At 61.2% G+C, this 55,941-nt stretch carries 53 protein-coding genes and 1 pseudogene (2 of these 54 running past the window's edge); 22 read left to right on the top strand and 32 right to left on the bottom strand.

The window, feature by feature from the left end:
- Positions 1-523, top strand: partial view of a LysR family transcriptional regulator gene (locus tag PPGU16_RS32825; RefSeq protein ID WP_180726867.1) — the 3' portion only. Its footprint begins 407 nt before the window's first position; only the last 523 of its 930 coding nucleotides appear in the window; its start codon lies off the left edge, out of view; the stop codon is at positions 521-523.
- 81 nt (positions 524-604) lie between these two features.
- Here PPGU16_RS32825 and PPGU16_RS32820 read toward each other — a convergent pair whose 3' ends face one another.
- Positions 605-2,776, bottom strand: coding sequence for a M1 family metallopeptidase (locus PPGU16_RS32820; protein WP_180726866.1), 2,172 nt, complete (start codon positions 2,774-2,776; stop codon positions 605-607).
- 688 nt (positions 2,777-3,464) lie between these two features.
- Here PPGU16_RS32820 and PPGU16_RS32815 point away from each other — a divergent pair.
- Complete coding sequence (locus PPGU16_RS32815) at positions 3,465-5,060, top strand: EAL domain-containing protein (RefSeq protein WP_243460755.1); 1,596 nt, start codon at positions 3,465-3,467, stop codon at positions 5,058-5,060.
- Between the two features lie 31 nt (positions 5,061-5,091).
- Here PPGU16_RS32815 and PPGU16_RS32810 read toward each other — a convergent pair whose 3' ends face one another.
- From PPGU16_RS32810 to PPGU16_RS32800, 3 genes are all read right to left on the bottom strand, one after another.
- On the bottom strand, positions 5,092-5,574 hold the full coding sequence (locus PPGU16_RS32810; protein ID WP_180726865.1) for a nuclear transport factor 2 family protein: 483 nt from the start codon (positions 5,572-5,574) through the stop codon (positions 5,092-5,094).
- Between the two features lie 62 nt (positions 5,575-5,636).
- On the bottom strand, positions 5,637-6,107 hold the full coding sequence (cynS, locus tag PPGU16_RS32805) for a cyanase (protein ID WP_180726864.1): 471 nt from the start codon (positions 6,105-6,107) through the stop codon (positions 5,637-5,639).
- Positions 6,108-6,178: 71 nt separating this feature from the next.
- Positions 6,179-6,817 carry a carbonic anhydrase gene (locus tag PPGU16_RS32800; protein ID WP_180726863.1) on the bottom strand — a complete coding sequence of 213 codons (639 nt, stop codon included), beginning with the start codon at positions 6,815-6,817 and terminating at the stop codon, positions 6,179-6,181.
- 233 nt (positions 6,818-7,050) lie between these two features.
- Here PPGU16_RS32800 and cynR point away from each other — a divergent pair, with 233 nt between their 5' ends.
- Positions 7,051-8,031, top strand: a complete 981-nt coding sequence (gene cynR, locus PPGU16_RS32795; RefSeq protein ID WP_180726862.1) for a transcriptional regulator CynR — start codon at positions 7,051-7,053, stop codon at positions 8,029-8,031.
- Positions 8,032-8,210: 179 nt separating this feature from the next.
- On the opposite strand, the gene PPGU16_RS43135 is transcribed toward cynR, so the two are convergent.
- The 3 genes from PPGU16_RS43135 to PPGU16_RS32780 form a co-directional block, all read right to left on the bottom strand.
- Positions 8,211-8,639, bottom strand: a complete 429-nt coding sequence (locus PPGU16_RS43135) for a pyridoxal-phosphate dependent enzyme (RefSeq protein WP_274599999.1) — start codon at positions 8,637-8,639, stop codon at positions 8,211-8,213.
- Positions 8,636-9,265 carry a pyridoxal-phosphate dependent enzyme gene (locus tag PPGU16_RS43130; protein ID WP_180726861.1) on the bottom strand — a complete coding sequence of 210 codons (630 nt, stop codon included), beginning with the start codon at positions 9,263-9,265 and terminating at the stop codon, positions 8,636-8,638. Before PPGU16_RS43130 ends, PPGU16_RS43135 begins: the two co-directional genes overlap by 4 nt.
- 316 nt (positions 9,266-9,581) lie before the next feature.
- On the bottom strand, positions 9,582-11,228 hold the full coding sequence (locus PPGU16_RS32780; protein WP_180726860.1) for a 3-(methylthio)propionyl-CoA ligase: 1,647 nt from the start codon (positions 11,226-11,228) through the stop codon (positions 9,582-9,584).
- A gap of 403 nt (positions 11,229-11,631) precedes the next feature.
- Here PPGU16_RS32780 and PPGU16_RS32775 point away from each other — a divergent pair, with 403 nt between their 5' ends.
- The gene (locus PPGU16_RS32775; protein ID WP_180727150.1) at positions 11,632-12,807 is read left to right on the top strand and encodes an ABC transporter substrate-binding protein; all 1,176 of its coding nucleotides are present in this window, start codon (positions 11,632-11,634) and stop codon (positions 12,805-12,807) included.
- Between the two features lie 159 nt (positions 12,808-12,966).
- Here PPGU16_RS32775 and PPGU16_RS32770 read toward each other — a convergent pair whose 3' ends face one another.
- From PPGU16_RS32770 to PPGU16_RS32760, 3 genes are read right to left on the bottom strand one after another with little or no spacing between them, the layout of a single operon-like run.
- Entirely contained in the window at positions 12,967-13,803 is an 837-nt protein-coding gene (locus PPGU16_RS32770; RefSeq protein WP_180726859.1) for an alpha/beta fold hydrolase, read from the bottom strand.
- 34 nt (positions 13,804-13,837) lie between these two features.
- The gene (locus PPGU16_RS32765) at positions 13,838-14,356 is read right to left on the bottom strand and encodes an NAD(P)/FAD-dependent oxidoreductase (protein ID WP_180726858.1); all 519 of its coding nucleotides are present in this window, start codon (positions 14,354-14,356) and stop codon (positions 13,838-13,840) included.
- On the bottom strand, positions 14,293-15,147 hold the full coding sequence (locus PPGU16_RS32760) for an FAD-dependent oxidoreductase (protein ID WP_180726857.1): 855 nt from the start codon (positions 15,145-15,147) through the stop codon (positions 14,293-14,295). Before PPGU16_RS32760 ends, PPGU16_RS32765 begins: the two co-directional genes overlap by 64 nt.
- A gap of 163 nt (positions 15,148-15,310) precedes the next feature.
- Between PPGU16_RS32760 and PPGU16_RS32755 the strand changes: the two genes are divergently transcribed.
- Positions 15,311-15,808, top strand: coding sequence for a RidA family protein (locus tag PPGU16_RS32755; protein WP_180726856.1), 498 nt, complete (start codon positions 15,311-15,313; stop codon positions 15,806-15,808).
- Positions 15,809-16,266: 458 nt separating this feature from the next.
- Here the strand turns inward: PPGU16_RS32755 and PPGU16_RS32750 are convergent, their stop codons facing one another.
- From PPGU16_RS32750 to PPGU16_RS32740, 3 genes are all read right to left on the bottom strand, one after another.
- Positions 16,267-17,445 (bottom strand): porin, encoded by a 1,179-nt coding sequence (locus tag PPGU16_RS32750; protein WP_180726855.1) that lies wholly within the window; start codon positions 17,443-17,445, stop codon positions 16,267-16,269.
- Between the two features lie 84 nt (positions 17,446-17,529).
- Complete coding sequence (locus PPGU16_RS32745) at positions 17,530-18,846, bottom strand: MFS transporter (protein WP_180726854.1); 1,317 nt, start codon at positions 18,844-18,846, stop codon at positions 17,530-17,532.
- A 36-nt stretch (positions 18,847-18,882) separates the two neighbouring features.
- Positions 18,883-20,037 (bottom strand): M20 aminoacylase family protein, encoded by a 1,155-nt coding sequence (locus PPGU16_RS32740; RefSeq protein WP_243460754.1) that lies wholly within the window; start codon positions 20,035-20,037, stop codon positions 18,883-18,885.
- Between the two features lie 245 nt (positions 20,038-20,282).
- Between PPGU16_RS32740 and PPGU16_RS32735 the strand changes: the two genes are divergently transcribed.
- Positions 20,283-20,783, top strand: coding sequence for a MarR family winged helix-turn-helix transcriptional regulator (locus tag PPGU16_RS32735; protein ID WP_180726853.1), 501 nt, complete (start codon positions 20,283-20,285; stop codon positions 20,781-20,783).
- A 30-nt stretch (positions 20,784-20,813) separates the two neighbouring features.
- Here PPGU16_RS32735 and PPGU16_RS32730 read toward each other — a convergent pair whose 3' ends face one another.
- The 3 genes from PPGU16_RS32730 to PPGU16_RS32720 are packed head-to-tail and all read right to left on the bottom strand — an operon-like array spanning position 20,814 to position 23,058.
- Entirely contained in the window at positions 20,814-21,668 is an 855-nt protein-coding gene (locus tag PPGU16_RS32730; protein WP_180726852.1) for an NAD(P)-dependent oxidoreductase, read from the bottom strand.
- A 35-nt stretch (positions 21,669-21,703) separates the two neighbouring features.
- Positions 21,704-22,723: an alpha/beta hydrolase family protein gene (locus tag PPGU16_RS32725; RefSeq protein WP_180726851.1), complete on the bottom strand. Its 1,020-nt coding sequence runs from the start codon at positions 22,721-22,723 to the stop codon at positions 21,704-21,706.
- 14 nt (positions 22,724-22,737) lie between these two features.
- Positions 22,738-23,058 (bottom strand): EthD family reductase, encoded by a 321-nt coding sequence (locus tag PPGU16_RS32720; RefSeq protein WP_180726850.1) that lies wholly within the window; start codon positions 23,056-23,058, stop codon positions 22,738-22,740.
- A gap of 70 nt (positions 23,059-23,128) precedes the next feature.
- Between PPGU16_RS32720 and PPGU16_RS32715 the strand changes: the two genes are divergently transcribed.
- On the top strand, positions 23,129-23,737 hold the full coding sequence (locus PPGU16_RS32715; RefSeq protein ID WP_180726849.1) for a TetR/AcrR family transcriptional regulator: 609 nt from the start codon (positions 23,129-23,131) through the stop codon (positions 23,735-23,737).
- A 238-nt stretch (positions 23,738-23,975) separates the two neighbouring features.
- Here the strand turns inward: PPGU16_RS32715 and PPGU16_RS32710 are convergent, their stop codons facing one another.
- Positions 23,976-24,911: a LysR family transcriptional regulator gene (locus PPGU16_RS32710; protein WP_180726848.1), complete on the bottom strand. Its 936-nt coding sequence runs from the start codon at positions 24,909-24,911 to the stop codon at positions 23,976-23,978.
- Between the two features lie 171 nt (positions 24,912-25,082).
- Here PPGU16_RS32710 and PPGU16_RS32705 point away from each other — a divergent pair, with 171 nt between their 5' ends.
- Positions 25,083-26,300, top strand: coding sequence for an FAD-dependent monooxygenase (locus tag PPGU16_RS32705; protein WP_180726847.1), 1,218 nt, complete (start codon positions 25,083-25,085; stop codon positions 26,298-26,300).
- A 104-nt stretch (positions 26,301-26,404) separates the two neighbouring features.
- Here PPGU16_RS32705 and PPGU16_RS32700 read toward each other — a convergent pair whose 3' ends face one another.
- From PPGU16_RS32700 to PPGU16_RS32690, 3 genes are all read right to left on the bottom strand, one after another.
- Positions 26,405-26,767, bottom strand: a complete 363-nt coding sequence (locus PPGU16_RS32700) for a translation initiation factor Sui1 (RefSeq protein ID WP_180726846.1) — start codon at positions 26,765-26,767, stop codon at positions 26,405-26,407.
- Positions 26,768-27,025: 258 nt separating this feature from the next.
- A complete protein-coding gene (locus PPGU16_RS32695; RefSeq protein ID WP_180726845.1) occupies positions 27,026-27,268 on the bottom strand; it encodes a hypothetical protein in 243 nt (80 codons plus the stop codon).
- Positions 27,269-27,280: 12 nt separating this feature from the next.
- Positions 27,281-27,667 (bottom strand): hypothetical protein, encoded by a 387-nt coding sequence (locus PPGU16_RS32690; protein WP_180726844.1) that lies wholly within the window; start codon positions 27,665-27,667, stop codon positions 27,281-27,283.
- Between the two features lie 604 nt (positions 27,668-28,271).
- Between PPGU16_RS32690 and PPGU16_RS32685 the strand changes: the two are divergent.
- From PPGU16_RS32685 to PPGU16_RS32675, 3 genes and pseudogenes are all read left to right on the top strand, one after another.
- Positions 28,272-29,380, top strand: a pseudogene (locus PPGU16_RS32685) (sugar ABC transporter substrate-binding protein).
- Complete coding sequence (locus tag PPGU16_RS32680; protein WP_180726843.1) at positions 29,380-30,390, top strand: ABC transporter permease; 1,011 nt, start codon at positions 29,380-29,382, stop codon at positions 30,388-30,390. Before PPGU16_RS32685 ends, PPGU16_RS32680 begins: the two are co-directional and overlap by 1 nt.
- Before the next feature lie 14 nt (positions 30,391-30,404).
- Positions 30,405-31,202, top strand: coding sequence for an ATP-binding cassette domain-containing protein (locus PPGU16_RS32675; RefSeq protein WP_180726842.1), 798 nt, complete (start codon positions 30,405-30,407; stop codon positions 31,200-31,202).
- Positions 31,203-31,253: 51 nt separating this feature from the next.
- Here the strand turns inward: PPGU16_RS32675 and PPGU16_RS32670 are convergent, their stop codons facing one another.
- The gene (locus tag PPGU16_RS32670) at positions 31,254-32,333 is read right to left on the bottom strand and encodes an AraC family transcriptional regulator (RefSeq protein WP_224028418.1); all 1,080 of its coding nucleotides are present in this window, start codon (positions 32,331-32,333) and stop codon (positions 31,254-31,256) included.
- Between the two features lie 390 nt (positions 32,334-32,723).
- Between PPGU16_RS32670 and PPGU16_RS32665 the strand changes: the two genes are divergently transcribed.
- The 8 genes from PPGU16_RS32665 to PPGU16_RS32630 all read left to right on the top strand — a co-directional run bounded on the left by PPGU16_RS32665 (position 32,724) and on the right by PPGU16_RS32630 (position 40,638).
- Positions 32,724-33,494 carry an enoyl-CoA hydratase/isomerase family protein gene (locus PPGU16_RS32665; protein ID WP_180726841.1) on the top strand — a complete coding sequence of 257 codons (771 nt, stop codon included), beginning with the start codon at positions 32,724-32,726 and terminating at the stop codon, positions 33,492-33,494.
- A 2-nt stretch (positions 33,495-33,496) separates the two neighbouring features.
- Positions 33,497-34,726 (top strand): CaiB/BaiF CoA transferase family protein, encoded by a 1,230-nt coding sequence (locus PPGU16_RS32660; protein ID WP_180726840.1) that lies wholly within the window; start codon positions 33,497-33,499, stop codon positions 34,724-34,726.
- Positions 34,727-34,782: 56 nt separating this feature from the next.
- A complete protein-coding gene (gene fahA, locus PPGU16_RS32655; RefSeq protein WP_180726839.1) occupies positions 34,783-36,105 on the top strand; it encodes a fumarylacetoacetase in 1,323 nt (440 codons plus the stop codon).
- Between the two features lie 53 nt (positions 36,106-36,158).
- Positions 36,159-36,533, top strand: coding sequence for a DUF485 domain-containing protein (locus PPGU16_RS32650; protein ID WP_180726838.1), 375 nt, complete (start codon positions 36,159-36,161; stop codon positions 36,531-36,533).
- Positions 36,526-38,112, top strand: a complete 1,587-nt coding sequence (locus tag PPGU16_RS32645; RefSeq protein ID WP_180726837.1) for a solute symporter family protein — start codon at positions 36,526-36,528, stop codon at positions 38,110-38,112. The genes PPGU16_RS32650 and PPGU16_RS32645 overlap by 8 nt, the downstream gene beginning before the upstream one ends.
- A 46-nt stretch (positions 38,113-38,158) precedes the next feature.
- A complete protein-coding gene (locus tag PPGU16_RS32640) occupies positions 38,159-38,752 on the top strand; it encodes a DUF302 domain-containing protein (protein ID WP_180726836.1) in 594 nt (197 codons plus the stop codon).
- A 40-nt stretch (positions 38,753-38,792) separates the two neighbouring features.
- The gene (curA, locus tag PPGU16_RS32635) at positions 38,793-39,821 is read left to right on the top strand and encodes an NADPH-dependent curcumin/dihydrocurcumin reductase (RefSeq protein WP_180727147.1); all 1,029 of its coding nucleotides are present in this window, start codon (positions 38,793-38,795) and stop codon (positions 39,819-39,821) included.
- Positions 39,822-40,047: 226 nt separating this feature from the next.
- Positions 40,048-40,638, top strand: coding sequence for a c-type cytochrome (locus tag PPGU16_RS32630; RefSeq protein WP_180726835.1), 591 nt, complete (start codon positions 40,048-40,050; stop codon positions 40,636-40,638).
- A gap of 42 nt (positions 40,639-40,680) precedes the next feature.
- Here the strand turns inward: PPGU16_RS32630 and PPGU16_RS32625 are convergent, their stop codons facing one another.
- From PPGU16_RS32625 to PPGU16_RS32610, 4 genes are all read right to left on the bottom strand, one after another.
- Positions 40,681-41,814 carry an amidohydrolase family protein gene (locus PPGU16_RS32625; protein WP_180726834.1) on the bottom strand — a complete coding sequence of 378 codons (1,134 nt, stop codon included), beginning with the start codon at positions 41,812-41,814 and terminating at the stop codon, positions 40,681-40,683.
- Positions 41,811-43,115, bottom strand: coding sequence for an MFS transporter (locus PPGU16_RS32620; RefSeq protein ID WP_180726833.1), 1,305 nt, complete (start codon positions 43,113-43,115; stop codon positions 41,811-41,813). The genes PPGU16_RS32625 and PPGU16_RS32620 overlap by 4 nt, the downstream gene beginning before the upstream one ends.
- 84 nt (positions 43,116-43,199) lie before the next feature.
- The gene (locus tag PPGU16_RS32615) at positions 43,200-44,474 is read right to left on the bottom strand and encodes a CaiB/BaiF CoA transferase family protein (protein WP_180726832.1); all 1,275 of its coding nucleotides are present in this window, start codon (positions 44,472-44,474) and stop codon (positions 43,200-43,202) included.
- Positions 44,471-45,379 carry a hydroxymethylglutaryl-CoA lyase gene (locus PPGU16_RS32610; RefSeq protein ID WP_243460770.1) on the bottom strand — a complete coding sequence of 303 codons (909 nt, stop codon included), beginning with the start codon at positions 45,377-45,379 and terminating at the stop codon, positions 44,471-44,473. Before PPGU16_RS32610 ends, PPGU16_RS32615 begins: the two co-directional genes overlap by 4 nt.
- A 273-nt stretch (positions 45,380-45,652) precedes the next feature.
- On the opposite strand from PPGU16_RS32610, the gene PPGU16_RS32605 reads away from it, so the two are divergent.
- On the top strand, positions 45,653-46,447 hold the full coding sequence (locus PPGU16_RS32605) for an IclR family transcriptional regulator (RefSeq protein WP_180727146.1): 795 nt from the start codon (positions 45,653-45,655) through the stop codon (positions 46,445-46,447).
- A 136-nt stretch (positions 46,448-46,583) separates the two neighbouring features.
- On the opposite strand, the gene PPGU16_RS32600 is transcribed toward PPGU16_RS32605, so the two are convergent.
- The 3 genes from PPGU16_RS32600 to PPGU16_RS32590 form a co-directional block, all read right to left on the bottom strand.
- Entirely contained in the window at positions 46,584-47,039 is a 456-nt protein-coding gene (locus PPGU16_RS32600; RefSeq protein WP_180726830.1) for a MarR family winged helix-turn-helix transcriptional regulator, read from the bottom strand.
- A gap of 49 nt (positions 47,040-47,088) precedes the next feature.
- Positions 47,089-47,796 carry an SDR family oxidoreductase gene (locus tag PPGU16_RS32595; protein ID WP_180726829.1) on the bottom strand — a complete coding sequence of 236 codons (708 nt, stop codon included), beginning with the start codon at positions 47,794-47,796 and terminating at the stop codon, positions 47,089-47,091.
- Positions 47,797-48,090: 294 nt separating this feature from the next.
- Positions 48,091-48,975 (bottom strand): LysR family transcriptional regulator, encoded by an 885-nt coding sequence (locus tag PPGU16_RS32590; protein ID WP_180726828.1) that lies wholly within the window; start codon positions 48,973-48,975, stop codon positions 48,091-48,093.
- A gap of 131 nt (positions 48,976-49,106) precedes the next feature.
- On the opposite strand from PPGU16_RS32590, the gene argC reads away from it, so the two are divergent.
- Positions 49,107-50,036, top strand: coding sequence for an N-acetyl-gamma-glutamyl-phosphate reductase (argC, locus tag PPGU16_RS32585; protein ID WP_180727145.1), 930 nt, complete (start codon positions 49,107-49,109; stop codon positions 50,034-50,036).
- A gap of 182 nt (positions 50,037-50,218) precedes the next feature.
- Here argC and PPGU16_RS32580 read toward each other — a convergent pair whose 3' ends face one another.
- Positions 50,219-50,806: a GntR family transcriptional regulator gene (locus tag PPGU16_RS32580; RefSeq protein ID WP_180727144.1), complete on the bottom strand. Its 588-nt coding sequence runs from the start codon at positions 50,804-50,806 to the stop codon at positions 50,219-50,221.
- A gap of 203 nt (positions 50,807-51,009) precedes the next feature.
- Here PPGU16_RS32580 and PPGU16_RS32575 point away from each other — a divergent pair, with 203 nt between their 5' ends.
- Positions 51,010-51,486, top strand: a complete 477-nt coding sequence (locus PPGU16_RS32575; RefSeq protein ID WP_180727143.1) for an OsmC family protein — start codon at positions 51,010-51,012, stop codon at positions 51,484-51,486.
- Between the two features lie 292 nt (positions 51,487-51,778).
- Here PPGU16_RS32575 and PPGU16_RS32570 read toward each other — a convergent pair whose 3' ends face one another.
- The 3 genes from PPGU16_RS32570 to PPGU16_RS32560 all read right to left on the bottom strand — a co-directional run.
- Positions 51,779-53,143, bottom strand: a complete 1,365-nt coding sequence (locus PPGU16_RS32570; protein WP_180726827.1) for a sigma-54-dependent transcriptional regulator — start codon at positions 53,141-53,143, stop codon at positions 51,779-51,781.
- Positions 53,133-55,028, bottom strand: coding sequence for a sensor histidine kinase (locus PPGU16_RS32565; protein ID WP_180726826.1), 1,896 nt, complete (start codon positions 55,026-55,028; stop codon positions 53,133-53,135). Before PPGU16_RS32565 ends, PPGU16_RS32570 begins: the two co-directional genes overlap by 11 nt.
- A gap of 117 nt (positions 55,029-55,145) precedes the next feature.
- Positions 55,146-55,941, bottom strand: the 3' portion of a protein-coding gene (locus PPGU16_RS32560; protein ID WP_224028453.1) for a 2-hydroxycarboxylate transporter family protein. 530 nt of this gene lie beyond the right edge of the window; the window shows 796 of its 1,326 coding nt (coding positions 531-1,326); its start codon lies off the right edge, out of view — the gene reads right to left on this strand; it ends in the stop codon at positions 55,146-55,148.

The following is a 55,941-nucleotide window of genomic DNA, read 5'->3' as shown; positions in this document are numbered from 1 at the left end:
CGATCGCGCCGACGTCGGTTTTCGCGGCGGCTCGCCGCCTTCGGGCGGCACGATTGCGCGGCGGCTGCTGCCGATTCAATTGATCGTGTGCGCGTCGCCGGCGTATATCGAGCGACATGGCCAGCCTTCGACGGTCGATGCACTCGACGCGCATCGCTGCACGGGATACCGGCGCGCGAACACCGGCAAGCAGGCGCCGTGGGAATTTCTGATCGGCAATGAAATCGTCTATCGCGACGTGGCCGCGTCGTTGTGCGCGAACGATATCGACGCAGAGACGGACGCGGTGCTGGCGGGTCTCGCAATCGGCCAGCTGGGCAGCTTCTCGGCCGTCTCGCACATCCGCAGCAAACGGCTCGTGCCCTTGCTCGCGCAGCACGTCACGCAGCGCGAATCGATCTACATCTACTACCGGCATCGCACCGAACAGCCGCTGCGCGTGAGGACGTTCATCGACTTCATGATCGGGCGGCTCGCGGATAACAAGGCCTACTTTCTCGAGCCGGCGGAATTGCGCGCCTGACGCTTGATAGTCGGGCGCAAAACAGACGCGCGCCCGTCCGCATGATGCGGACAGGCGCGCGCCGTCAACCGGAAACCACGTTTATTCCGTCTTGTTACGCGGCTTCAGCTTGCCCTGATAACGCAGCGTCGGACGAACCGTTTCTGCCTGCGGCGTCACCAGCACCTGACGGCGAGCCATCGCGCTGACCGGCGGCGTGATCGAGCCGATCGTCGTGGCGCGCGAAGGGTCGGCGAGGCCCGAATTCACGAGCATCTTCGCTTCCATCTGCAGGTTGGTCAGCAACACGGGATCGGTCAACGCGCTGCTCTGCGCGAGCAACTGGCTCCACGCGTTGTCGCCGTAGTTCGTCACGTAGTAATCGAGCCCGCTCGGGTCCGCGACGACAGCCGAGCAACCGTTGACCCGCACCTGCATCTGCGTGTCCTTCAGCGCCACCGTCTTGCGACGCGCCAAACCTTCACCGTAAGCGAGCGTCAACGGCACCGTCCACTGAATGCCCGGATACAGGTTCTGGTTCGGATACGGCGACTGCTTGAGCGTGACGACCGTCTGATTGCTCGTCAGATCGCACTGCGTATCGAGCGATACCAATGGCACGCCCGTTTGCCGCACGAAGCTGTCGCCGATCGCCACCATCGGCTCGCCGCTGACCTTTGCGAGTTCGTCCCACAGGCGCTTCGGCGTCGAGTTGCCGAGCGAGTAGTCGGCCAGATACGACTGCAGGCCCCTGCGCATCACGCCATCGCCGAGATAGTTCTCGAGCATCTTCAGCACGATGCCGCCCTTGTCGTACGTGAACGGGCTGGCGCTCAACACGAAGTCGTTCGATGCCCAGTCGTTGAAGTTCGGCTGCACGGGGAACGACGTGTTGCGCAGATCGCGCGACATCACCGCGTACTTGGTCCTCACCTCGTCGACCCAGCTGAAACGATCGGGGAAGAACAGAATCTTCGTCTTGTTCTCGAAGTACGTCGCGAACGATTCGTTCATCCACACGTCGTCCCACCAGTCGAGCGTCACGAGATCGCCGAACCACTGATGCGCGGCTTCGTGCGTCAGCACCGTCACGCCGTAGTCGGACATCGGCGTGCCGGGCGGCGGAAGAATGTCGTCGGCGAATTCGAGAATGGCGCCCCAGTTTTCCATCCCGCCGAAGTTCAGATCCTTCTGCTCCTTGAACGCATCGTTCGCGGCGATCGTGTCGAACTTGGTCAGCGGCAGCGGGATGCCCGTATAGCGGTAGTAGTAGTCGAGCGCCTGCTTGGTCTGCTGCATCGCAGGCACGGCCCAGTCGCGCATGCCGGGCGGCGTGAAGATCCGCAGATGCAGATTCTTGCCGTCCTTCAGCGGGCTGACGAAGTCGTCTTCGAGCGTATCGAACATGCCGCCGCCGAAGAACAGCAGGTATTGCGGCATCGGCGGTGTCTTGTCGAAGGACACGCGCTTGTAGCCGCTATCCACATTGACGGACGGCTGCTCCGCCGCATTCGAGACGACGCGCCAGTTCTGCGGCACTTCCGCCGATACCTCGTACGTCATGCGGAAAGCCGGTTCGTCCCAGCCTGGGAACCATTGGCGTGCGAGGTTGGTTTCGCCTTGCGTGAGGATCGCGCCGCTCGTCGTGCCGTCCGTCGACTTCAGATCGACGCGGAACACGCCCTCCGCCGCGGAGCAGCCCGGATACGGATCGTCGCCGCAACTGCCGCCCGTTTTCGTGGCGGGATCGTCGTAGGTCTTGAAGTTGATGATGCCCGACCACTCCATATGCAGCGAGTAGTTGCCGGGATGAATCTGGCCGCTGACGGGCCGGAGCTGATAGAAGTCGCCGTCGTCCTGCGGCGTCGCGATCAGCTGGATGTTGCCGGGCTGCAGCGTCGTCTTGCCGTTGACGAACTTGATGCGATGGCCTGCGATGACGATCTGGTTGATGTTCTTCGTCACCTGGATTTCGACGTCGGCGCGGCCGTCGAACGCATTCAGATCCGGGTTCGGCCGGAACCACAGCTTGTAGTTGATCGGTTTCACGGTGTCGGGCAGCTCCACGGGCGGCACCGTCTTGTTGATCGACTTGTCGGCGACAATCGGCGACTCCGGCGCCGCGAGCGCGGGTTGCGACGCCGGTGCCGTCGCGCCCACCTGGGCGGACTTGCTCGAAGCCAGACCGCCATCGTCTCCACCACCACATGCACTCAACGCCAGTGTCGCAGCCAGCAACAGGCACTGCGCCTTTAACCGAAAATATGGTCGCATGGTTCGTCCTTATCGGATAAAGCAGCTCTGGAAATGTGTGGTTATGCGTCTCTTTTTATTATTAAAAATCGCGAAAAAGGTCTCCCCCACGCGCTTTAAGGCGAATGAAAGAATTGCAATAAACAGACGAAAACAGGCCTCAGCCCAATTCGCTGATATTTACACTTTTAAAACGTGAACTTGAGAAAAAATTACGGCATGACAACGACGCGCGGCGGACGCCACGCGCACAGACTCGCAGGGCCGACCACGCGCGCGATAATAATTTCATGCGCCCGTTTTGAATGACTGTCAGCTTACGATGGACGGTAGATTAGTTGGCCAAACGTCAGCGTGTCAACGTCCATTACAAAATATTTCTCGAATATTCCCACTATGCATGATGAATAAAATCGATTTGGAACTAATTTTTGTATTGGCATTTATTTCGCATAAACTGGCATACGGGTTTTCCATAAAAGACATAAGTTTATTCTCGCCTTATTTGCTGAATCGATAATCCGGCTAAATAGCCATTAAAGAAATGCATTTCAACCCATGACATGCAAGTCAATTGATCAGGAATGCGATTCGAATGGACAATGTGTGCCGCTAATTCCACGCGCCGTCTGCGAATGGCTCGCATGCTATATTTATCCGACGATTTCAACCTCGTTCCTGCGACCCGGCATTGCCATCGGACCACGACGTGAACAGGTTTCCCTCTTTCCGCCAAGGTGCTGTCGTGGGGCGCGGCGTCACCCCGATGCTCGCGCTCGTCGTCGCGGTGCTGTGTGGAGCGTGCGTGCTCGCCACCGCTGCGTTGTGGGCGCGTCACGAAGATCAGGCCGCCATTCGCGAACGCGAAAGCCTGATCGCCGGCGACATGGTCGAATCCATCGACCGCATTCTCGACAACGTCACGTCGCGCCGCCAACAGGAACTGTCGATACTGCCTGGACAGCCCTGCTCGACCGTCGAGCTTCGCCTCTCCGAACTGGAGACCTACGTTCAGTACGTGCGCAGCGTCAACCTCGTCGAGAACCAGCGGCTGTATTGCTCGTCAGCAATGGGACGTATCGACGTTCCGCTTTCCGACTATCTGTCGCCCGCGCCTGACGGCAGCACGCTCGATCTGATCGAAGGCACACCGTATCAGCCGCAGTCGCCCGTGATGCCCCTGTATGTTCCGACGGGCAAGAACACCGGGCTGCTCTACATCATCGAGTCCACCTATCTCGCGGACACGCTTGCGCATGGCGTGCGCTACGAAGCGGGACAGGTGGTGCTCGTCGTGTCGAATGCGCGAGCGTTGAACGACCGTGGCGAGTTGATTTCCGCCGACAGCGCCGCCGCATTGCACGGTACGCGCGCCGCGTCGCCACGCTGGACGTTCTCGATCGTCGTGGTGGCGGCGCCGACGTTCGTCGTGCAAACGCACTGGAAATACGGCTTGCTCGCAGGCGCCGCGGCCATTCTCGTGAATCTGCTGATCGGCGCTGGATACCTGATCGTCTTTGCGCCGCGCCGGTTGCTGCTTTCAGCCGTACGCCGCGCGCTCAGGCATGGGCAATTGCATATCGCGTATCAACCCGTGGTCGAGATCGCCACGCGCCGCATGACGGGCGTCGAGGCGCTGATACGCTGGACGCATCCGAGATGGGGCCCCGTGAGCCCCAGCGCGTTCATGACGGAAGTGGAAAGCAGCAGCCTGCTGGCGAGCGTCACGCGCTTTGCGCTGCAACGCGCGACCGACGACATCGTGCAAAAGACGGACATTCGCCCATTGCGTATCGCCGTCAACGTCGCGCCGATGGATCTGGAGCGCAAGGATTTCGTCGCGGACGTGCTGGCCGCAAACGACAAGCTTCCCGACGACATCACGCTCGTGCTCGAAGTCACCGAACGCTTTCTCTTGCAGAAGCATCCGCGCATCGAGGCGATCTTCAATAGCCTGAAGGCGCACGGCGTTCAATTTGCGATCGACGATTTCGGCACGCAACACAGCAACCTCGATCTGCTCGGCCGCTTTCCGTTCGACTACGTGAAAATCGACGGCCAGTTCGTGCGACAAGTCGACCGGCAAGGCCGCGAACTGATACGCGCGATTGCCGCCGTCTCGAAGCACTATGGGATGGAGGTCGTTGCCGAAGGCGTCGAAACGGAATCGCAGCACGAAGCGCTGCGCAGTCTGGGCGTCCCGTTCGGTCAAGGCTATTTCTACCAGCGCCCCGTGACCGTCTCGCAACTCTTCGTGGATACCCACGCGAACCCGCTCACGACGAAAACACGCGTCACGCCTTGAGCACTTCAGACGTAACGCGTGCGCTGCGCACTCACAGCCCGAGATCGCTCAAGCTGGGGTGATCGTCGGGACGACGGCCCAGGGGCCAATGGAACTTGCGCTCCGACTCTTTGATCGGCAAGTCGTTGATGCAGGCAAAGCGGCGCTGCATCAGACCGTCTTCGCCGAACTCCCAGTTCTCGTTGCCGTACGAACGGAACCAGTTGCCCGCGTCGTCGCGCCATTCATACGCGTAGCGCACCGCGATCCGGTTGCCGCCGAACGCCCACAACTCCTTGATCAGACGATACTCGAACTCCTTGCGCCATTTGCGCTCGAGGAAAGCCTGCGCCTCCGCACGGTTGTTCGCGAACTCCGCGCGGTTGCGCCACTTCGTATCGAGCGAATAGGCCAGCGCGACCTTTGCCGCATCGCGCGAATTCCAGCCGTCTTCCGCGAGGCGCACTTTCTCTTTGGCCGTTTCCAGCGTGAAAGGAGGCAGCGGCGGACGTATTTCCTGTTGTTGCGAAGACATGTCGACTCTCCTTCTACAAGGTCTGTTGCTGTGCTTTTATTCGTGCGTGCAGATTCCGCGGATCAGAACGGCTTGGTCGGCAGGTACTTGCCGTTGAGCGTGATGATTGCGCGCTCGCCGCCTTCGGGGTCGGCCACTTTCTGGATATCGAGCTTGAAGTTGATCGCGCTGATGATGCCGTCGCCGAACTGCTCGTGAACCAGCGCCTTCAACGTCGTGCCGTACACCTGCACCATTTCGTAGAAGCGGTAGATGGTCGGATCGGTCGGCACGCCTCCGGGAATGCTGCCACGCACGGGAATGGTCTGCAGCAGACGGACCGCGTCGTCGTCGAGCCCGAGACGTTCGGCCACCAGTTTTGCAGCCTTCTCCGGCAGTGCATGCTGGCCGAGCAGCGCAGCCGTCGTGAACGCGACGCTCAGGCCCGTGCCTTCGTTGATCGCTTCGAACGTCAGGTTCTTGCGCGTCTTGGCGTCGATGATGATTTCGGTCAGGGCTTCGCGTGCGTGCGGCGTGGTTTGCGATTGGGTCATGGTGTTGCTCCTTGGATGAATGAGACTGGGATGAACGACGGGGCGAAAATCAAAACGGTACGACGCATTGTTTAGCGCGTCGCGTTGACATCCGGATGCCCGGACAGTGACACGAACTGACGTGTCGTGCCGTCGAGTGCATCGATGGAACCGGATTCGATGTCGTAGACCCAGCCATGCAGGTTCAGGCGGCCCTGAGCGAGCGCCAGCGCCACGGACGGATGAGTCTTGAGATTGTTGAGTTGCGCGATCACGTTCTCACGCACCATCGAGTCCACGCGTTCGCGCTGCGTGGCATGCTCGCGCGATTCGTTGACAAGCTTCGCTGAATCGGCGTAACGCAGCCAGTTGGCGACGGCGGGCATGTGATCGAGGCACTTGCAGGTCGCCACGGCCGTCATCGCGCCGCAATCGGAATGGCCGCAGATCACGACATCGGTGACGCCTAGCGCGGCCACCGCATACTCGACCGTGGCCGACACGCCGCCTGGCTCCGGCCCAAACGAAGGCACGATGTTGCCGGCATTGCGGATCACGAACAGGTCGCCCGGTTCGCGCTGCGTGACCAGTTCGGGCACCATGCGGCTGTCCGAACAGGAGATGAACAGGGTTCGCGGCGTCTGGCTGGTGGCCAGCTTGCGGAACAACTCTTTGCGCGCCGGAAACACGTCGCGCTGAAACTTCAGAAAACCGTCGATGATCTCTTGCATGATTCGCTCCATTCAGTCGTTCGGTGCCGTGCGTTGCGCTGCGTTGAACAAAGAATGGACGCGATCTGCCATAGTGTCCAAGACCGGTTTATGATTGTGGCTATAGGTAGGACCAATAGTTAGCCACAATCTCAGGCTTTCGTAACCTTGACTAAAGTTGCAGCAGACGCCTGCGGCGCTCTACCCGCTGACTTTTCCATTTAACGGCAGTATGAATAGTCTGAAGGACCGCCATGCTGCTCCGGCACATCCGTTACTTCATAGCGGTCGCACAACATCGCAATTTCACCCGCGCCGCCGAAGCGCTACACGTGTCGCAGCCCACGCTCTCGCAGCAGATCCGGCAACTCGAGGACACGCTGGGCGTGCCGTTGTTCGACCGGTCCGGGCGGGAAATCCAGTTGACCGACGCCGGCGCCGCCTATTTGCACTATGCGCGGCGCGCGATGCACGACCTGGAGGGCGGAAAGCGCGCGATACATGACGTACAGGAACTGAGCCGCGGCACATTACGCCTCGCGATGACCCCGACGTTCACCGCGTACCTGATCGGTCCGTTGCTCGAAAAGTACAACCGCCGCTATCCGAACCTGACGTTGAACATCCTCGAAATGCCGCAGGACCGGATCGAAGCGATGTTGAACGAAGACGCGCTCGATATCGGCATCGCATTCGACGAAACGCACTCCCCCGATATCGAAACCCAGGTACTGTTCGTCGAAGCCCTGGCGGTGATGGTCGGGAGATCACATCCCTATGCGGAAAGCCACGCCTCGTTGACGCTTGACGAGTTCCGCAATGAGGCGCTGGTACTGCTCAATAGAGAATTTGCGACGCGTCATACCGTCGACCGGTACTGCAGGCAGCATGATGTCGCGCCGCGCATTGCGATGGAAGTGAACTCGATCAGCGCGGTCATCGAACTCGTACAGCGAACCACCCTCGCGACGCTATTGCCGGCTGCGATCGCGCGCGAGCACGACCAGCTGTGTCTGGTGAACCTGGAGCCCGCGCTGCCGCAGCGAACCGCTGCGCTCCTGCTGCGCAAAGGTGCATATCGGAGCGCGGCAACGCGGGCGTTCATTGCACTCGCGTTAGAGGAAGGCGCGGCTTATGCGGGTGGTCGGGCGGACGAGACAGGCGCGGCAAAGGGCAAGCGGTCTGGGGCGCATCGGCGAGCAGCGGTTAAAGCGGGGGCTCGTGATAAAAAGTGAGTCGGTTTAGTGAACGCCTATAAGGCTCCCGTTGCAAGCAGGCGCCTCACCGATGTCGCTAGCTGAATGTGTTGCGCATCCTCGAAGTCCACTCGGAACGGGAGATCGGAAGGCAGTGTCGGAAGATGACCGGTCGCTCGTCGAGTCGGCTCATCATCGCCTCTATTGTCGGCGTGGTCTTATTCATAGTCGCGGATGCGCGAAGGTACGAGATACGCCGATCGATCGTCATTCAGCACCGACGCCAGGATCTGCATATCGATCCCACCTCCTGTCAGTACAACGGAAATGCGCTTGCCGGCAAAGTGAGGATGGCGAGCGGCGGCAAGTGCGACGGCACCCGCGCCCTCGACCACGATATGATTGCTTTTCGCCAGACTCCGTATCGCATCGGCAGTGTCCTCAAGCGTTGATACCACAGCGCCGTCCACCAACGCGTTGAGGTATGGCCAATTTTCTGCGAGTACCGTCGAAACACCAATGCCTGCGACCATTGGAGTCGAGTCGACTGGAATTTCGACGATCGCACCGGCTGCGAGAGAAGAATAGAAAGGAGCCGCCGCTTCCATTTCGCACGCATATATCTGCGGATGTGCGCCCCAATTCATGCATGCGAGAGAAATGCCCGTGACGAGTCCTCCTCCGCCGAAGGGTACGGTATCACTTCGACATCGGGCAGATCCTCCAATATTTCCTGTCCGATGGTCGCGTCGCCAACGACGACATCGCGGCATGCACATGGATGCAAAAACGTACCTTGCTCGCCGGTTGGTGTTTCACCGCAGAGAATTGCCCACCATCTTTCGTACGTAATCTGAATGACTCTGGCTCCCAGCGCATGGAGTGCTTCTATCTTGCTCCTCGCCGCCGTTTCAGTGACGTACACGCGGACTTCCGCGCCTCGTAGCCTGGCGGCCTCTGTCACGCCGAGCGCAAAATTCCCGGTGCTCGCCGTATAAACACCATTCGAGAGTTGCTCCTCGGTAAGTCTGGAGACTGCATTCGTCGCGCAGCGTATCTTGAACGAGCCACGTGGCTGAAGGTTCTCGGGTTTAAGAAAGATGCTCCGGTCTGTCGCCGCTGGGTAAGACAACAGCGGGGTACGGACGATGGTTCCCCGGATTGTCCGTGTCGCCTGCTCTATGTCGGCGCGGCTCACATCCCCCAGGTAGGCCGCGCCAGTACCGTTTCGAGGAGGAGTGCGCGCGTGATGCAGGATTCTCGAAGAGTTCATGATGTCCTCAGATTTGCGTAGACGGCGCCGCATATAAGCGTCTCTCTGCGATCGACTTTCACTTCTCGATCGCAGACGGTCGATTCGATTCTCTTCAGGCACACATATCCAGTCCGCGTCCGGAGGCGCCTCACCAACCCATACTAGTAGCTTATCGAAGAGAGCCAAGGACGATGCTCGCAAATCGCCAGTCTATGTCCGCTTAATTATCGAGAAGACTTCGATACGATTTGCTTACAGATAACCTGATCCAAAAAGGTCAAAGCTGCCGCCACCCGCATCCGAAGGAATTCCAATGTGATTCGTCACAACGGAGTTATTGCTCAACTTTCTGGTCAGGCGGCAATATGTGATCGCCGAAGCGTTCACGCAGTTTCAGCTTATGCAGCTTGCCCGTCGCCGTGTGCGGCAACTCGTCGACGAACACCACATCGTCGGGAATCCACCACCTGACAACCTTGCCTTCGTAGAATCGGAGCAGATCATCCCGACTCAAATCGAGATCGGGATGTTTAACGACAATGAGCAATGGCCGCTCTGTCCACTTCGGATGAAAGCACGCGATGCACGCCGCTTCCGCCACCGCCGGATGCGCGACGGCTATGTTCTCGATGTCGATCGAACTGATCCATTCACCACCGGACTTGATCAGGTCTTTACTGCGATCCACGATGCGCATGAAGCCATCGTTATCGATGGTTGCAACGTCCCCTGTTGGGAACCAGCCATCGACGAGGGGCGATACATCGTTACGAAAGTACCGGTCGATTATCCACGGGCCCCGCACATACAGCTCGCCGAACGTGACGCCGTCCCACGGCAACGCTTGCCCGCTGGCGCCGACGGTCTTCATGTCTACGCCATAGACCACATGTCCCTGCTTTTCGCGCAGCCTGCGCTGCTCGTCCGCCGAGCGTTGGGCTTGCTCGCAGTTGAGTGTCGAAAGCGTACCGAGCGGCGACATCTCTGTCATGCCCCACCCATGGACGGCCTCGACGCCAAAGTCGTCCTTGAACGTCCTGAGCATGGCAGGCGGCAACGCGGACCCGCCGACAATGACGCGGTCCAGCGTCGAAAACCGAACGCCATTTTCTTTCACATACCGCAAGAGGCCGAGCCACACAGAAGGCACACCCGCTGTGCAGGTAATACGTTCCGCTTCTATCAATTCATACAATGATTTGCCGTCGAGATCCTTGCCCGGAAACACGAGCTTCGCGCCCGTCAGCGGCGCGGCATGCGGAATGCCCCACGCATTCACATGGAACATCGGCACGACGGGCAGCACGGAATCGCGCGCGGACAGGCCCATCGCATCGGGCAGCGACGCGCCGTACGCGTGCAACACCGTCGATCGATGCGAGTACAGCGCGCCCTTCGGATTGCCCGTGGTGCCCGACGTGTAGCAAAGGTTGGATGCGCAACGTTCGTCGATGGCCGGCCACTCGAAATCGCCGTCGTGCTGCGCGAGCAGCGCTTCATAGCTGGAAGCCGCCGTCGACATGCGCGGCATGTGCGCTTCGTCCGTCATCGCGATCCAGCCGCGCACGTTCGGACACTGCGGCGCAAGCACATCGACGAGTGCGGCGAACGTGATGTCGAACAGCACGTAGCGGTCGTCGGCGTGATTGACGATGTAGGCGATCTGATCGGGAAAGAGGCGCGGGTTGATGGTGTGGCATACGGCGCCGAAGCCCGTCGTGCCGTAGTAGGCTTCCAGATGCCGGTAGCCGTTCCAGGCGAGCGTGCCGACCCGGTCGCCCGCTTCGACACCGAGCGCGATCAGCCCCTGCGCCAGTTGCTTCGCACGCTTCTCGCAATCGCGGTACGTGTAGCGGTGCACGTCGCGTTCAATGCGCTTCGACACGATCTCCGTCGTGCCAAAGTGGCGCGATGCATGTGCAAGCAGCGAAGAAACCGTCAGAGGCACCTCCATCATCTTTCCATGAAGCGGTGCCTTCATAAGCCAGCCTCCTCCTTTCGTCACCGATCTGAAAGCTGGAGTTCGATCAGGGCAGGTAAATCGGCTTCCAGGATAGCGTATGTGCTGATACCGTCCAGTGATTCAAGATAGGTTAGTGTCAGACGTGGTGCAACTAGCTAACATGCGGTCGAAAGCGTCGTGTACTGGAGGGCAGTCGCGACTAGGAAAATAACCGTTGCTGCGAATAACAATCCGTCGCACCGCATTCACAGCTGCGCGCTAGTGCGGTGGGTGCTCTCCGATCCGATCGCCTCAAGATATCGACTAATCGAGGCAACCCATGCCGCGAAAACCTGTAAGGCGGGATATGCAATCCGCGCATGAGGAGATGTCAGTGGACACTGTATTCGGCGTGAAGGTATTGGCGCATCTCGTACTGGGTATGGCCGTCACTGTCGGCGGTGTGCTGGCATCCGCCAACGCATGGGCCGATAGTGGTTCCGTGACGATTGGCTTCATCACGGACTTTTCAGGCCTGTACGCCGAAGGAGACGGACAGGGTGGCCTCGAGGCCATACGCATGGCGATCGCCGATTTCGGCGGCAAGGTCAACAACATGCCCGTCAAGGTGCTGTTTGCCGACCATCAGAACAAGGCCGACATCGCTGCGTCGGTCGCCCGTGAATGGATTGATCGGGACGGCGTCAACGTGATCATCGGTGGAACGAACTCGGCGACCGCTCTTTCCACCAGCCAGATAGCCAGTGAAAAGAAGATTCCTTACATCAATGTAGGCTCAGGGGCCGACACACTGACCAACGAACAATGCACGCCGTACACGGTGCACTATGCGTACGACACGATGGCCCTCGCCAAAGTTACAGCCTCGGCGATATCGAAACGAGGTGGCAAGACATGGTACTTTGTGACCGCCGACTATGCGTTCGGCAAGGCTCTGGAAAAGAACGCTTCTGACGTCGTGAAGGCGAATGGCGGCAAGGTGCTTGGGGCGGTACGCCACCCGTTATCGGCTTCAGACTTTTCCTCATTCCTGTTACAGGCGCAGCAGTCGAACGCGCAGGTTCTCGCGCTCGCGAATGCAGGGGGAGATGCGGTCAATGCAATCAAGGCTGCAAATCAATTTGGTATTACGAAGACGATGACCATTGCAGCGCTGCTTGTCTTTATCAATGACATTCATAGCCTGGGTCTCGCGACGGCACAGCGCCTTCTACTAACCGACAGTTGGTACTGGAACAAGGATTACCAGACACGCAAATGGTCAGAGCGCTTCTTCGAGAAAATGAAGAGGATGCCTTCGAGCCTGCAGGCAGCTGATTACTCTGCCACGTTGACCTATCTGAGGGCCGTTCAGATCGTCGGTTCGACGGACCCCAGTCGGGTTATGACACAGCTTAAAAGGCAGAGAATCGATGACTTGTACACCAAGGGGTACATTCGCGAAGACGGCACCATGATTCACGATATGTACCTGATGCAGGTGAAAGCGCCTGAGGAATCCAAGGAACCATGGGATTACTACAAGATCGTCGAAGCCGTTCCTGGCGAGCAGGCCTTTGGTACGAAGGCCGAGTCGCGCTGTCTGTTATGGAAATAGCGTTAATTGACTTCGCGAACGGTTAAAGAATATTCGGATCCGGTTAATTTGAAGCAGTGCGTGTATCAAGCGTTGTTTGATGCCTGCCGTTGTCTATCCGTCAGTGCATGGCGACGTGTGTCGGTCGGGTTGGACAACGCTTAAGTAGCTTTCCTGTTTTTAGCCATGCGCCATTTGCCTATGCAAGAATGGCAGGATGGATCGGGCAACGGCTTCCGGATTGTCGATAAAAGGCCAGTGCCCGCTGTCTCGAAGGATCAATACCTCCGCGCGTGGAAAAACGTCACGCTGTCGCTCAGCAAACTCAACGGAGATATAGGGGTCGTGCGCGCCCCAGACTACGTGCGCTGGGAGATCGAGCGGGCGCAGTACATCAGCGATAGTCTGCATGGCGCCGTTCGTTTCGCGGGTGCTTCGATAGAGCCGCAGGACGGCGCGTCGCGTGCGCATATCGAAATGTTCGTATACCTTATTTACGTATTCAGTTGGTAAACCCCGCGGGTTGCCATGCCTGAGCAAGAGTTGCATTCCGGTACGCGTTGCCGTGGCCATGAATATCTCGCCTAGCAGCCTGGTCTGCCAGATGCGTGCGAGATAGTGCCACCGGTAGTTAAGCAGAATACCCGTGTCGATCAGCGTAACGCTTGCAACGGAGTGAGGATTGGCGGCAGCCCAGGCGAGGCCCCACGGGCCGCCAAAGTCATGCATCACGAGATGGGCGCGCCGAACATTGCACTCGCCCAGCAGCCTGCCAAGGTGGTACGCGTAGCCAGGTACGCTGTAGTCGAATTGTTCAGGTTTGTCGGCAGCGCCAAAGCCTGGCATGTCCATTGCGAGGGCACGTCCGAACTCGCCGACACGGCTCATCAGTAGCGCCCAGTCCGCTCCCGAACCCGGATTTCCATGTACGAACACGACAGCCTCGTCAGCTTCGGGCGGACCTGCCTCTAGCAACGGCGACCGGATTCCGTCTACGTAGACCGAAGTCTCTTTCATAAGTCTCCGTCGATACACACGCGGACCTTGCCGGTCAAACGGGAGCGCCGGGTTGCGCGGATTCCGCGGAGGGTCGTCGAAAGTCTACCCGCGCAGCCCTTAGCAAGGCGCCCGGCGACAGGAATCTGGCAGGACCGATTAACCGTGCGCCAAAGGCGTGCAGATGCCTCGACGCAGCGGCGTCTTTTGCAGCGGCCGAGAAGCTGAGCCGCTCAACGGCGTTGAATCCTTTTCTGCGCGCATAGTCGAGTATTAAAAAACGATGTCCGTTGAGTTCCCGGGAAACACGTTTAGCGTAACTACGCAGCGCGGGAGCAACAGGGTGTCCATCTCGCAGCACCGGAGCAACTTCGTCAACGAGCCACTCCGTCGTCTGGAACGCGAAGCCGCAGCCAACGCCCCACAGCGGATCGATACTCATCAATGCATCGCCAACCAACGCGACATTGCCGTCCGCTGGCGGCCGCCATAGATTCGGATAGTCTTTAATCAGTGCGAGGTTGCTGCACGGCTCGGCGGCCGATAGGTCCGGGGCGTCGGGAAATGAAGCCATGCATCGCTCGAATGCGTCGCCGGGGTTGGTACGAAAGCCGTCGAGTCGATCTTTAGTGGCCATGTAGGCAACCACTGTAACGCCACCATCGTTAGGGAATACGTATCCTGTCTCTGGACCGCGCAGCCACATTGCGAGCAGGTTCCTCGCCGCAGTGCCACGCGATGATAGCTGCGGAATGCGCCGAAGCGACTGTTCTCCGACGAAGCAGCCTTGATACCTGCAAGCGTTGCCAGCGGAGAGTTTCGCCCGTCCGCACCGACGACCAGCGAGGCAGTGACGACACCCATTCGACTTCCGCCGAGTTCGATGCCGGTGATACTGCCGTCCCGTTTCATGAGCGCACGCACGCCGCAGCCCGGCAGCGATGTGACGCCAGCGGTATCTGCCGTCAAATGGCGCAAGATGGGGTCAAGGGTCCGGCGCCGGATGTTGTAGCCGAAAGCAGGCTGACCATTCGCGTCGAGCGGGGCAATGTTTCCGGTCCAGCCGTAGCGAGTCCAGATATCGACCCCATTGCGCAACCCGCCGGCTTCCTCGATAAGTTGGTCGAGACCGAGGCGTCGCAAAGTAGGCGTGGCCGACGCCTGGATGAAATGTGTACATAACTGCTTGAACGCCGTCATGTCGGCGTGGTGTTCCACCAGCGCGACATGCAGGCCTTCCAACGCGAACAGCCGGGCGGCGGTACAGCCGGCGAGACCTGCACCGACTATGGCGACGTCAAACGTGCCATCGACAGGGGTGTCGCGAGACGGCACCTCGCCGTCGAGGATCACCTTGTCGCTCACATTGACCTCATGTCAGCAAAGGGAACTGTATCCGACTCAGTATAGGCGGCGCCGGTGGCATGAACCTTACGGATTCTATCGGTTGGCCCGGCTGGCAGCGACGCGCCTTGAAATCCGAATCGCCAACAACTAACGTCCTTCGCATGATCCCGAGGAGAGAATCATGGCAAGAATCGAAGCAAAGCTAGCAAAAATGGGACTGCCGTTGCCGCGTGCACTACAGATGCCAGTAAATATTCAAATGTCGTTACCGTTTGCGTGGGTACGTGTGAGAGGTACGCGAGCTTTCGTTTCTGGTCATGTACCCCTGAACCCGGACGGAACCATTGCAAAACCCGTCGGCAAGGTGGGTGCGGAGGTATCTCCAGACGAAGGCTACGCAGCCGCCAAACTCGTCGCACTTGCACAGTTGGCGAGCCTACGAACGGCGCTCGGGGACTTGGATCGCATAACCGCGTGGCTACGTATCTTTGCGATGGTCAACGTCGCGCCGGGTTTCGACCAGATGCCCCGGATCGCGAATGGCTTCTCGGATCTCATCCTTGAACTGTACGGACCGGATATTGGAACGCATGCTCGCTCAGCGGTTGGGGTGGCGCTTCCGCTGAATGTACCCGTTGAATGTGAGGCGGAGGTCGAGGTAGACGGACAGACCTCGTAGTCCTGCGTGTGCGCATTGCGCCTCGCCTTGACCTCGTTCGGTTCATCGGTGACAAGACGTGATATCCCATCGTGTTCAGCACCGCCGTGTTCTTCTGCTTTGAGCGCGCGAACTGCCTTCGGCCTGCTTTGCATAAATGTCGGGTGTTGGTTGAATCCCCCCCCTGCAGCGACGGCAGGCCCGCGCGCTTCCTGCGCGAGTAGCGTGTGCGGTTCCCACACCACACACTGTTGTAGTAGATCAGCGTGTGACACGCCTGCACCGTCCCACTGCGCAGCGCTTGATAGATTTGTCCCGGAAACGCGCTAACGGCAATGTGAACGATCTGACGTACGGTGAAATCAGGCTGATCGAAACACCAGCCGGCATGGTTACACGTCATTCACGCATCCACGTTCCATTAGCATTGCGAACAATACAAAAAACCCGTCCGCAATGCTCCCCCTTCCCACCCGCTATTAAAACTTCTCCCGGATACCAACACGCACGAACGCCTGGCGGTCACTACTCGACGCACTTTGCGTATTAATTGCAGCGACAGCCGATTTCCCCGTCGAGTCCGTTCCCGATGCTTTCTGATAGATGCCGACCACGTACACGTCCGTACGCTTCGACAGAAAGTAATCGACGCCCAGTGCGCCCTGCAGATACTTCGCGCCCGGATTGGTCGCGCCGCCCGATTCGCTGACGTCGCTGCCCTTCGTATAGTTGAACGCTGCGCCGGCCAGCAATGCCGGCGTCAACTGATACTTGAAGTTGATTTCTACGTCGTTGAAGGTTGCGCTGCCGGTATAGCCCTTCGTGTTCAGCGACGCCACGGCGCCCAGATTCATGAAGCGGATATTGGAGTAAGTGGCGCCAAACGTCGCGGCACCCAATGTGTATGCACCGCCCGCAGCAATCACCTGATAGGTGTTGGCCGAAACGAAGCCGCTATATACCGGCGTCGTGACCGTCGATGCCGTCGTCGATGACGTGTTGTTGCCGAACATGCTGCCACTATTCGCGCCCGGCGTGCGCGCGTTCAGGTAGCCCACGGCGAGCGTCAGCGGCCCGTTCGCGTAACCCGCGCCCAGCGACCAGATCTGGTTCGACGTCAGGTTGCCTGCGACGCCACCCAGACTGTACGTACCGCCGAAGGTCAGCCCCGCGTAGTTCGCGCTTGCATATTTGATGGTGTTATTGGTGCGATACGAGTTGTTCAGGTTGTCGAGATCGCCCGGATGCGCGCCCATGCTGCTCGCCCATTGATCGCCCGTTGCCAGAATGCCGACGTAGTCGACCACCGAATCGTATTGACGCCCCAACGTGACAGTGCCGAGACCGCTCGACAGACCCACATACGCCTGACGACCAAACATCAACCCGCCCTGCCCCAGCTTTCCCGTGCTCACGTCGAAGCCGTTTTCGAGCACGAAGATCGCTTTCGTGCCGCCGCCCACGTCTTCCGCGCCACGCAGTCCCCAACGGCTCGCCTGCAGTCCGCCGCTCGTCAGGCTGTAGAGTCGGTGGCCGCCAGCGTTCGAGTTGTAGTTCAGGCCTTCGTCAAGCACACCGTACAAGGTCACGCTGCTCTGCGCGTGAACGACGCCGGCGAACACACCCAGGACAGCAAGTGCCAGAAACGACTTTCTCATCGAATGATCTCCAAACGGATGGTTTTTTATTGAGGGCAAACACGGGCGGCACCGGCCGCCCTTCCAACGACAACGCCTGCTGGATCAGGTAGCCAGTCCGACGGAGCGCGCACGCATCGTCGAAGGCAACAGAAGCACGCCCGCGATTCCGATCAGCACGCTCGCCTCGACGTAGTAGATCGGCGCGAGATTGCTGCCCGTCGCCTGCACCAGCCAGATGTTCACGAACGGCGCGAGCCCGCCGAAGATCAGCACCGCGATGTTGTACGTGACGGCTGCGCCCGTCGAACGCACGCTCACGGGGAATATTTCCGTCAACGTGACGGGCGTGACGCCCCAGAAGAAGCTCATCAACAGCGATACGCCCATTTGCGCTGCCACCAGCGAGTGGAACGACGGCGCACTGACCAGCTGGCTGAACAGCGGAAATGCCGCGATGCCATAAGCGGCCATCGACAGAAGGAGTACTGATTTTCGACCGTAACGATCTGACAGCAGTCCTGCGATCGGGCAAAAAATCATGATGACGGCCGTGCTCAGACAGGTACTGAGATTGACGTCGGCAGCGGACAAACCCAGTTGCTTCTTCGCGAAGATCGGCAGAAAGAACACGAACACATAGGCCGATACGGTGCCCGCTACCGCCACGCCGATGCTTGCGAGACCTTCTTTCGGATAGTCGCGCAGCAGCGTCTTCAGCGGCGTTTTCTCCGCGCGTTGCTCGCCGCGTTCCACCTGATTCGTATAAGCGAGAAATTCCGGCGACTCATCGACACGCGACCGGATCAGCCAGCCAACAGGGCCGATCAGAATGCCCACCAGGAACGGCAGGCGCCATCCCCACGCTTCGAGATCGTGCGCGGACAGGTTGACCGTCAGCAGCCAGGCGACCATCGCGCCGACCGCAAACGCGAGCGCCTGCGAGCACATCTGGAAGCTGCCGTAGAAACCGCGCCGGTTGGCGGGCGCGAATTCCATCAGCATCGTCGTGGCGCCGCTGAACTCGCCGCCCGCCGAGAAGCCCTGGATCAAGCGGGCAAGCACCATCAGGACGGGCGCGGCAACACCGATTGCCGCATGGGTCGGCAATACGCCGATCATCCCCGTGCCGATGGCCATCAATGCAATCGTCACCGACAGCGCTTTCTTGCGGCCGACGCGGTCGCCGTACAGTCCCAGCAACACGCCGCCCACCGGTCTTACCGCAAAGCTCACCCCGAACGTCGCGAGCGTCAGCATCAGCGATGCGAACTCGCTGTCGGCCGGGAAGTACAGCCTCGCGATGGTCACGGCGAACAGGCCGTAGATCGCAAAGTCGAACCACTCGAACGCATTGCCCAACACCGAGGCAATCACTACTTTTCGTACCATCGCCGGTGAAGGCGTCGATTTCAAGTGCATGTCCATGGCTCCTGTGCGGATGAGTCGATCGAGGAATTAACCGAGGCGTTGCTTGACGATTTCGATGAACACGGCAGCACCCGTCGGCGATGTGTCGTCGTCGAAATCGAACTCAGGGTGATGGCAGGTCAGGCCGTTATGGCCAAGAAAGAAGTACGAACCGGGCCGCTGCTGCAACATGAACGCGAAGTCTTCCGACGCCATCAAGGGCGCCACGTTGGCGATCACGTTGTCCGCGCCGAGGACCTGCTCGGCAGCACGACGCACCACCTCGGTCTGCTCGGCCGTGTTGATGGTGGGCGGCGAAGTCTGAAGATGCTCGAACGCGACCTCGCATCCGTACATGCGTGCTGCGCCTTCGCAGATGTCCTGGAGTCTCGCGAGCGTCAGTTTCTGCGCGCCGGTCGACAGCGTGCGGACGCTGCCTTCGAGCACGGCTGTATCCGCGATCACGTTGATCGCCGTCCCCGCGATGAACTTGCACACGCTGACGACTGCGGTGTCGAGCGGGTCGATGTTGCGGCTGACGATGCTCTGGATCGATTGCACGATCTGGGTGCCCACGACGATGGGATCGATCGATTTGTGCGGCATCGCTGCGTGACTGCCGACGCCCTTCACGGTGATCCGGAACAGATCGCATGCCGAGAGAATCGAGCCGACGCGCACGCCGATCTTGCCCGCAGGCAACGCGTTGTTGTTGTGCAGCGCGTAGACCTCGTCGCACGGAAAGCGGTCGAACAGACCGTCGTCGATCATCGCCGAGCCGCCGCGCAGCGTCTCTTCGGCGGGCTGAAAGATCAGATGGACCGTGCCGCGAAACGCGCGATGCGCCGACAGGTGTTTCGCCACGCCAAGCAGAATGGCGGTATGACCGTCGTGGCCGCAACCGTGAAAGACGTTGTCGTGCGTCGAACGATGCGCAACCGCGCCCTTCTCGCTCATCGGCAACGCATCCATATCGGCGCGCAGACCGATCGCCGGCCCCGCTCCCCGATTGCCGCGAATCGTGCCGACCACGCCCGTTCCGCCGACGCCCGTCGTCACGTGAATATCCCACTCCGACAACAGTTTCGCCACCAGTCCCGCCGTTCGATGCTCGTGAAATCCCAACTCGGGATGACGGTGAATATCGCGCCGCCAGCCGCGCATCTGCTCCGTCAGCGTCTCCGTCACAGTGTCTTTCTCCATGCAACCCGCCCCTATTCGTAGTGAGATATCCGCCGACCAGCGGTGACGCCTGCCGGACGTTTATTCGTAGAATACGTCAATAGTTGCAAACGTCAACTGTTCAAAAATAAGGCAATCCCTGGCGTCGGAATGGGCTTGGGCTATCATCCGGATCAGAAAGGAAAGCGGGTTGGTCCGAGCCGCAGACCGCCTCGCAAGCTGAAAAGTCGAGGCACTTGAACCGGATCTTCGAATTGCGAGCGGGTATGTCATCAGTCAAGCGGAAAGGCGACGTTGCTTCACACCATGCAAAGTCCGCGTATTTCCTGACCTTCAAACTGGACCTGATCAAGACCGAGATGATCAGACGGGCGAACGGCGTTTATCGGCCCGCGTGCGGCCTCGACGTACGTTCGCTGCGCGTGCTGCGGATCGTCTGCGACACGCCGGGCATCACGACGACGGCGCTCAAGGAACAGACGCTGATCGAGAAGACACTGCTGTCGAAACTGTTGTCGGATCTGATCGACAGAAAGCTGGTGCGGCGAACCATCCATCCGGACGATGCGCGGCACTTTCAGCTATGGGCGACAGCGGCGGGCGAAAAGACACGCGTCGCCAGCGACGAACTGGGGCAGTCGTTGGAAACGGAAATGCTGTCGATGCTGTCGCAGGAGGAGCGCGACGAACTCAATCGCATCGTCGACAAACTGGTGGATGTGTTTCGCCGTTCGGCGAGCGGCGAGGATGCGAAGCCAGCGGCGTGAGCGTGAGCGCACCTCGCGCTCACGCGCGATTCACTGTTCCGTCGACCCGATCGTGAACTTCGCCATCGCCGACCAGTCCTGCTCACCGAATCCCGCTGCAATCGTGTCCGTCATCTGCCGATGCACGGCGGCGAGCATCGGCAGCGAACGGCCCGCCTGCTGCGCGGCTTCGGATGCGAGCCGGAGATCCTTCAGGCCGAGCGTCGCCTTGAACCCGGGCTCGTAACTGCCATTTGCGATATTCGCCGAATAGACCTGATACGAGCGGCTGCCGAACAGCGTGTTCAGGATCACGTCGAAAAAGCGCGCGCGAGGCAGGCCATTGGCTTCCGTCAGCACGACCGCTTCTGCCATCGCCTCGATCGCCATCGTGATCATCATGTTGCAGGCGATCTTCGCTGCGTTCGCCGTCGGCGCGTCCGCGCCCATGTCCCAGATACGGCCGCCGATCACCTCGAGCGCAGGGCGCACTTTCGCCAGCGCATCGGGCGCACCACCCGCCAGTATGTTGAGTTCGCCTTTCGCTGCGACGTCGGGACGTCCGAGTACGGGCGCGGACACGAAGCCGATACCCGCTGCGTCGTGCAACGCCACCAGTTCACTGGCAAACGCGACGGAAATGGTCGAGGCCACGACGTGCACGAGATCTGGCTTTGCGTGAGTCAGCACATCGGGCGCGATGAGCGCCGTGCGTATCGCTTCGTCGTCGGAAAGCATCGTCAGTGCGACGTCTCCCTGGAACGCGTCGACGGGCGAAGCGACCATCGTCACCCCTTCCACGTATCCGCCGGAGCGGTTCCACGCTTTCACGTCGTGTCCCGCAGCCGCCAGATTGCGCGCCATCGCGCGTCCCATTGCGCCAAGACCCATAATGCCGATTTCCATATGCGTGTTCTCCCAGACGAGGTGAGTCAGTCAGTTCAGCCGGCGATGCCGCCCGGCTCCGTTTCGGTCCGCTGTACGAGCCAGTCGAGCACCGGCGCGAGCGCCGCGTCGGAGTTTTTCTCGTAGATCAGTCCGTGGCCGTTGCCATGCACGCCGTGATCCGCGAGTTGCATCAGTTCGGTCGACGCTCCGCATGCGTCGAGAAACACCGCAGTCGGCGGACTCGCCGCCGCGAATGCCGACGCTTCCGCCGTCACGATCAGGATCGGTAAACCGGTCAGCGATGGCAGCGCGAAATCGCCCGGCGGCGCGCCGCGCAATACCTCGGGATCGCTGACGGGCGGCTCGAAGCGCAGCGGCGCGGCCGTCGGACCCCAACGCATCGGGCCGATATTGGGAATCGTCGCGAACGGCGGCCCCATCGGCTCGATGGCGGCGATTGCCTTCACCAGATGCGGGCAGCGATCGGCGATCAGCCAGCCGTCCGGCCCCGACGCCGAATGCGTGATCAGGATGGCCGGGCCGATACGATGGAGCAGCGCGGCAGCGCGATCGGCGTCCATCGTTTGCGATGCCGCGAGGTCTTCGGGCAATGGACCGTAACCGGCGATGAATTCGTCCATCGCGGCTCCGTCTTCCGGGTCGAATGGCCATTGCGTGTGACGCGGGTCGTCGCCCGGGAAATAGATCTGCCGGCCGCCTTCGTACGAGAACGGCGGCCCCATCGGCCCAACCGTATCGACGTGATACGGCGAGCGGCCGTGACCCGGACGGTCGACCACGAGCACCGCGTAGCCCGCCTCGACGAGACGCTGCGCCCAGCCTGGACGGCCGTCCGGCGTGTCGAACCATTCCGTGCCCTGAAACCCGCCGCCGTGCATCAGCACCACCGGCCACCTGCGCGTGACCGTTTCCGGCGCTTCCCATTCGACGTATATCGGCGGCGTTTGATACGTGCGCTCGCCAATCATGACGCGCTCGCCATGCACCCAGAAATGACCACGACGGACCGTACGCGCGGGCGTGGCCTTCCACGGTGCGAATCGATGACTCATGCAGATCCCCTTTTTCAGAGTGGGATGGCGCGCACACGGTTGGGCGCGATATCGGTGAAGTTCGGCACATCGGCCATGACGAAGGGCGCTTCCGCCGATCCGAACGCAGCATCGACCGAGGCTGCGCTCCGAAAACGGCATTCGCAGATGGCGAGCGTCCCGGCCTGCCCGACCGCCGGAAAGAACGCCGCCACGCTGACAAGCCCGTACTGCGCCCAGTGATGCATGACGAGAGGCACGTGATGCCCGACGTAATACGCGCGGTCGAAACGCGCTCCGGCAGCGCCTTCGTAGGTCACGTAGATCGTCACTGGTGTGTCCTGTGTGTGCGTCACATCGGGCTCCTTGAATTAAATTAGCGACCACTATAAAATTCGAGCATCGATCACGCAAGGAATTTTTGTAGTGACCACTACTTTAAATTCGAAAACCAGGCCGGGACGCGGACGGCCGCGCGCCTTCGATCCTGAAAAGGCACTGGAGATCGGCCAGCGCCTGTTCCACGAGGCCGGTTACGACGCGGTCGGTTTGAGCGCGCTGACGGATGCGCTCGGCATCAAGCCGCCGAGCTTCTACATGGCGTTCGGCAGCAAGGCGGCCTTCTTCGGACAGGTGCTCGAGCGCTACGCGCGCAGCGAACTGGCGCTCGCCGAAATCCTGCGACCAGGTCGTCCGCCAGCAGAGGCACTCGGGGAGCTGCTCGGGCGGGCAGCGCAGACCTACTCGCGCGATCCGCAACGCACCGGATGTCTCGTGCTCGAAGCGGCGCGCGGCAACACGGACAGCGAGAGCGCCATGCTCGCCCGCGAGATCGCCGCGCGACGACGCGCGCAAGTGAGAGCCTTCGTTGCCGCGACGCATCCCGACGTAACCGATGCGGTGACGGATTTCGTTTCGACCGTCATGTCGGGGCTTTCAGGCAGCGCACGCGAAGGGATGCCGGAAGCACGTCTGGTCGTGGTCGCGAACGCGGCGGGCGACGCGCTGAAGTCCATGCTTCACACGGGCGAATAGGTCGCGCGCTTTTTCAGCAAGGCGTCGATCGAAGAGCTGCCCTTGCATGAGCGTGCGGATCGCCGCTTCGATCATCACGGGTGGCATGCACGGATACGCCTTATCCCCACGAAAAATGCCATCTAAGTGTGCCTTGGCCGCGTCATGCAATTCGACATCAGGGAATACACGCGCCGGCTGCTTGCGAATCAAGTGGACCTATCCCGGGAATCATGAATGTTTCGCAGTGCGAGTTTTTTTACACCGACTTCGTTCTGCGCGTTGGCGTCGCCGGGTCCGCGAACAGATCGATCACCACCTTGCGCAGCCAGCGATTGCCTTCGTCCTGCTGGACTCGCGCGTGCCAGAGCAAGTGAATCGGCGCGGCAGGCAACGTCGAGGGCAATGCGCGCATGCTCAGTGAGAACGGCTCGGCCAGCTGCAAGGCCAGTCGTTCCGGCACCGTGGCAATCAGATCGGTGCGTTGCAGGATAAAGCCGACACTCATGAAGTGCGGCACCGTCAATCGCACCTGGCGCTGCACGCCTCGCCGTTTCAGCCAGTCGTCCACCTGACCGTGTCCCGTGCCGGCCGACACCACCACCAGATGCTCGGCTTCACGCCAGGCAGCGAGTGTGAGCGACGCATCATCGAGCGCATGACCGCGCCTGAACAGGCAGACATATCGCTGATCGAACAGGCGACGCTGATAGAAGCCGCCCTTGAGCTGAGGCAGCAGGCCGATGGCGAGATCGACCCGGCCCTCGGCCATTTCGTTGCCCAGATTGACGCTCGTGTCGCGAACGGTATTGAGCGCGATGCCCGGCGCCTCGCGCGACAGCCGTTCGACAAGCGCAGGCAGAAAAACGACCTCGCCGATATCCGTCATGCCGATCGTTATCGTGCGCATGACACGCAACGGATCGAACCCGGTCTCCGGATTGAGCGCGGCGTGCAGCGTGGCGAGCGCCTGAGCAACCGGCTCGGCCAGACGGATCGCGAATGGCGTGGGCACTACGCCGCCCGGCGCGCGCACGAACAGCGGGTCACCGAGCCGGCGACGCAGTTTGGCAAGCGCGTTGCTGACGCCGGGCTGACTCATGTTCATCTGCTCGGCCACGGTCGCTACGCGCCGCTCCTGCATCAGCCGTTGGAAAAGCAGCAGCAGATTGAGATCGACTTCACTGAGTTCCATGATTCTGGTCGCCTCGGCATCATTGATTTTAGTGATGAAGCAGATTCCCCCCATTTTATTGTGGAATGGGTAGCCAGTGACGAGAATTCAGACAAGGCGCACACATTCCGCTCAGCACACCACGCATGCCGTGCCGCCTCAATCACACAGTCTGAATATCGGAGACACCCCATGGAACACCTGGATCTGAAGATCGCAATCGTCGGCGCCGGCATCGGCGGCCTCACGCTCGCGCTCGCACTGCGAGAACATGGCATCGACGTGCAGCTCTACGAGCAGACCGAAGAGCTTCGCGAGGTCGGAGCGGCCGTCGCGCTGTCGGCGAATGCGACGCGGTTTTATGAGCGCATGGGACTGCGTGCAGCGTTCGACGCGGTATGCGCCGAGATACCCGCGCTGATCTATCGGGACGGGCGCAGCGGCGAAACGATCGGACAGCATCGTGGCGAACCGGGCTATCGTGAGCAGTTCGGCGGTTCGTATTGGGGCGTACATCGTGCGGATCTGCAGGCCGTGCTGTCGCAAGCGGTCGGCCTCGAGCGTATCAATCTCAGCCATCGCCTGACCGATCTCGTGCAGCATCCGGATCGTGTGAGTCTGAGTTTCGCCAACGGTCGGCAGATCGACGCCGACCTGGTGATCGGCGCGGACGGCGCACGCTCGATCACGCGCCGCTGGATGCTCGGCTACGACGATGCCCTGTATTCGGGCTGCTCAGGTTTTCGTGGCGTGGTGCCGGCCGATCGCATGGCTCTCCTGCCCGATCCCGAGGCCATTCAGTTCTGGGTCGGACCGCAAGGCCATCTGCTTCACTATCCGATCGGCGACAAAGGCGACCAGAACTTTCTGCTCGTCGAGCGCCATCCCTCACCGTGGCCATCGCGCGACTGGGTCACATCGGCGAGCGAGGGCGAGCAGTTGCGCCTGTTCAAGGACTGGCATCCCGCCGTGGTGCAGATGATCACCGCGGTGCCCATCAGCCAGCGCTGGGGTCTGTTCCATCGTCCCCCGCTCGGACGCTGGAGCAAGGGCCGCGTGACGCTCATCGGCGATGCCGCGCATGCGCTCGTTCCACATCACGGCCAGGGCGCGAATCAGTCGATCGAAGATGCCGTCGTGCTGGCCGCGCAGCTGGCCAAGGCGGGCCCGGGTCGCTGGCGCGAGGCGCAGGAGGCCTACGAGCGCTTGCGGCGGGGACGCACGCGCAAGGTGCAGTACGCGTCGATAACGACGGCTGACGTATTGCATCTGCCGGACGGACCCGAGGCGCAGGCGCGCAACGCCCGCCTTCGCGAACGCGACAGCCTGCTCCATCACCTGGACTGGATTCACGATTTCGACGCGCTTGCGCAAGAGCCGACCGAACGCCAGGGCGGCACCTGGCTTTGACCTGCCTCGCGTTGACGCGTGCATGCACGGACGAATGGCGCTTGAATGCCGCACGGCCGCTCGCGGTGCCGTCGAGCATGTCGCGTCACCGCTCGTTACAGCAATCAGCCCCCGGCCCGCTTCGCGCTGTGGCCGTCTTTTCTAAGCGCTTCGATGATCCGATCGCAATGGTCGCCCTGTACTTCGATCACGCCATCCTTGACGGTTCCGCCAGAACCGCAGGCCGTGCGCAACTGCTTGCCCAGCGCGGCCAGGGCAAGAGGATCGAGCGCCAGTCCTTTGACTAGCGTCACGCTTTTCCCGCCCCGGCCCTTGGTCACGCGCGTCACTCGCACTACGCCATCGCCTGCCGGTTGTGTCCTGGCAACCGCCTGACAGATACATGCCGCAAGCGCCTGTCTGCATTCGGGGCACATCCGCCCGGCATCGGTGGAATAGACAAGGCCGCCTTTTGAACCACTCTTCATGATCGACTTACTCTAAGACTAATCGAGCCGAGTTTAGCAGGGGTGCATCCGGCAGGGTGTGCTAAACAATCCGACCAGAGCGTTCGATCTCGACGGGACGGCCGGTGCGCCTGCGTATCAACCTCGGTGCAATAGTGTCGCCGGATCAGGTTCTGCTACGGCGAGAGCGGATGCACGGTTGCCGCCATGCTCGCTCAAGCACGTCTGGCGCCAATATTCGACGCATTCGCATCAGCACGTATCCTATCGCCTCGCGCGTCAGGACCGCGGTCGTTCAGAAATCGCAACGAGTTTTCGCTCTGAGTGTCGATATAGACCGCCGTGCGCATCGACTCTAAAGCAGGCGTGAATTTCTCCTGGACTGTTAGCTCCCGCTTTTTTCATGTCGATGTCGAGATGGGAACTGGCAGCAGCGATAGAAGCCTGCATTCCTGCTTTTGGATTGATATGCGCAACGCTCTGAATGACGCCATTCGAGTCGTAAAATACCCTCAGTTTCATGGATCGCTCCCGCTATGGCACATCTGTGCAAATTGCATACAGGACGTAGGTGACCGTGAAATGCATGCCGGGAGGCGCATTCCCGGCGTCGAAACATGTTATCGGTACGACGTGCGAAATACTGGTGTCGTCCTCCTGCACTACGCTGACTGTCGTAATCTGCAGTCCGGCCTTTATGTTGCGTAATTCCCGATGGGGATTCTCAAGCACCGGACGATCCAGTACGTCCGATCCTATTTCAACCACAAGGGGGATCGCCTGCCATTCAACTAGCCGCGGTGGTCGTGCTTTTGTGCTCAGGCTTCTGTTAAAAGGTGGGTCCACGCCAGTTATCGTCCAGAACATCGTTTGACCAGTTTCGATCGTGCCGACAAGTGCTTCTATGACAGTGACCGCCATACTCACCTCCAGAAAGTGGGATTGCGGTCGTGCTAAGGCTCAACGCCCACAACATCACTTCGGTTCGAAAGTACTTCCAGATTGAATCTAGTTGATCCGCGGTAACTGCCATCTGCGTATCGGTGGAATTGCGTTCGCTAACGGACGCTGCGACGCGCAATAGTTCGTTAAATCATTGCAATGGCGTAGTAAGGCTGAACTCTCCCCGATCCAGGTTGCCTGGATCGGTACTGCGCGGCAGGCTGTGCATTCCATGGCGACCGCTTTCAAAGGCGCAGCGGCCATCCCCACTGTCCCGCCGGCGAGTTACCTCGCACCGCATCAGCACCCAATCCTGTCCCGAGTTCGACGAACGGTCATTTTCGTGGGACCTGGCATCCCAATAGTCGGACTAGTTACGGGTATACATGGATTAGAGGGCGTAAGCGCGTTGCACTACCATTTTTCCGGTACCGCACGCATATCGAGCGCCTTTGAATCGGGGTTGCACGTCTTCACACACCATTTCCGCGCTGCCGCGCACTCCCGGTGCCGTTGAGCATCAGCAGGCGATTGACGCAACGTCGACCACATCGACCAACGAAGAAAAGAACCGGAGGAAGAGATGGCACAGCAACGCGATGACGATCAGGAAAACGACCGCACCGGCTTTAGCGCGGCGCGGCGGGGGCTCATGCAGGGCACGGGACTCGGAGCGGCACTTTCGCTGATGGGTGCGCTAGGCGGCGCGGGCGGGCTGATCGGCACCGCGCAGGCAGCGGAGGCGGCTTTCCCTTCGCACAAGAAGTGGAAGATCGTGTTTGTCAATCACGTCACCACCAATCCATTCTTCGTACCCACGCAGTACGGCATTCAGGATGCCTGCTCGCTGCTCGGCATGGATTATCAGTGGACGGGCTCGGCCACTTCGGACGCGGGCGAAATGGTCCGCGCCGTGAACTCAGCCATTGCCGCAAAGGCCGATGCCATCGCCGTGCCTATCGTCGATCCAGGCGCCTTCGACAAGCCTATCCAGGCCGCGCTCGACGCCGGTATTCCCGTGTTCTCCTATAACGCCGATGCGCCGCGCGGCAAGAAGAATCCGCGCCTCGCCTACATCGGCCAGGACCTGTATCTCTCCGGCTATCAGATGGGCGAGCGCATCGTGAGCCTGATCGACAGCGGCATGGTCGCGCTTTTCATCGCCACACCGGGCAGCTCAACATCCAGCCGCGTCTGGACGGTGCGAGCGAGGCCATCAAGAAGTCCGGCAAGAAAATCGACATCCAGACCGTGGCCACGGGCGCGACTGTCAACGAGGAGCTATCGAAGATCAAGTCCTTCTATCTGGGTCACCAGGACCTGAAGGGCATGTTCGCCGTCGATGCAGGCAGCACCCAGGGCGTCGCGCAAGTGATGAAAGAATCGAACCTTCCGTCGAAGGGCGTACATGGTGGCGGCTTCGACCTGCTGCCGACCACGATCCAGCTCATCCACGAAGGCTTCCTCGACTTCACCATCGATCAGCAGCCGTACGTTCAAGGGTTCTACACGGTCATGGAGGCGTTCGTGTTCCTCGCCTCGGGCGGGCTGGTCGGACCGGCCGACATTAACACCGGTCTGAAATTCGTGACGAAGGAAACCGTCGAGCCCTACCTGAATACCTCGACGCGCTACGAAGGCAAGACGACCAAGCCGCAAATCGTTCCGATGAGCGGCGCAATCAGATCGTGATGAATCCAGCGGACGAAACAGGCAAGCCGGAAGCAGCCCCCGCGCCCCGGCGCGCGGGGGTTTCGTTCACATCACACTGGTCGGCCGAGCTGCGTATACTGCTCGTGGCCGTGCTGCTGGCCGCCTACTTCGAGTTCGCGAACCACGATTTCCTGCTCACCAACGCAAGCCTCGTCAACCTGTCGCAGTTCATCGCGCCGGTGGCGATCATCGCGTTCGGCGAAATCATGTTGATGATTGGCGGCGACATCGATCTCTCCGCCGGCATGGTGTTCGCCTTCGCGCCGTTCATGATGGTGTTCGCCAACGACGCAGGCGCGCCCATGTGGCTCGCCGTGATCGCGGGGCTCGTGGCTGCGGCGCTGGTCGGCTTCGTGAACGGCGCCGTGACGGTGTGGCTGCGGCTGCCCTCGTTCGTTACTACGCTCGGTACGCTGTTTCTCATCAACGGCATCACGCTCACTGCCTCGCGCGGCACGCCCGCGCCCGCGCCGGGCACGCCTGGCTTCTCGGCTGTCATGGGTGCGTGGGGTTATAGCGAGATCATCTGGACCGCGGCGATCGCCTTCGCGATGCATGTGCTTCTGCGGCACACGCGCTGGGGCCTGCATACGCAGGCCGCAGGCGCGAATCCAATCGGCGCGAGCGAGGCCGGCATTCATGTCAACCGGTTGCGCCTCGGCAACTTCATCCTCGCCGCGGTGCTCGCGGGCTTCACCGGCATGCTCGAAGCCTTTCGCATTACGTCGATCGATCCGCAGGCGGGCGGCAATCAGATCATGTTTCTGGCCGTGGCCGCTGCCGTGATCGGCGGCACGCCGCTCACGGGCGGCTCGGGCACGATCGTGGGCGGCCTGATCGGCGCTGCCGTGCTCGGTATTCTCAATGACGGCTTCACGCTCATCGGCATCAACGCATTTACGTTCAACATCATTCTCGGGGCCGCGATTCTGGCGGCGATGATATTCAACATCCACGTCGGCCGCATTCGCCGTAAGGCAGGACACTAGTGGACGAATCGCACATGGCCTTGCCTGGCGAGAACGTTGCGCCCGACGCGCCGCTTGCGCTGCGCGGCGAGCAGCTTGTGAAACGTTTCGGCGCAGTGACCGCGCTAGACGGCGTCTCGCTCAAGCTCGGCAAGGGCGAAATTCTCGGCGTACTCGGCGACAACGGCGCGGGCAAGTCGACGCTCGTCAAGATTCTCACGGGCTTTCACCAGCAAACGGGCGGCACGCTCTACATCGATGGTCAGGAAACGATGCTGCGTTCCGTCGATCACGCACGTTCGCTCGGCATCGAATGCGTGTATCAGGATCTCGCGCTCGCGAATTCGCTGAGCATTTACCACAACATGTTCCTGAACCGCGAGATCGTACGGCGCGGACCGTTCAGGCTGCTCGACCACAAGAAGATGCGCGAGCGCGCGGCCCAGTGTCTCGACGATATCGGCGTTCACGTGCCTTCCGTGGACTTGCCCGTGGAGAGGCTTTCTGGCGGTCAGCGGCAGGCCATCGCCGTGGCGCGCGCCGTGCATTCCAATGCGAAGATTCTTTTGCTCGACGAACCGCTCGCCGCAATGGGCGCACGTGAGGCAGGGCTCATCATCGATCTGCTGATGCGTCTGAAGGAAAAAGGCGGCCTGTCCATCATCATGATCATGCACAACTATGCGCAGACGCTCGATATCGCCGATCGCATCATGCTGATGCAGCGCGGACGCGTGACCTTCGAGCAAAAGAGCGCGCTGACTTCCGTGTCGGAGTTGATGGACATCGTGCGGCGGGAATACCGCGCCATGCGATCGGCCGGGGCGCATTGAGAGCGACAGTTGAGACTCGCGATCACGCTGATGTAAAGGCTCGCCCGAACATCACCCTTCCGCGTCCATCCCCTTCCGATACACGCTAGGCGAATTCCCCGTCCACTTTCTGAAAGACCGGCGAAAGCTCGCCGCATCCGAAAATCCAATACGCTCGGCGACTTGATCGATGGGAAGCCTCGTATTTTCCAGAAATTCGATGGCGAGCGACCGGCGCACATCGTTCAACAAGGCCTGGTACGAGTAGTTATCCTCAGCCAGCCGTCGATGCAAGGTTCGAAGCGACATGCCAAGCTGCGCGGCCATCTTCTCCGCGGATGGGAACACGCCCGGTGCGTTGAGGCAGGCCATGCGGATCTGCCGCGGGAGTTCAGGAAGGCCATCGCGTTCTTCGAGAATGCGATCGCAAAGTTGCTGGCAGATTTGTGCCGTAATCGGATTCGCATTCGGACACGGACGGTCCAGTACATGCACGTCGAAATGCCATTCCATCGTGTCGGCGCCGAACTCCACGGGACAGTCGAACATCCTTTCGTAGTTTCGCCAATGCGGCGGCGCCGGATAGGCCATGACCATCCGCTTCGACGGAAAAGGCGCTTCCAGCACCCGGCTGAACAACACCGTCATCGAGCTTCGCCAGAACTCGGCGACGAACGGCAACATGTCGCCTAACGATGCGAGTCCGTGGCTGCGCAGAATGCCCGTGTTCCCCTCTGTGGAATAGCTGATCTGCAACACTGCGCCAGCCATCCTGACATTTTCGACGCTGAATTTCAGGGCGTCTCCAAAGGTCGTACTGCTGACCATGGCATAGCCATAGATGCCGAAGTCACTGATCCTCTGACGCGCACCCGCAAGCAATCCCACATCCGCTCTCGTTGCAAGCCGTTGGGCGTTTCGATAAATGGCGAGCCGCTGACGATGCGAAATTCTCGCCTGCGAATCCTCCAGTTGATTGGCGTGAACGCCCGTACCCGCGAACAGTTTGTTGACGGAAACGCCTTCTGCGGCCAGTTCGGCGGCGAGCGCAGCAAGGCCCAAAAGACTCTGCGTCGGCGCGTCGAGATCCGGATGCAACGGCGTGATCATTTTTGGTGGTCGCACGATAGGCCTCACTTCAGTTGCGAACATGCTCGCACATTTTCCGGATTGTCGTCGGTCGCGTTTGGCACAGTTTGACGCGGCAATTGGCAGGGTTGGACGTTGCTGTCCACCTGGGCTCGCTGAGATAGTAACCATCAACGGCACACGCCGAAAAACAGATGGAGACAAGCCTTGAAGCCCTCAGCCAACCCCGCTCCCGAGCGCGTGACGAACCCTGATCAACGCTCATCTGGAACCCATGGATGGCGCAATCGGCCTCTATGTGGCGATGCAACACGTCCGCTGATTCCCGTCGGCGGCTTTCATAAAAACCATCGGTAACGGACTCGCCAGTTCGCCCAAACGCGCGTGCAGCACCACAAGGGCTGCCTGAAGCCCGTGGCTTTGCTTCGCCTATCGCACATTGCAGAGAGAACCATGACCACAGTAAAGATTGAAATGGATGGCGCCGTCGGAATCGTTTCACTCGCCAAGCCACCGCACAACCTGATCGACGACGCGATGATCGCGGATCTGCTCGCCGCGTATCGCAGTGCAGTCGCCGAAGGCGCCCGCGCGATCATTCTCAAAAGCGACATGCGCCACTTTTCCGCTGGCGCGGAGATGAGCTCATTTACCGATGGCAAGACGGTGATCCAGCACGACGCCGATCAATTCCTCGAGTTCCTCGACGTGCTGGAGAACGCACCCGTCCCGACCGTCGCCGCGGTTCACGGCGCAGCGCTTGGCGGCGGCCTCGAACTGGCGCTCACCTGCGACATGATCGTCGCTGCGGACACGGCTTACTTCGGCCAGGTCGAGAACATCGTGGGCCTGATTCCGCTGCTCGGCGGGACGCAACGACTCGTTCAGCGAGCGGGCGTCGTGCGCGCCAAGGAAATCGCGCTGATCGGGCGCCGGCATTCTGCAGAAGCATTCGAACGCTGGGGAATCATCAATCACGTCGTGCCCGAAGGCGAACTGCAGACTGCCGCGATGTCGTTCGCCCGCCAACTGGCGGCAGGCCCGACCAAAGTCCTCAACGGCATCAAGCAGCAGGCCAATCTCGCGGCCAGCGGCGGCGTGCGCAGCGCAGACCTGGAACAGATCAATCTCAACAACATGATCTGGAAGACGGGCGATCGCGAACGCGGTTTCGCTTCGTTCTTTGCGACCGGGCCCGCCACGGCCGAATTCAAGGGAGATTGATCATGTCAGCACCGCTCGAAGGTATTCGTGTGATCGATTTCACGCGTGTGCTGGCCGGACCGCATTGCACCAAGACGCTCCTCGATCTTGGCGCGACCGTGACCAAGATCGAACCGCCCTCCGGCGATATCGGCCGCGTGAGCATGCCGCATATCGGCGACATGTCGCTGTATTACGTGCAGCAGAACGCGGGCAAGCGCAACGTGAGCCTCGATCTCAACTTTCCGGAGGCACGCTCGATCATGGTCGACATGTGCCGCGACGCGGACATCATCGTCGAAAATTTTCGTCCAGGGACGCTGAACCGCTTTGGCCTCGGCTACGAACAGGTGCGCGCGTTCAACCCGTCCGTGATCTACGCGTCCTTGAGCGGCTATGGACAATCGACCTCGTGGCGCAACCGGCCTGCGTTCGCGCCGACCGTGCAGGCCGAGTCGGGACTGACGGACATCGTCCAGCACCATTTCGGCGATGCGCTGACGGAAGTCCGCAACGATGCATGCAGCCACGCCGACATGTACACGGGACTTCACGGCGTGATCGGCATTCTGGCCGCGCTGGCGCATCGCGCGCGAACCGGCGAGGGACAACACGTCGATGTCTCGATGGCCGCGACCATGCTATCGGTCAACGAACGGGTGGGCGCACAACTATCGGAAATCGACACCGAGGGCGAGCCGATCATTCTCTCGGCGCCCGATTCGCACATCTTCGATTTGCCCGATGGACGCCAACTCACCATCGCGGGCAGCCCGATCTACACGCCGATGTTTTCGCGTTACTGCGCGATGATGCGTCGCAACGATCTGCTGAGCGACCCACGCTTCGGCACGGCGCTTTTGCGGCGGCAGAACGTTGCCGTTTTGCTGGCCGAAGTCCGCGCGTGGATTCTCACGTTCAACGATCTGGATCTGCTCCAGACGCAGGTCAGCGAAGCGGGACTGGCCATTGGCGTGGTCCGCAGCGTCAACGAGTTCGCCGATTCGGAGTGGGTGCAGGAATGGGGCGCGCTGGTCGATGTCGACGACAGATCGGGCGGCACGACACGCATGCCCGGCGCGCCGTGGCATTTCAGCCAGTCCGAGTTGCCGCAACCGGGCAGCCCCGCTTTCCAGGGCGAGCATAACGCCGAAGTGCTTGCCGAGCGCAAGCTCAGCGCAGCGTTCATTCGGGATTTACAGGAACGCGGAATTCTTCTCAGCAGGCCCGGCCCCACGCGCCCGTTCGACTGAACGTCGATGCTCTTACGCGCACGGCTTGCGCCTTCCCCGAATGAATCGAGACGAACATGCAACACACTCTGAATCAGACTCATGATCCCGCTGCACGCAGTTGGGTCGCGTCCGCGAATGCACAGGCAGGCGACTTCCCAATCCAGAACCTGCCGCTTTCGGTTGTCCGCAGAAGGAATGTCGACGAGGCGTTTCGGGGCGCGGTCGCCATCGGCGATCAGGTCGTCGACATCGCCGCGTGGGCGTCTCGTGCCCGTCTGGATGGAATCGCGGGCGAGGCCGCGCGGGCATGCGCACAGCCCGTGCTCAATGCGTTCTTCTCGATGGGTCCCTCCGCATGGCGTGCATTGCGCCACACGCTATTCGCTGCGCTTCACGAGCGCGCCCCTTCTGAAGATCGCGCCGCAATCGAGGCATGTCTGATCCCGCAATCGGAAGTGGAACACAGCCTGCCCGCGCAGATCGGCGACTACACGGATTTCTACACCTCGATTCATCACGCGACCAACATCAGCAAGCTACTCGGCTTGAATGGTGTCGGCGCCAACTTCAAGTCGATACCCATCGCCTACCACGGCCGGGTTTCAAGCATCGGAACAAGTGGTCAGCGGTTCCGACGCCCAGCCGGTCAAACCATGCTTCCGGGTGAAGAGGCCCCGATCTTCTCGCCTTCGCGCAAGCTGGATTACGAGCTCGAACTCGGCATTTACATCGGACAAGGCAATGCGGCCGGCGAGCCGATCGAACTGGATCAGGCCGATAGTCATGTATTCGGGCTATGTCTGCTCAACGACTGGTCCGCGCGCGATATTCAGGCGTGGGAGATGCAGCCATTAGGGCCGTTTCTGGCAAAGAACTTTGCCACCACGATCTCGCCGTGGATCGTGACCATGGAGGCACTGGCGCCCTTCAGGCTTCCCCTGCCGCGCCCGGACGCGGACGGCAAGCCACTGCCTTATCTGGATTCCGACCGAAACAGCACGACGGGCGCCATCGATATCCAACTGGAAGTCTGCATGGAGACTTCTCGCCATAGAGCCGGGAATCTCCCGGCGACGCAACTCTCACACACGAGCTTCAGGCATCAGTACTGGAGCATCGCGCAGATGGTCGCGCATCACGCCGTGGGCGGCTGCAATCTGCGTCCGGGAGACCTGCTTGGCAGCGGCACCATTTCAGGCCCGGAAAGATCGGAGGCAGGCGCGCTGATGGAACTTGCACGCAACGCAAGCGAGCCCGTCACGCTGAGTACGGGTGAACAGCGCAGCTACGTGGAGGATGGCGACGCCATCATTCTGCGCGGCTACTGCGAGAAAGCAGGCTTTGCACGAATCGGATTTGGCGAGAGCCGCGGCGAAGTTTTACCGGCAAAGCGCTAGCGATGGCTGCGACAGATGTCAGTCACGAAAGACGATAACGGAGGAGACCCGACATGCAATCGATGGAATCAATCAACGCGGAATTCGAGAGGCAAAACGTGACGAAAGTCAGATCATCCGGCACGTCACTCGTCGAGAAGACGCAAGCGCTCGCAAAGTTCCGCAACCGCTTCGTGTGGTCATTGCTTTACATCTCACTGGGAATCTACTTTGGCCTGTTGATCGCAGTGCTGGAGTTTCCCGGCGCGATGTCCATCTCCGTCTATGGCGAACTCAACCTTGGACTGCTTGCGGTCGTCGTTCAGTTCGCGCTCACGATCGCGACCTTCTGGGGCTACTGCGCATGGGCCGGGCGAGCCTACGACCCGAAAGCGGCCGAACTGCTTCGCAGCGCGTCTGCACAACCGGATGGTGACCGACATGAGTAACCTGATCAGTCATGGCGGACTCAGAATCATCGCCTTCGTGGGCTTTATTGGACTCAGCCTCCTTCTGACCGGCTGGAGCACGCGCCGATCGCGCGGAACCTCCGGTTTCTTCGTGGCCGGACGCAATCTGTCGCCGGCTCAGAATGGCCTCGCGCTGGCGGGAGACTTCATGTCCGCGGGCTCGTTCCTCGGTGTGACGGGCCTCGTGTCCCTGTTCGGATTCGACGGCATCGTCTATCAGGTCGGCTTCATCGCCGGATGGATCATGATCATGCTGATCGTCGCGGAGCCGGTCAGAAACTGCGGCAAATACACGCTCTCCGATGTGGTCGCACTCCGCTTGCGCAGCCGCGCAGTGCGAGCGGCGACATCGGGTTCTTCATTGATCATTTCGTTAGCCTATCTGCTCGCGCAACTCGTCGGCGCGGGCGCGCTGGCGAGTCTGCTATTGCCGATCGGCGCCAACGCGGCCATCGTGCTGATCGGCGTACTCATGATCGCGTATGTGCTGTTCGGCGGAATGGTGGCCGCGACTTACGTGCAGATCGTCAAGGCTGTCCTCGTCTGGACTGCCGGCGCGGTGCTCGTGCTGCTTGCTCTCGCGCATTTCTCGTTCGACGTGGGCGCGCTATTCACCAAGGCACGCCTGTCATCGCTGCACCCCGCGCAGTACTTCGTGCCCGGCGGCTACTTCAAGGACCCGCTGGATACGCTGTCACTCACGCTCGCCCTGGCGTTGGGCACAGCGGGCCTGCCGCACGTCATGACCCGGTTCTACACGGTGCCGTCCGCCGTCGCGGCGAGACAGTCGGCGAAAATCGGCCTGATCGTGATGACGTCCTTTGCCGTCATGATGATCGTGCTCGGCTTTTCCGCCACCGCGATCGTGGGACCGGCGGCGATTCTCGCGACACACAGCTCCGGAAACAGCGCCATCACGCTGCTCGCCACGACACTCGGCGGCGGTGCGGGTTCTGTGGGCGGTGAACTTCTGCTCGCGTGCGTTTCGGCAATTGCCTTCGCAACCATTCTCGCCGTCGTCTCGGGCATCATGATCTCCTCGGCCTCGACCATCTCTCACGACATCTTTGGCCATCTCTTCTCGGCGTCGCGCGACAAGGAACGTCGGCAGGTCGTGATCGCGAAGATCGCCACGATAGTCTTCGGTATCGCCGCCATGGGACTCGCGCTGCTCGTAAAGACTTTCAATGTCGCGTTTCTCGTAGGACTCGCGTTCGCCATCGCGGCTAGCGCAAACTTGCCCGTGGTTCTCTACTCGATGTACTGGCGGCGCTTTACGGATCGAGGCGCCGTGGCCGCGGTACTCGCCGGCACCCTTTCGTCGATCGGCCTCGTGCTGCTGGGGCCCGCCGTGATCGGAGCGAAAGGCATCATCTTCAAGGATTCCACCCCGCCCTTCTGGCTCTCGAATCCCGGTCTGTTCAGCATTCCGGTGGGCTTTATCGCGGGCTGGATCGGATCGGTGACGACACGTCAGCACGCCGGCGACGGCTCCTTCGATGCGCAGCAACTTCGCATGCTAAGCGGCCTCGGAGCGGAAGCCGCATCAAAACACTGACGCGAGAGCGCTCAAGCCAACTATCTGTCCAACAAGGAGACACCCAGTGATTCACTTACGTATTGCCGCTTCACGACTTGCGTTGTCTACAGTTGCCATTGCTGCGATCAGCGTGAGCGCGTTCTGCGCGTCAGCGATGGCGGCGACCGTCGAGGTATCGGAAACAAAGACGATCATCGATCATGTGACCGTCTCGTCCAGCAGACCTTATGCGCTCGTCAAACAGGATCTGGAGAGCCGTCTTGGTCGACTCGACGATCATATCCGCACGCTGCTGAAGCAGGACAAGGTCGACGAATTGCGCACCGCCCTTCAGAAAGCCGCCGGCAACGACGGGCTCGTGATTCACTACATCGGGCTGCACGGGGACTGGCTCGTGTTGAAAGGACAGCGCAGGAACGGCACCGAGTATTTCACCGGCAACATTCTCACCGCGACTGAAATGACCAGCGTCAATATGGCGGCGGGACTGTATGCGCCCTTGCGCATCATGGTCTACGAGAATGCACAGAGTGGTACGACTATCGAGTACGATAAGCCGTCGACCCAACTCAGCCAGTTCCATAGCGCACAGATCGACGTTCAAGGCCGTTCACTCGACGATCGGCTGGCGAAGCTCTGTGCTGCGGTACTGCAATAGAAACGCACGGGCCGGCGTTCCGACGACCTGGATATCCATCATGACCGTAGATACTTTCAAACAGATCGTTCTCGCCTCTCGTCCCGATGGACAGCCGACCGTCGACAATTTCCGTCTTGAGCAGGCCAAACTGCCGGACACGCCGCCGAATGGGCTGCTGCTTCGTGTTCTGTACCTGTCGCTCGACCCGTACATGCGAGGCCGGATGGATGCGCGCAAGTCGTATGCGCCGGCGGTCGAAATCGATCACAAGATGGTCGGGGAAGCCGTGGCCGAGGTGATCGAATCCAGACATCCCGACTATCGCGAAGGTGAACTCGTGCTCGCTCCAACCGGATGGTGCGACCATGCGGTGATCGACGGTACGGGATTGCGCAAGGTCGACCCCGCTCTCTCGGCACCGTCAGCCCGGCTCGGCGTGCTCGGCATGCCGGGATTCACCGCTTACGCCGGCCTCATGTTGATCGGCAAGCCCAAACCGGGCGACACCGTCATGGTTGCGGCGGCCAGCGGTCCCGTCGGCTCGCTCGTCGGACAGCTTGCGCGGCTAGCCGGGGCGCGGGCAGTTGGCATCGCCGGCGGTTCGGAGAAATGCCGCTACCTGCTGGACGAACTCGGCTTCGACGCCGCGATCGACCATCGCGCGCCTGACATGGCCGAACAGTTGGCTGCAGCTTGCCCGGATGGAATCGATGTGTACTTCGAGAACGTCGGCGGCAAGATATGGCAGGCAGTGCTGCCTCTGCTCAACCGCTTCGCGCGTGTGCCAGTGTGCGGTCTCATCGCGCAATACAGCGGCGATCGGAATAACGCCGACGGCCAGCTTGCGGCCACCATGCGCCAGATTCTGACAAAAAGCCTTCTGGTGCGAGGCTTCATCAACTACGAGTTTGCCGACGAACACTATCCCGAGTTTCTGCGTATCGTGGCTGACGGTATCGGCGAAGGAAAGATCCGTCACAAGGAAGATATCGTCGATGGCCTGGAGAAGGCGCCAGAGGCATTTCTCGGCATGCTGGAAGGACGCAACTTCGGCAAGGTGATTGTGCGGGTCGCGTCAGAGCTTTGATCCTGTTAGCAGATTGAAGCGCGTCACACCTGGACGCCTGCTCTTTGTCGGCCTTGCCTCGCAACCTGCAACCGATACGCAGACAGCGACGAACCAGAGAGTTCGCGACGATAAATGTCCGTCGGTCACTTCCGGGCAGATAACAAATCGGTAATCTGAGCGTCGCTGTTCGGCAAGCAGGACAACGGAAAATAGAAGTACCCAAACCCGACACGGCACGCACATCATGTTGCCCTTTCGTTCCCGAGTTACGACGATTGTCGCCACCGTTGCAGCGTTGTTCCTGCTGCTCCCCGCTGCAGGTTTGGCCTTCATGTATTCCGGGGTGTACGACGTCTCGGCAAGCTCCAAAGACAACCCGATCGTAGCGAAGCTGCTGCATGGAACGTACGAAGCCTCGTTGCACCGGCACGCCGGGTCCGACGTCGCGCCGGGCGACCTGCTGTCGTTTGAAAACATTCGTTCAGGTGCGCGGATGTACGACTCCACCTGCGCCGTCTGCCACGGTGCGCCCGACCGGCCATTGAGTCCCATCGGACAGGGTATTCAGCCCGCCGCGCCGTCGCTCCTGTCTGCCAGCCGCCGCAACAAGCCCGAGTTGATGTTCTGGACGATCAAGCACGGCGTGAACATGACGGCTATGCCTTCGTTCGGGAAGACGCAGTCGGACCAGGCGCTTTGGCAAGTGGCCGCGTTTATCTACGCCGAGCGCGGAATATCGAAGGATAAATACGAGCAGCTCGCACACGGCAACGCCCAGGTTGACAACACGGGCGTATCTCTCAAAGGTCCGACACCGGAGCCTGGTAATGAGTGACTGTGCTGTTCCGATTCACGTGCCCGCCAACCGATGAAACCGTCAGCCAAGGCGATACACCTTGCTTACGGTCCCCCGGAACAGCTCCGCGCGCTCGTCCGGGGTCGCTTGCGCGGTCAGGCGCTTGAACGCATTCCAGCCGTTGCTGTACGGGTACGAGCCCTTGTCGACCGGGAAATTGCTTTCGAACATACAGCGCCCGGTGCCGAACGTCTCGATGCAGGTCTGCATCCACGGTTTCCAGGCTTCCACGAGTTGTACCGAGGACGGTGGCCTTTCCCCATTCTCGAAATCGAATCCGTTGATTCGCATCCCCAGCCCGCCGACCTTCACATACACGTTGGGCAGTTGCGCCAGTTCACGCATGGAGCGGGACCAACGGTCGAAAACTTCCTTGCGCCTGTCTTCATAACTTGCGATACGCACGATGCCGCCGCAGTGATTGATGATGACGGGCATGTTGGGATAGGCCTTCGCGAGATCGAACAACTCGGGGAGTTGCGGAAAGAAAAGCCAGGCATCGTAGGACAGGCCGAGCGCATCCAGTTGCGCCACGCCCGCGCGATAGTCCCGGTCGAGCAGCAATCCGCGCGGCCCCGCTGAAAGTGGGTTGACCAGCGTCGGGTCCGCATCCCAGGTCACCAGATGCCGCACGCCGCGGAACCGGCCTTGTCCGCCTTGCAGATGCGCTTCGAGCACGTCGCGCACAGCCGCGCCGCGGCGCAGATCCGCATAACCGACGATGCCTTTCGCGACCTGAGGCCGCCCCGCTTGCAGCGACTTGGTCACCCCGCTCACGTACTCCGTCTCGCCGACAGGCCGCAATTCCTGCGGCCCCGATGTCCGGTAATGGCTCAGCCCCTGCATGAACACCGACGCCGTGATGTCGTGCCCCGACTGGGCGTCCTGAAGATACTCGTCGAGCAGATACGTCCACCCTGGACGGTCATAGAAGTGGTGATGCGCATCGACGATCGGCATGTCGGGCTCGAGCGCCGCTTCCGCGCCGGAAGCGAGCCAGTCGGCTCGAACGGGCAAATAGTTGCTGGTCGCAGTCATGGAACGCGTCTCTTCTTTGGCAATGGCGTGTGTGGCGGCAAAGGCAGGCATGGCGAGCGATGCGGCTGCCGCCTGCAAAAGCCGGCGTCGACTGGGTGAATGCTTCGCGCGCGTCATGACGGCTCCCGATTGAATGCATAGAGGGAGAGCGTCAGCAACGTCGTCAACCCGAGCACGATGGCCAGACCGAACATCCCCGCCGCGTAGGTGCCGAAGCTGTCTTTCAGATAGCCCACCAGATACGGCCCCGCAAAGCCGCCGAGCGCACCGATCGAATTGATCAGCGCGAGGCCGCCCGCGGCTGCCTGGCCGGACAGGAATCGCGCGGGCAGCGTATAGAAAATCGTGCGTCCGGCGATCGTGCCGATCAGCGCCAGCGTGATGCCGATCATCGCGGGCAACAGTTGATGGAAGTACGTCGAGACGCCGAGCGCGATGGCACCGACCAGCAGACCCGCAGCGAGATTCGCAATATGTCCGCCGCGCGCATCGACGCGTTTCGCCCACCAGAGCAACGCGATCGTGGCAAAGAAATACGGCACGGCAGACACCCAGCCCGTTTGCGTCACGCTCATGCCGTGTGCCTTCAGCATCTGCGGCAACCAGATGCCGATACCGTATGAACCCATCGTGAAGCCGAACGAAATCATCGCGAGGATATAGACACGCACATCCTTGAGCGACGCGCGGAAATCCTTTTTCTTCTGGGCCGACGACCCCTCGCGGTCGAAAGCATCCTGCAACGCGAGGCGCTCTTCGGGCGACAGCCATTGGGCTTCGGCGGGCCTGTCGGCGAGCATCTTCAGCACGAGGTAACCGAGCGCACACGCCGGCAAACCTTCGACGATGAACATCCATTTCCAGCCCGCGAGCCCGAGCACGCCGTCCATCTGAAGCAGCCACGACGACAACGGTCCGCCGACCAGCGAAGACAGCGGCGTCGACACGGTGAACCAGGCAAGCACACGCGTGCGGTAGCTCGCTGGAAACCACACTGCCAGAAAGAAGATGACGCCCGGAAAGAAGCCCGCTTCACCGATACCGAGCAGCAGACGGATCACATAAAAGCTGGTCGGACCCACGGCCAGTGCCGTGGCCGCCGCCATGAAGCCCCAGCTGATCATGATGCGCGCCAGCCAGCGCCGCGCGCCGAAGCGGTACAGCGCGAGATTGCTCGGCACCTCGCAGAGGCAATAGCCCGCAAACATGATCCCGGCGCCCCAGCCGAACTGGGTGGCCGTCAATCCCAGATCGCGATTCATCGTCAGCGCGGCGAAGCCGACACTCGTGCGATCCAGATAGTTGAAAAAGTAAGCCAGTGCGAGCAGCGGAATGAAACGCCATGCGGCTTTTCTGACTGCCTGCTGTTCAAGCGTGGCAGGCGTATCGGCCGTCATGTCCGAGGATAGGGATGTCATTGTCGTCTCCAGACAATTCAAGGGCCGAGCCTGACCGTGTCGCGGTCGGCCCAGCGCTGTGTTGCTTTGCGATGTGAGCGGGTGTCAGGCGCTGGCGAGTTCGTTGGCAGATGGACTCGATGCGTCGCCCGCTTCCCTGTGCTGGCATCCGACGACACCGGCGTCGACCAGTTGCCTGAGTTCGTCGTCGGAATAGCCGAGTTGCGAGAGCAGCGCCCGCGTGTCCTGTCCGAGCGCGGGCGGCGCCGCGCGCACGCGCAGACGCTCACCGTCGAGCGTCAACGGCAGCAGCGCCGTTCGCGTGGAAACCGGCTTTCCCGCGCCGCTGGCGTCGGGCGGCAAGGTCACGTCGGCGAGTCCGCCCGTCGCGAGCAGATGCGGATCGTCGAACAGGTCCTGCGGCTTCGTGATCGGCGCATAGGGCAAGCCGATCCGCTCGAAGATCGCTGAAATTTCCGCTGCGCTGAAGGCTTCCATGTGCTGACGCAGTCGCGGCAGCAGCCAGTCGCGAGCTTGCACACGCTGGTTGTTGGTGGCGATCCGCTCGTCGGCTTTCAGGTCATCGAGACGGAATGCCTCGCAGAACAGGGCCCATTGCGTATCCGATACGACGGCCAGAAAAATCTGCTCGCCATCCCTGACGGAAAACACGTCGTAGACGGCCCACGCGGAGATACGGTTCGGCATCGGCGCGGCTGCGTGACCCGTCACCGCGTACTGCATCATGTGCTGCGCGACGAGGAACACATTGTTTTCGAACAGCGCGCTTTGCACTTCCTGCCCTCGCCCGGTGCGCTCGCGCTGCGCGAGTGCCGCCATCGCGCCGATCGCGCCGAACATGCCGCCCATGATGTCGTTGACGCTCGTACCCGCGCGCAGCGGCCGACCTTCCGGGCCTGTCATGTACGCAAGGCCGCCCATCATCTGCACGACTTCATCGAGCGCCGTGCGGTGGTCGTAGGGACCGGGCAGAAAACCCTTGTGCGAGACGTAGATCAAGCGGGGATTGAGCTTCGACAGCGCGCCATAGCCGAGCCCGAGTTTGTCCATCGAGCCGCTCTTGAAGTTCTCGCTGAAGATGTCGGCATTCGCCAGCAGCTTATGGACGATCTCGATGCCGCGCGGGTCTTTCACATCGACGGCGAGGCTTTTCTTGTTCCGGTTGAACGTGCCGAAAAAGCCTGCGCCCGAGCCGCGCAAGGTGCGCGTACTGTCGCCCGAAATCGGCTCGATCTTGATCACTTCGGCGCCGAGGTCTGCGAGCACCATCCCGCATGTCGGTCCCATCACCATATGCGTCATTTCGATCACGCGCAGGCCGCTGTATGGCAGGGATTGAGTCGATTGGGTGTCGCTCATTGCGCGTCTCCCAGCAGACAGCCTTCCGGTTGCGGCGCGCTCGGCGCACGTCCGTCGGCATAGCTGAAACCTTTGGGCAGACCGGCGTCCTGCACATGTCCGTATTGGGCTTCGCCCGGTAACGCCTCGGTGAGAATCGCGCGCGCGGCGACCAGCGCATCGATATCGATGCCCGTGTCGTAGCCCATCGCTTCGAGCAGGAACACGAGGTCTTCCGTGACGATGTTGCCCGTCGCGCCCGGTGCGTACGGGCATCCGCCGAGACCGGCCTGGCTTGCGTCGATGGTCGTCACGCCTGCATCGAGCGCGGCCACGACATTGGCGAGTCCCTGACCACGCGTGTTGTGGAAATGCGCGCCGCCCGCCTTGTCGCCGAGTTCGGCCTGCAAGCGACGAAACAGGCGTCGGACCTGCGTGGGATTCGCGTAGCCGCTCGTGTCGGACAGACCGATTTCATCGACACCGCATTCGGCCATCGCCAGACACATGCGCATGGTCTGGTCGTCGCTGACGGCGCCCGCGATCGTGCAGCCGAACGCAACCGAGACGCCCGCCTCGATCTGCACGCCCGGAAAGCGCGCATCGCGCAACGCAACGATCTCGCGCACTTCGTCGATCATCTGCGCGGTCGTCTTGCGGATGTTCGCCATCGAATGCGCGTTGGTCACGGAGACGGGCAGCGTGAGCTTGTGCACGCCCGCTTCGAAGGCGCTCTGCGATCCGCGCAGATTCGGCGCAAGCACCGCGACGTGAAGACCGGGGATGGTCAGCGCATGAGCGACCACTTCACGAACGTCGGCCATCTGGGGAAGCAGTCTGGCAGGAACGAACGAACCGACTTCGATCTCCTTCAGACCCGCAGCGGCCAACGCGGAAATCCAGCGGCATTTGGCAGCCGTCGGCATGACGCTCCTGATGCTCTGAAGCCCGTCGCGCGGGCCGACTTCGCTGACGAGAACGGCAGGTGTCGGGGATATATCCAAGGTTAGCTCCTGACGGATTACGTTCTATCTGAAAGAATGATGTTCTGTTAGACGGAACTATAGGAGCTAAAGAAGGCAAATTTAAGGTGGGTAAACCCGGAATTTCAGTGGTTTTAGGGAGCTTGCGTTCTACACAGCAGAACGGTACAGTCGTCTCGATACCTACCCTGATAAGGAAACGCAGTGTCCACCGGGATGCATAAGGACTTTCCTTCGGACCCAGCCGCACAGGGCGATGCGTCCAGCGGCGTCGCAGTACTCGATCGCGCCTTCGCGATTCTCAACGCGTTTGGCCCCACCGACGACAGCCTGTCGCTCGCCGAACTGTCCCGTCGCACGGATCTGTACAAGAGCACGGTGCTGCGACTGCTGGGCGCGCTGGAGCATGGCGGATTCATACGACGGCTTGGCGACGGGCAATACGCAATCGGGCCGCAGCCGCTGCGGCTCGCGGCGCTCTATCAGCGCTCGTTCCAGGTGGGTCCGGTGATCGAACCGATCCTTCAGCAACTGAGCCGCGAGCTCGGCGAGACGGCGTCGCTGTATGTGCGGCAAGGCGACCGCAGAATGGTGCTGTTTCGTGTCGAACCTGCGCGCGCTGTGCGCGTATCGATTCGTGTCGGCGAAGACTTTGCGATCGACAAGGGGGCTTCCGGCAAGGTGCTGCTGGCCTTCACCGACACGCTCGATCCGCGTTGGGACGAGGTGCGCGAGCGCTTATGGGCTGTGTCGCACGGCGAGCGCGATCCTGAAACGGCATCGGTATCCGTGCCGGTTTTCGGGGCAACCGGCGAACTCGTGGGCGCACTTACGCTGTCAGGGCCGAAAGCACGATTCGATATGGCATCGACCATCACGACCGCTTTGATCAATCTGCTCGAACACGCGAAGCGTGCGACGGTGGCACTTGGCGGCGTTGGCGCTCGATACGATGCAACCATCGCGAGAACGACTCAAGAGGGGTCTTCTCGAAGCGAAGCGACGAGCTAGCGCAACACGGCCCGACGTTTCCCGACTAGCCGACTTCAGCGCGTAACGGTCACATGCGTGGCCATCACTGGCCGAGCTCTGGCTGATGCTGTTCTCCCTGATCGACTCGAGGTCTGGACCAGCGTCTACAGGGAAACTAGTCCTGGTGGGACGTCACCGACAACGCCAACTCGCGAAAGCGAGCGGCCTCGAGTTTGCCCACACGTTCCTCAAACTCGCGCTGTGCAGCCTCCCAGAGGGGGCGCCCTTCATCGAGTCTCGTCACCCCGCCGGCGCTCAGGTGAAGCGTCACCGCCCGTCCCAGCTTTTCGCGCCCCTCGACGACGGAACCTTCGTCCTTCAAGGGGCGCACGGTCCGTACCAGAGTCGTGCGATCCATCTCCATCCTCCGCGCCAGCTCGACCACCGTAATATCAGGGTAGCGCTCGAGGATCGAGAGAATAGAGAACTGTGAAGACGTCAGACCGACAGCGCCCAGGTGTCCTTCAAAGATCCGCGTGATGAAGCGCGCACTGCGACGCCCCGCCAGGCAGAAGCACGCGTCCGGACCATCCGGCTCGGCCGGCATCGGAAGGTGGTTCACCCTTTTCATGTGTGCTCTTTGATCATAGGGCCAGCGCTGTCGGATCTGGCAGGAGCGTTCAGACTACCGATGGATCGATGTAAGCCGGAACCTCTGCCGAAAGCGTGCTCTTGATGGCGCGCGTGCCCGCATCGGCGAGGACTTCGCTCCCGCCTGCGTCGACGACATCATACGCCTGGCGCGCCACGTCCCTCGGGTCGGTCTTGGGCAGATCGACATCTTTGGCGAGATCGGTATCCAGAAAGCCGACGTGGAGCCCCACCACCTGAACGTTCTTTTCGCTGAGCAGCGCACGAATGTTATTCGTGTAGCTCCATGCTGCCGCCTTCGTGGCCGAGTACGGCGAAAGGACGGGAACGACCTTCCAGGTCGCATCCGAAAGAATGTTGACGATGGCGCCCTTGCCTGCGACTAGCGCGTGATGGAAAGCGTTCGTCACCCGGATCATGCCAAAGTAGTTCGTCTCGAAGAACCGACGGGCCTGCTCGACTTCATGCTCGGTGAAGTGTTCCTGCGTCAATTCCGCGATACCCGCGTTGTTCACGAGAAGCGTGACATCTGGTGCAGCCCTGGCCGCCGCAGCAATCGAATCCACATCGTTGACATCGAGCTTGACGGGGATAATGCCCGGCTCGTTGAAGTTGTCGGGGTTACGCATACCGGCGTACACCTTCGCCGCACCACGTGCCACTGCCTCGCGAGCGAACGCCAAACCTAGACCACGATTTGCGCCCGTCACAAATACAACCGAACCTTTGACCTTCATGAGCAAACTCCAAAAGATGAAACGAAGTGAGATGGTTTCAACCCCTGCTTCTGACGAATGCTGACCACAGGAGGAACCGACCACCGAATAATAATGTGTAATTGCACACTTTGCAGCGCGGAATCCTGCAACAATCTGTTGACGCTCGCGAGATGAAGCCAGAAGAACTGCGCACCGGGATGCAGCCACCACCGCACGCAGCGCATGATCCCAGACAACGCGAGGTCGTCCTGCGAGGCCGATCCGGTGAGTCAAATATCGACAACCCCGCGATTCATTCATCGTGGCATGCGGTCAGGCTAATCGCAGATCCCACAACACATCGAGTACGTGTTGCGTCGAACGCTCGACGTACTCCGCACGATGTGCGATCCCGAGCCGACGCCACAACGCCGGGCGCAGCGGCCGCATGACAATGCGGCTGTCGGGCAAGGGCGTCGTGGCTTCATGGGGCAGCAGCGCTGCGCCATAACCTGCCGCTACCAGACTCTTGATCGCGTCGTTGTAGTTGAGCTGAATGCGCGGCGCAGGATGATGTCCCCCGGTCGCGAACCACTCGGTGGTCAGACGCGAGAGACGCGTGGTCGCGTCGTTGAGAATGAGAGGTTGAGCGGCGAGCCATTCGGGCGTGACGCGGGCCGGACACCGCCAATGCGCTGGCACAAAGGCCATCACGGGGTCGCGGCGCCAGGGTTTTATCGTGAGTCCTGCCACAGGGGGCTGAGGCAGCGCGACCAGTCCAACATCCAGCGTTCCGTCCGCCAGACGGGACAGCGTTTCGTGCGAAGTGAGCACTGCAACCTGAATGTCGATAGCGGGATGGTGCTGGCGCAGCACCTCGAGCGCTTGCGGCAACAGGTAAGCAATCACACCCGTCGACGCCCCGACCCGCACGCGCCCTTCGAGCCCCTGCACCTGGCGTTGAATGTCGTCCAACGCCTGCTCCGCGTCGGCGAGCAGGCGACGGGCTCGCTCCACCAAAACCTCTCCTATCGCCGACGGCCTGACCTGTCCACGTTTGCGCGACAGGAGTGGCGCCCCAATACGCTCTTCGAGCTCAGCGATGTGAAGGCTGACCGTTGGCGGCGCCAGATTCAACGCGCGCGCCGCATCGGCAAACGAGCCACGGTCGGTAATGGCGAGCAGAGTGCGCAATCGGTCCAGACTGATCTCTCGCATGTCGGCGTCCAGATTCAGAAAAACTGAATGTCAGCATTATGAAATTCAACTTTTCCTATTCTAGCAATGCACGGAACATATAGGGACTCGTTTTGCCTGTTACCACCTACAGTCACCGGAGTATCTTTTATATGCGTTCTCCTGTTGTTTTCATCGACGGCGACCAGGGCACCACCGGGTTGCAAATCCACCAGCGGCTGCGCAACCGCACAGACCTTGAACTCCTCACGCTTGCCGCGGACGAACGCAAGGATTCGCGGCGTCGCACGGAAGCCATCAACGCTTGTGACATCGCCATTCTCTGTTTGCCGGATGCTGCCGCGCGCGAGGCAGTGGAAACCATCGTCAATCCTGCCGTCAGGTTGATCGACGCAAGTTCGGCACACCGCACACAGCCGGACTGGACATACGGTTTTCCGGAAATGACGCCGGGACAGGCTGAGCGCATTGCGAACGCTCGCCGGGTCACCAATCCCGGGTGCTATCCGACAGGTGCAATTGGCTTGCTGCATCCACTGTTGCAGGCTGGGCTCATACCCGACAACTACCCCATCAGCATCCACGCGGTGTCCGGCTACTCCGGACGCGGGCGTGCCGGCGTGGAGGAATACGAGGGGCCCGACGCCGCCAACGCGCCTTCGTACCAGGTATATGGTCTGGAACTCGCGCACAAGCACGCGCCGGAGATCCAGCTGCACGCCGGGCTCGCGCAGCGCCCCATCTTCATGCCGGCCTATGGTGCGTTCCGCCAGGGCATCGTGCTGACAGTGCCCCTCGCGTTACGGTTGCTCGCACCCGGCGTGGATGGCGCGACGTTACACGCATGCCTCGCGCGCCACTACGCCGGGGCAACGCACGTACGTGTCATGCCGCTGGAAGAATCGCGCGTCTTGAAGCATCTGGATCCGCAAGTGCTGAATGGCACGAACGACATGTGCTTGAGCGTATTTTCCAACATCGAACATGAGCACGTCCTGCTGTCGGCGGTTTTCGACAATCTCGGCAAAGGCGCATCAGGCGCAGCGGTTCAGAACCTGAACCTGATGCTGATGCAGCAATAGCGGCCAATGGCTCGAGCTAAAGTTTGGACGCACCACTTTGCCGATGGGTGCGGACAATCCGATCGCGACCGTCGAATGCCTCTTACTGGCCGACCTTTGCCTGACGCTACGGCTCAGTTCGACCCGGATCAGGCTGCCGACGGGCGTCCTCAATGGTCTGCTTGCAGCCGCAAATTAGTCGCTCAGTTGTCCGCAATAAGTTGCGCGACGATCTTCCTGGCCGAATTGAGATGGGCAATCGTGAGCGAGCGGGCTTCTCGTGCATTTCGCTGTGTGCACGCGTGCAAAATCTCCTCGTGCTCTACCTGAAACGAAGGAGTCTCGTCGAGTAACGTGTCCTGCAGGCGCTCATAGCGTTCAACTTGTGCGCGCAGTTCCCTGATTGCCTTGCGTTGACGCTCGTTTCCGCATTGCGAATACAGAAGTTCATGGAATTCGCGATTGAGTTCGCCCTGTCTCAGCTTCGTCGTCGCGGATTCAAGCAGCCGATGGACGAGTTCCGCGCGAGCCAGCGTCTCTTCATCCATCCGCTTTACGCTGCGATAGATCGCGTCTCCTTCGAGTAGCGTCCGCAAGTCATAGATCTCGCTGACATCCGAGTCGGTCAGCGTCCGGACTACAGCGCCTCGGTTCCTGAAAATTTCCACAAGACCTTCGCGCTCCAGTTGCTGGATAGCCTCACGCAATGGAATTCGACTGACGCCGAATCTGTCAGCCAGATCTCGCTCGACCAGCCGCTCTCCAGATCCCAATTGTCCGCCTACGATCATCTCTCGAAGGGATATCACCACGGTGTTTGCGGTCGAGTCCAATTTGCGCTCATGCGTGCCGGCTGGTTAAGTTGGAATAATGGTATACCATTTCGATGACCTGTGCCAGAATGACTTCCGTCGTACAACCCGGTGAACGAGGCCCGGCGTCATCCGTGCCTCGTCCCGATTCAAAGTCAGCAAACTGAAGGATGGATTACGCGATGGCATACGGAGAACATCAATACAACGTTGCGGTGCAGTGGCTTGGCAATCAGGGCACAGGCACTTCCGGATACCGCGAATACGGTCGCGAGCACGTTATCCGCGCCGGAGCCAAGCCAGAGCTTGCGGGTTCGGCCGACGCAGCGTTCCGTGGGGATGCGACGCGCTGGAATCCGGAAGATCTGTTGCTGGCTTCAGTCTCCGCATGCCATCAGCTATGGTATTTGCATTTGTGTGCAGATGCAGGCGTCCGCGTTCTGGCGTATCTCGACGAAGCCCAGGGCACGATGCTCGACAGTCCCGATCGGGGCCGGTTTACGGAGGTAGTCTTGCGTCCTCGTGTTGTCATTCGATCGGGAGACGACCGCGAACTGGCTGCGAAACTGCACCACGAAGCGCACGAGAAGTGCTACGTCGCAAACTCGGTGAACTTTCCTGTTCGTTGCGAACCGACTATCGAGTACAGCGACATCTGATCGCGTCTCGAAGGGCGCTTCTGTGCTGGACAGCGGACGTCACCTCTCGAAGCTCGCATTCGAGAGGTGCGTTCAACCCTGGCTGATTTCAACCGTGAGCGGTCGGCGTAGCCACATCTTTCGCGCGGACGCAGTACGACAAGACCGGGTGCGTATTCCTCGCTTATCTGAACGGGCGTCCTCGTTGAAGCGGACGCGTATCGACGACGGAGGGCAAGGCGTTCGCGCATGTGTTGATGAAGCGTCTCAAGCGCTGAGTGCGGAGTGCGGAGTGCGCCTGATAAAACAAACGCTACGTGTCGATCTCTTCGCCCTGCGCATCACGCGCAGCGATCTTCAACTGGCGAAGCTTGTGATACAGCGTCTTCTTCGGCATGCCGAGCGCCTCGCTCGTGTCCGCCACGTTGCCGTGATGACGCCGCAGCATGTCTTCGATCAGCATGCGCTCGAAGTACGCAAGCTGATCGGCGAGCGTGCCGCCCTTGACTGCCGCATTGCTGCCTTCGGCCAGCAGACTATCGCCCGTCAGACCCAGCACGAAGCGGTCCGCGACGTTCTGCAATTCGCGCACGTTGCCGGGCCACGCGTGCGTCATCAGTTCCGACACCTGCGAAGCGGACACGACGGGCGCCGGTTGTCCGAAGCGGCGCGCAGCCGCGAGCACGAAATGCTCGAACAGCAGCGGCACGTCTTCCCGGCGTTCGCGCAACGGCGGCAGTTCGATCTGCGCGACGTTCAGCCGGTACAGCAGGTCCGAGCGAAAGCGCCCGTCGGCGGCAAGCGCCGTCAGATCGGCCTTGGACGCCGCGATCACCCGGCAATCGACGGATATCGACTCGTTCGCGCCGAGCCGCTCCAGCGTGCGTTCCTGCAGCACGCGCAGCATCTTGATCTGCAGCGCGATCGGCATCGTTTCGATTTCGTCGAGAAAGAGCGTGCCGCCGTGCGCCCATTCGATCTTGCCGACACGTTTCTTGATCGCGCCCGTGAACGCGCCCGCTTCGTGGCCGAACAGCTCGCTTTCGAAAATCTGTTCCGGCAGGCCGCCGCAATTGAGCGCGACGAAATGCTTGTCGCGCCGCCCGCCGAAATCATGCAGGCTGCGCGCGATCAACTCCTTGCCCGTACCCGTCTCGCCCGTGATCAGCACCGACACCGACGTGTCCGCGAGCCGCAAAATCTTCTTGCGCACTTCGGCCATGGCCGGCGACTTGCCGAGCACCAGCGCCTCGATGCCCTGCCAGTTGTCGAGCGCGGCCCGCAAGCCCTGCACTTCGAGCGTGAGGCGCCGCTTCTCGACCGCGCGCGCGACGCGCCCCGCGATATGGTCGGACGAAAAAGGCTTCTCGATGAAGTCGTACGCGCCGACCTGCATTGCGCTCACGGCCGTCGAGATGTCGGCATGGCCGCTGATCAGCACGACGGGGATCTGCGAGTCGATTGCCAGCACCTTGTCGAGCAACTGCAAACCGTCGATGCCGGGCATCCGCACGTCCGACACGATCACGAGCGGCGCGCCCGGCGCGACCTCAGCCAGCGCCTGCGCCGCCGATGCGAACGCGCTGACGGGAAAGCCCGCCAGCGCCACGGCCTGTTCGACGCCGAAGCGGACGTTCTCATCGTCCTCGACGACGAGCACGCGAATGTCATCTCCCATGAACCACCCTCTGCGACGTTGCCGCCGCGAATTCGATAGTGAATTGTGCGCCGCCGTCCGCGCCGCTGTCTGCAAGATTCGCGGCGGAAATCTTCGCGCCGAAACCCTCGACGATACGCGACGAGATAGCGAGCCCGAGGCCGAGTCCATGCCCGCGCGGCTTGGTCGTCACGAACGGCTCGAACAGATGCGCGAGCACATCGGGCGCGATGCCCGGGCCGCTATCCGCGATCGTGAACAGCACACGCTCGCGCGCGTCGGGATCGGCGGCGGCTATCGTGATGACGCGCTTCGGTTCGTTGCGCACGGCGTCGAGCGCGTTGCCCAGCAGATTGACGATCACCTGCTGCAACTGGCTCGATTCGGCCCACACCGTCGTGCCCGCCGGAATCTTCACATCGAGCTGCACGCCTTCGTCGCGGATACGCGCTTCGTAGATGAGCCGCGCGTGCGCGACGGCTTCGCTCAGCGATACCGCCACCCGCTCGACATCGGGCTTGCGCGCGAAGGTCTTCAACTCGCCCGTCAACACGGCCATGCTGTCGACGAGCTTCGCCACGCGCTCCAGATTCGCCACCGCCTGCTCGGGCTGATTACGCTCGAAGAACGTGCGCGCGTTGTCGCACAGCGTGCGGATCGCGACGAGCGGCTGGTTCAGCTCGTGCGTGAGGCCCGCCGCCATCTGCCCGAGCACGGCAAGCTTGCCCGCGTGCACGACTTCCTGCTGCGAGTCGCGCAGCCGCTGCTCGGTCCGCTTGCGCTCGACGATCTCCTGCTTCATCCGTTCATTGGTTTCGACGAGCGCCGCCGTGCGTTGCGCGACGGTCATCTCCAGCCGGTCGTTGGCGAGGCGCAGCGCGTCCTGCGCCTTGAGCTTTTCGGCGATCGTGCGGCGCCGCTGGGCCGCGTACAACGCATACAGCCCGGCGATCAGAAACGCGCCCGTCACGAACGCGAGCGCAATCTGCTGTTGACGCCGCGCGGTGGCCACGTCGAGCAGCACCGTGATCGAGTCGCCCGCCTGCGGCGCGGTCCGCGACATCACGAGAAACTGCGTGGTGTGGCCCGCCCGCCGCCAGTCGGGAAAGCGCCCGAGCCATGCCGTGCCGTTCCACTCACCGACGCGGCGATACGGCAGCGCATCGACGTTGCGGCCCGCGTATTGCCGCGAAGCCTGAATGTCGCGCTGCTGCTGCGCGGTGATCGGCCGGAACGCGGTGAACTTCCACGCGGGCACCGTCGAGATGACGATCACGCCGTTGCTGTCGATCACCATCGCCGCTTCGCCCGGCGTGCGCCACGCCGCTTCGAGCGCATCGACGCTCAGCTTCACGGCGGCGGCACCGATCGGCTTGCCCGCGTCGCGCACGGCGCTCGCGAAGTACAGGCCCGGCATTCCCGTGTTCGTGCCGATGCCGAAGAAGCGCCCCGTGCCGTGTACGAGCGCGTCCTTGAAGTACGGCCGATAGGAAACATTGGTGCCGACGAAGCTGAACGACTGGTTCCAGTTGCTCGCGGCAATCACCTCGCCTTGCAGGTCGATCACGTCGACGGCGAGACTGCCCGCGTCGTCGCTGACGGCTTCGAGATACGTATTGACGTCGTGCAGCAGTTCGGGCGAAGCGCGCGAGCCTGCGCGCAGCAGCGCACGCACGCTATCTTGCCGCGCGACGATGGCGGGCATCATCTCGAAGCGGCCCAGCTCGCTTTTCAGGCTGGCCGCGTACAGATCCAGCCGATGCGCGCCGACTTGCGCGAGCGCATCGATCGCGCGGTCCCACGCAAATTCGACGGCCGCTGCTGCCGCGCCGAGATACAGCGCGCCAGCAGCGGCCCATGCCCACAACGGTATGCCTCTTATTCTCACGCGCACATTCAACCTCATCGATGCCCGACGCCGGATGCCGGCTTGCGCTGGATTCGCGCACGGCACCTTATACGAAAACGGGCGGCGCAAACAGATCGCGCCGCCCGCTGTCGCGCCGCGTCGGGCGCGGGCGCGTCAGCCGAAATGCGCGAGCAGGATCAACGTCAGCGTCACCACGATTGCGCCGCCGATGCGCGTGGCGATCTGCGCGAACGGCATCAGCGTCATGCGGTTCGCCGCCGTCAGGATCGCGACGTCGCCCGTGCCGCCCTGGCCGCTGTGGCAGGCGTTCACGATCGCGGTGTCGATAGGGTACATCTTCAGGAAGCGCCCAACCACAAAGCCCGTGCCCATCAGCGTTGCCACCGTCACGACGATGGTCACGATATTGGCAATCGTGAATGCGGCGATCAGCTTGTCCCACGGCGTCATCGCGACGCCGATCGCGAACAGCAGCGGATACGTGACGGCCGTCGAGAAGAACTTGTAGACGACGAACGCGCCTTCCTGCAGCTGCGGCGACACCGCGCGCGCGAGCTTCACGAGCACCGCGAGGAACAGCATCGCGACGGGCGCGGGCAGACCGAACAGATTGCGGCACATCAGGCCGAGCAGGTAGAGCGTGATCGCGGTGATGCCGGCGGCCGCGATATGCGTGACGTCGATATGGCCGGAGATTTCTTCCTTCACCGGGTCCATTTCATCCTTTTCGCCGACCTGCAGACGGCCTTGACCCGTGAGATGCGGAAAGCGCTTGCCGAGCATGTCGAGCGCGCCGGACAGCACGATCGCCGTCAGGCTGCCCAGCATCACGGGCGGCAGCACCTGGGCGAACAGTTCGCCCTGCGGCAGATGCATGATTTCCGAGTACCCGATGGACAGCGGAATCGCGCCCTCGCCTACGCCGCCCGCCATGATGGGCACGACGATA

The organism is Paraburkholderia largidicola (assembly GCF_013426895.1).
GTDB classification, from domain to species: Bacteria; Pseudomonadota; Gammaproteobacteria; order Burkholderiales; family Burkholderiaceae; genus Paraburkholderia; species Paraburkholderia largidicola.
The sequence above is the reverse complement of the archived record's forward strand: the minus strand, read 5'-3'. Positions and strand labels throughout refer to the sequence as shown.

What these genes read in the sequence shown, in the direction of transcription:
- PPGU16_RS32820 (WP_180726866.1), bottom strand. Translation starts at nt 2,776, where the DNA reads ATGCGACCATATTTTCGGTTAAAGGCGCAGTGCCTGTTGCTGGCTGCG.
- PPGU16_RS32810 (WP_180726865.1), bottom strand. Translation starts at nt 5,574, where the DNA reads ATGTCTTCGCAACAACAGGAAATACGTCCGCCGCTGCCTCCTTTCACG.
- cynS (WP_180726864.1), bottom strand. Translation starts at nt 6,107, where the DNA reads ATGACCCAATCGCAAACCACGCCGCACGCACGCGAAGCCCTGACCGAA.
- PPGU16_RS32800 (WP_180726863.1), bottom strand. Translation starts at nt 6,817, where the DNA reads ATGCAAGAGATCATCGACGGTTTTCTGAAGTTTCAGCGCGACGTGTTT.
- cynR (WP_180726862.1), top strand. Translation starts at nt 7,051, where the DNA reads ATGCTGCTCCGGCACATCCGTTACTTCATAGCGGTCGCACAACATCGC.
- PPGU16_RS43135 (WP_274599999.1), bottom strand. Translation starts at nt 8,639, where the DNA reads ATGAATTGGGGCGCACATCCGCAGATATATGCGTGCGAAATGGAAGCG.
- PPGU16_RS43130 (WP_180726861.1), bottom strand. Translation starts at nt 9,265, where the DNA reads ATGAACTCTTCGAGAATCCTGCATCACGCGCGCACTCCTCCTCGAAAC.
- PPGU16_RS32780 (WP_180726860.1), bottom strand. Translation starts at nt 11,228, where the DNA reads ATGAAGGCACCGCTTCATGGAAAGATGATGGAGGTGCCTCTGACGGTT.
- PPGU16_RS32775 (WP_180727150.1), top strand. Translation starts at nt 11,632, where the DNA reads ATGGCCGTCACTGTCGGCGGTGTGCTGGCATCCGCCAACGCATGGGCC.
- PPGU16_RS32770 (WP_180726859.1), bottom strand. Translation starts at nt 13,803, where the DNA reads ATGAAAGAGACTTCGGTCTACGTAGACGGAATCCGGTCGCCGTTGCTA.
- PPGU16_RS32765 (WP_180726858.1), bottom strand. Translation starts at nt 14,356, where the DNA reads ATGGCTTCATTTCCCGACGCCCCGGACCTATCGGCCGCCGAGCCGTGC.
- PPGU16_RS32755 (WP_180726856.1), top strand. Translation starts at nt 15,311, where the DNA reads ATGGCAAGAATCGAAGCAAAGCTAGCAAAAATGGGACTGCCGTTGCCG.
- PPGU16_RS32750 (WP_180726855.1), bottom strand. Translation starts at nt 17,445, where the DNA reads ATGAGAAAGTCGTTTCTGGCACTTGCTGTCCTGGGTGTGTTCGCCGGC.
- PPGU16_RS32745 (WP_180726854.1), bottom strand. Translation starts at nt 18,846, where the DNA reads ATGCACTTGAAATCGACGCCTTCACCGGCGATGGTACGAAAAGTAGTG.
- PPGU16_RS32740 (WP_243460754.1), bottom strand. Translation starts at nt 20,037, where the DNA reads ATGGAGAAAGACACTGTGACGGAGACGCTGACGGAGCAGATGCGCGGC.
- PPGU16_RS32735 (WP_180726853.1), top strand. Translation starts at nt 20,283, where the DNA reads ATGTCATCAGTCAAGCGGAAAGGCGACGTTGCTTCACACCATGCAAAG.
- PPGU16_RS32730 (WP_180726852.1), bottom strand. Translation starts at nt 21,668, where the DNA reads ATGGAAATCGGCATTATGGGTCTTGGCGCAATGGGACGCGCGATGGCG.
- PPGU16_RS32725 (WP_180726851.1), bottom strand. Translation starts at nt 22,723, where the DNA reads ATGAGTCATCGATTCGCACCGTGGAAGGCCACGCCCGCGCGTACGGTC.
- PPGU16_RS32710 (WP_180726848.1), bottom strand. Translation starts at nt 24,911, where the DNA reads ATGGAACTCAGTGAAGTCGATCTCAATCTGCTGCTGCTTTTCCAACGG.
- PPGU16_RS32705 (WP_180726847.1), top strand. Translation starts at nt 25,083, where the DNA reads ATGGAACACCTGGATCTGAAGATCGCAATCGTCGGCGCCGGCATCGGC.
- PPGU16_RS32700 (WP_180726846.1), bottom strand. Translation starts at nt 26,767, where the DNA reads ATGAAGAGTGGTTCAAAAGGCGGCCTTGTCTATTCCACCGATGCCGGG.
- PPGU16_RS32695 (WP_180726845.1), bottom strand. Translation starts at nt 27,268, where the DNA reads ATGAAACTGAGGGTATTTTACGACTCGAATGGCGTCATTCAGAGCGTT.
- PPGU16_RS32690 (WP_180726844.1), bottom strand. Translation starts at nt 27,667, where the DNA reads ATGGCGGTCACTGTCATAGAAGCACTTGTCGGCACGATCGAAACTGGT.
- PPGU16_RS32680 (WP_180726843.1), top strand. Translation starts at nt 29,380, where the DNA reads ATGAATCCAGCGGACGAAACAGGCAAGCCGGAAGCAGCCCCCGCGCCC.
- PPGU16_RS32675 (WP_180726842.1), top strand. Translation starts at nt 30,405, where the DNA reads ATGGCCTTGCCTGGCGAGAACGTTGCGCCCGACGCGCCGCTTGCGCTG.
- PPGU16_RS32670 (WP_224028418.1), bottom strand. Translation starts at nt 32,333, where the DNA reads ATGTTCGCAACTGAAGTGAGGCCTATCGTGCGACCACCAAAAATGATC.
- PPGU16_RS32665 (WP_180726841.1), top strand. Translation starts at nt 32,724, where the DNA reads ATGACCACAGTAAAGATTGAAATGGATGGCGCCGTCGGAATCGTTTCA.
- PPGU16_RS32660 (WP_180726840.1), top strand. Translation starts at nt 33,497, where the DNA reads ATGTCAGCACCGCTCGAAGGTATTCGTGTGATCGATTTCACGCGTGTG.
- fahA (WP_180726839.1), top strand. Translation starts at nt 34,783, where the DNA reads ATGCAACACACTCTGAATCAGACTCATGATCCCGCTGCACGCAGTTGG.
- PPGU16_RS32650 (WP_180726838.1), top strand. Translation starts at nt 36,159, where the DNA reads ATGCAATCGATGGAATCAATCAACGCGGAATTCGAGAGGCAAAACGTG.
- PPGU16_RS32645 (WP_180726837.1), top strand. Translation starts at nt 36,526, where the DNA reads ATGAGTAACCTGATCAGTCATGGCGGACTCAGAATCATCGCCTTCGTG.
- curA (WP_180727147.1), top strand. Translation starts at nt 38,793, where the DNA reads ATGACCGTAGATACTTTCAAACAGATCGTTCTCGCCTCTCGTCCCGAT.
- PPGU16_RS32630 (WP_180726835.1), top strand. Translation starts at nt 40,048, where the DNA reads ATGTTGCCCTTTCGTTCCCGAGTTACGACGATTGTCGCCACCGTTGCA.
- PPGU16_RS32625 (WP_180726834.1), bottom strand. Translation starts at nt 41,814, where the DNA reads ATGACGCGCGCGAAGCATTCACCCAGTCGACGCCGGCTTTTGCAGGCG.
- PPGU16_RS32620 (WP_180726833.1), bottom strand. Translation starts at nt 43,115, where the DNA reads ATGACATCCCTATCCTCGGACATGACGGCCGATACGCCTGCCACGCTT.
- PPGU16_RS32615 (WP_180726832.1), bottom strand. Translation starts at nt 44,474, where the DNA reads ATGAGCGACACCCAATCGACTCAATCCCTGCCATACAGCGGCCTGCGC.
- PPGU16_RS32610 (WP_243460770.1), bottom strand. Translation starts at nt 45,379, where the DNA reads ATGCCGACGGCTGCCAAATGCCGCTGGATTTCCGCGTTGGCCGCTGCG.
- PPGU16_RS32605 (WP_180727146.1), top strand. Translation starts at nt 45,653, where the DNA reads ATGCATAAGGACTTTCCTTCGGACCCAGCCGCACAGGGCGATGCGTCC.
- PPGU16_RS32600 (WP_180726830.1), bottom strand. Translation starts at nt 47,039, where the DNA reads ATGAAAAGGGTGAACCACCTTCCGATGCCGGCCGAGCCGGATGGTCCG.
- PPGU16_RS32595 (WP_180726829.1), bottom strand. Translation starts at nt 47,796, where the DNA reads ATGAAGGTCAAAGGTTCGGTTGTATTTGTGACGGGCGCAAATCGTGGT.
- PPGU16_RS32590 (WP_180726828.1), bottom strand. Translation starts at nt 48,975, where the DNA reads ATGCGAGAGATCAGTCTGGACCGATTGCGCACTCTGCTCGCCATTACC.
- argC (WP_180727145.1), top strand. Translation starts at nt 49,107, where the DNA reads ATGCGTTCTCCTGTTGTTTTCATCGACGGCGACCAGGGCACCACCGGG.
- PPGU16_RS32580 (WP_180727144.1), bottom strand. Translation starts at nt 50,806, where the DNA reads ATGATCGTAGGCGGACAATTGGGATCTGGAGAGCGGCTGGTCGAGCGA.
- PPGU16_RS32575 (WP_180727143.1), top strand. Translation starts at nt 51,010, where the DNA reads ATGGCATACGGAGAACATCAATACAACGTTGCGGTGCAGTGGCTTGGC.
- PPGU16_RS32570 (WP_180726827.1), bottom strand. Translation starts at nt 53,143, where the DNA reads ATGGGAGATGACATTCGCGTGCTCGTCGTCGAGGACGATGAGAACGTC.
- PPGU16_RS32565 (WP_180726826.1), bottom strand. Translation starts at nt 55,028, where the DNA reads ATGAGGTTGAATGTGCGCGTGAGAATAAGAGGCATACCGTTGTGGGCA.